We start from the raw sequence: 57,671 nt of genomic DNA on the forward strand, positions 1-57,671 counted from the left end.
ATCGCGCAAAAACAAATCCGAAGCGAATTGTTTATGCTGAAGCGGACCACCTTGACGTGCTAAAAGCTGCTCAAATTGTAAATGATGAAGGGATTGCAATTCCTATTCTTCTTGGGCGCAAAGAAGTAATCCAGGAACTTATGGCTGAAATTGATTTTGATGCCGATGTGGAAATTATTGATCCAAAAGCAGACGAAGAGGAAGAAAAACGTAATGCCTATGCCCATGTTTACTGGAAAACCAGGAATAGGAACGGCGTAACACTATATGACGCTCAGAAGCTAATGAGGGAGCGAAATTATTTTGCCGCAATGATGGTTAATGAAGGTGACGCAGACGCCCTACTTTCCGGATATTCCAGAGCTTATCCTGCAGTGGTAAAACCTATGTTGGAGCTTATAGGACTGGCAAAAGGCGTGACCAGGGTGGCAGCAACAAATCTTATGAATACAGCGCGGGGTCCTCTTTTTATTAGTGATACCTCTATAAACATAGACCCTACAGCAAAAGACCTTGCCAAAATTGCGCAAATGACGGCAAAAACTGTTCAGATTTTTGGAATGGAACCCGTTATAGCTATGATTTCTTATGCCAATTTTGGTTCGTCCAACGATCCGCGGGCGAAGAAAGTAAAAGAAGCCGTTTCCTACCTTCATCGTTTTCATTCAGACTTAAACGTGGATGGGGAGTTGCAGAGTGATTTTGCGCTTAATAAAGAAATGCTACAGAGCAAGTTTCCATTTTCTAAACTGGCGGGTAAAAAGGTGAATACCTTAATTTATCCCAATCTGGATTCGGCTAACAGTGCTTATAAACTTATAAAAGAACTTAATAATGTAGATTCTATAGGTCCTATTATGATGGGGATGAAAAAACCGGTTCATATCCTGCAGCTGGGCGCCAGTGTAGAAGAGATGGTGAACATGTCTGCCGTTGCGGTGGTAGATGCACAGGAGAAATCCAGAAAGCCGAAAAAGTAGTTTTCGCCATAGTTTTGAGCAGATTTTAGCCTTAGCTTAATTTTACTACATTTGAGCCCTACATTTTTCTGTTAATTTATGATTCATCATTTAAAGGGGCAGCTCATTGAGAAGAACCCGACTTTTGTTGTTATTGAATGTGGAGGCGTTGGATATTTTGTTCATATTTCCCTCCACACCTTTTCACTCATTTCTGCTTCTGAAGCCATTAGTCTCTATACCCATTTACAGGTAAAAGAAGATTCACATACCCTTTTCGGGTTTAAGGAGAAGTCTGAAAGGGAAATTTTCAGACTTCTTATATCAGTTTCAGGAGTTGGAGCAAGCACCGCACGTACTATGCTTTCTTCCCTGGAGCCTAATCAGATAAAAGAAGCAATCGCATCTGGGGACGCGGCAACTATTCAAAGTATAAAAGGAATAGGATCCAAAACTGCACAAAGGGTAATTTTAGACCTTAAAGATAAGATCCTGAAAGTTTCTGGTACCGACGAAGTTTTTGTCTCTTCAAACAATACTATTAAGGAGGAAGCGTTATCTGCTTTAGAAACTCTTGGCTTTGCCAGGAAGCAAGCAGAAAAAGTTATTGATAAGATCCTAAAAGAGACTCCAGACCCAAGCGTGGAGTCCCTGATAAAACAGGCGCTTAAAAACCTATAATTACTTTGAGGAACAATTACTTGCAATTGTCAACATCTGGACGGTTTACCTTCGTGTTGCTACTAGTAATTTCATTTAAACTCTCGGCTCAGGAAGAAGAAACACCACAGGACACTACCGGTACCGGATATGTTCTGGGGGAAATTTCTTTACCGGACCCGGAAAGTATCGTCACAAAGTACGAATATGATCCTGTTTTAGACCGATATATTTATCGCCAAAGCCTTGGTGAAATTAATTTTTCCCTTCCCCTAATTTTAACTCCTGAAGAATACGAAGAACGTGTATTACAGGAGGAAATGCGCAATTATTTTAAACTGAAGAACGACGCGCTCTCAGGAAATAAGGAAGGAGCAGAAGAAATTCAGCGGGATTTGCTTCCCGATTTTTATGTAAACAATAACTTCTTTGAAAGTGTCTTTGGCGGAACTGAAATTGATATTGTTCCGCAGGGTACAGTAGAGATGGATCTTGGTTTGCTTTACACCAAACAGGACAATCCGGCATTTTCACCCAGGAACAGGAGTAATTTAACCTTTGATTTCGATCAGCGTATCAGTCTGAGCCTCATGGGGCAAGTAGGAAAAAGATTAGGCGTGATTGCAAATTATGATACAGAATCTACTTTTGATTTTCAGAACCAGCTAAAGCTGGAATATACGCCTACAGAGGACGATATTGTGAGAAAAATAGAGGTGGGTAATGTAAATATGCCATTAAATTCGGCGCTTATTCAGGGTGCGCAGAGCCTCTTCGGGTTTAAAACCGAACTTCAGTTTGGGAAAACAAGGGTTACCGGAGTTTTTTCAGAACAAAAATCAGAACGACGTACAGTAAATGTTGAAGGAGGTGCCACGGTAGAGGATTTTGAACGCTTCGGTCTGGATTATGACCAGGATCGGCACTTTTTTCTTGCACATTACTTCCGGGACCATTATAATGAAGCTTTAGAAGATTATCCTTTTATAAATTCAAACATCCAGGTAAAAAGGATCCAGGTTTGGATCACCAACAGGACCAATAATATCCAAAATTTGCAGGACACCAGGAACATTGTAGGAATCCAGGACCTTGGGGAAACGAGTGTTCCGGGTAATATTGGCCTTCCCAATGTTCCGCCAGGATTTTTCAATCAGCCGCCGGGAGCTTTTCCAGACAACGCGAACAACGATTTTAACCCCTTCGGAATAAATGCGCCGGCACAATCTGTTTTAACTCCCGCCATAAGGGACGTTTCTACGGTAGAAAGAGGTTTTGGCGGCGTGCAGGTTTCTGAAGGGACAGATTATGTGAAACTGGAGAATGCAAGGCAGTTAAATCCTTCGGAATATACTTTGAACACCCAGCTGGGGTACATTTCCCTTAATCAACGGTTGAGCAATGATGAAGTTTTGGCGGTGGCTTTTCAGTTTACAGTAAATGGTGAAGTTTATCAGGTAGGAGAATTTGCCAATGACGGCGTGAACGCTACTGGTGGTATTAGTGTTAACGACGATCCCGATGCCAATCCCCGCTCAAACAGAAATCTTGTTGTAAAAATGCTGAAAAGCACTATTACAAATGTTAATGAGCCCGTGTGGGATCTTATGATGAAAAACATCTATAGTCTTGGCGCTTACCAGCTGGAGCGAGAGGATTTTCGTATGAATCTCCTTTATACAGATCCACAACCTTTAAACTACATAAAACCTGCTGAAAATGCCTCTGTTGCTTTGCCGGAAGATGTAGAGGAAACGCCTTTGCTGAGAGTATTTAATCTCGATAAGCTTAATAACAATAATGATCCCATAAACGGAGGGGACGGTTTTTTTGATTATGTACCGGGGATTACTATAGATCCGGTAAACGGAAACATTATTTTTACTACAGTAGAACCTTTTGGAGAATATCTTTTTGAAAAACTGGATCTGACCCCTAACAACGGAGAAGAAATTTACAGTCAGCCCACGACCTGGAACGAAAATCAGCAGAAATACGTTTTCAGGTCGCTGTACCGAACCACTAAAACCCAGGCAGAGCAGGAAGATGCCGATAAAAATAAATTTCTGTTAAGCGGAAGATATAAATCTGCAGAGGTGGAGGGGATCCCAATTGGTTATAACCTGCCCCAGGGCTCGGTAACTGTAACTGCAGGTGGCCGTCTTCTTCAGGAGGGAGTAGATTATGTGGTGAATTATGAACTGGGAAGAGTGCAAATTCTCGATGAGGCTTTGCTTGCTTCAGATATCCCTATACAGGTTAATACAGAAAACAATGCGTTATTTGGCCAGCAAACAAAGCGCTTTACAGGAATTAATGTGGAACATCTTTTTAATGAGAATTTCCTGATTGGTGGTACTTTTTTAAATTTAAAGGAGCGACCACTTACCCAAAAAGCCAACTACGGTTACGAACCTATAAATAATACAATTTTCGGCCTTAACCTGAATTATTCTACTGAAGTTCCTTTCCTGACAAGACTGGTCAATAAATTGCCAAATATCGACACTAATGTAAAGTCCAATCTGTCCATACGCGGGGAATTTGCCTATCTTCTTCCCGGAGCACCTGATGCTAATGATTTTGATGGCAGGGTGACGAGTTATGTAGACGATTTTGAGGCTGCGCAAACGTCTATAGATATAAATAATCCGCTTGCCTGGGAGCTTTCAAGTGTGCCGCTTGGTTTTGGGGGCGAGTTGGCCAACGGGAACCTCGCCTATGGTTACAGGAGGGGAAGAATGTCCTGGTATACTATAGATCCTATTTTTTACAGTAGCGGGCGGCCAGATGGTATAACAGATGCAGACCTTTCCAATTTCAGGACGCGCCGTGTGGCGCTTAGTGAAATTTTTCCGAATACCGATGTGGTGCAGGGACAGCCGCAGGTGCTCTATACCATGGATGTTTCCTATTTACCCGGGGAGCGGGGGCCTTATAATTATAATCCGGCTGCTGCGGGCAATAATACTTTGCCAACTCCCGGAAATAGCTTTGGTGGAATAATGCGCGGCATAAATACTACCAATTTTGAGCAGTCCAATGTCGAATTTATCGAGTTTTGGGTTATGGATCCTTATATATATTCTGCAAATACCGGAGCCTCTGGAGGGGAGATTGTTTTTAATCTGGGAAATATTTCAGAAGATGTATTAAAAGATGGCCGGAAGCAATATGAAAACGGACTACCGCGTGAAGGAGGGGACATGAATGCGGTAACTACAGAATTTGGTCTTGTTCCGGCAGATCAATCCCTGGTGTATGCCTTTGATTCTGAAGGGGAGGCCCGCATTAATCAGGATGCCGGTTACGACGGACTTCTGGATGCGGAAGAGGCAGTGATGTTCCCTCAATTTGCCGAGATGCCTGATCCTTCACAGGATAATTTTCAATACTTTTTAAATACAACAGGTGATATCCTTAACAGGTACAGCAATTATAATGGCTCCCAGGGAAATTCTCCTACAGATGTGGGTGACACCAACCGGGGCAATACCACACTACCAACTACAGAGGATATTAACCGGGATAATACGATGAATACTATTAATAGTTATTTTGAGTATGAAGTTCCGTTTTTTCCCGGAATGAACATCGATAATAACCAATATATAACAGACGTAAGAGAATTGACCACCACCCTTAGAAACGGCCAGGAACTGCCGGTAAGATGGATACAATTTAAAGTACCTATTTATGAACCTACCAATGCCCGCGGCGGGATTGGCGATTTCCGGTCCATCCGTTTTATGAGAATGTTCCTTACCGGTTTTGAAGAGCAGGTTCACCTGCGTTTTGGAACGATGGACCTCGTGCGGGGAGATTACAGGAGGTATACGCAAAGTTTAAATACTGAAAGTCCGTTGCCGGCAAATTCGGGGACATTATTTGAAGTGGCAGCGGTGAATATTGAAGAAAATGAAAACAGGCAGCCGGTGCCGTATGTTTTACCTCCGGGTGTTAATCGGGAAGAATTGTACGAGAGCAATACCAATATCAGGCAAAACGAGCAATCACTTTCTATGAGGGTATGCGAACTTGAACCTCAGGATGCGAGGGCAGTTTATAAAAATTTTCAGATCGATATGCGGCAGTACGAAAATCTGGAAATGTTTTTACATGCCGAATCGATGGTAAACAGAACACCTTTAAAAGATGATCAGCTTGTAGCCTTTATAAGAATGGGAACAGATTTTAAAGAGAACTATTACCAGATAGAAATTCCTTTATCCCCCACCGCATTTGGTGCTGCCACGGCGCAGGAGATATGGCCGGAGGCAAATAGGCTCAACCTCTCCCTGGATTTGCTTCAGAAGGTGAAAACTGCCGTTTTAGGGGATCCATCTTTAAATTCTTCCGAAGTAAATTTCTTTACAGAAGATCTTCAGTTAACAGATGAACAGGCGGGTTATGAAACGGGAAGGCTGAGAATAGGAGTAAAAGGAAATCCGAGCTTTGGAAATATCAGAATTCTCATGCTGGGGGTTAAGAATGGAACAAGAAGGGATGGAGTACAGGATCTTTGCGGGGAAGTTTGGTTTAATGAGTTGCGCCTTTCAGGTCTTAAAAATGAAGGTGGCTGGGCAGGAATTGTGAATATGGATACCAATCTTGCAGACTTTGCCACCTTATCTGCCACCGGAAGAAGAAGTACTGTTGGATTTGGTTCTATTGAGCAGGGGCCAAACCAACGCAGTCGTGAAGATCTGCAACAATACGATGTGGTGAGCAACGTGAATGTGGGACAATTACTGCCGGCACAGTGGGGAGTTAGGATTCCTTTTAATTATAGCCGGGGAGAAGAACTTATTACACCAAAATACGATCAGGAATTCCTGGATCTTGAGCTGGATACGAGATTGGAGGCCATCGCAGATCCCGAGGAAAGGGAGCGGGTAAAAGAGCAGTCGCAATCCTATACCAGGAGGCAAAGCGTAAATGTGATTGGTTTGAGGAAGGAAAGGATCGGGAAAGCCAAACCGATGCCTTATGATATTGAAAATTTCGCTTTCTCTACCTCTTATAATGAAATAAATCATAGAGATTTTGAAATTGAAGAGGCTTTAGATCAAAATGTACGTGTGGGATCTACTTATGAATTTAACTTTGCCCCCAAAGTAATAGAACCTTTTAAAAATATTTCGGTTTTGGATAGCAGTGATTATTTTACTGCTGCCAGGGATTTTAATTTAAATCTTTTGCCAACAAATATTAATGCCAGTGCCAACATCTTCAGGCAATACAATGAGCAAAAATTCCGTTCGCTGGATCTTTCCGAAAATGACATCGGAATTCCAACTTTGTACCAGCGCAACTATTTGTTCGACTGGCAGTATGGAATCAACTATAACCTTACCAAATCCCTGAGCTTTAATTTTAATGCTTCCAATAATCGCATCGTAAGAAACTATATAGATGAAGATGGTTTTGCAGATAACTCTATTGGCCTTTGGGACAATTTTTTTAATATTGGTGAGCCAAACCTGCATTATCAAAGTTTACAGGTGAATTACGATCTGCCTTTGGACAAAATTCCTGTTCTGAAGTTTGTAAAGGCTACCTATTCCTATACGGGAGATTTCCAGTGGCAACGCGGCTCCAAAATATATGAGGACCTGGAGGGGATTCCCGATATTGGGAACAGTATTCAAAACTCTAATTCGCACCAGATTAATGCTAACCTTAATATGCAAAATCTTTATGATTATGTAGGGTTGGTAGAAAGGAAGAAGACCTCTCAGCGACGGAGTATCAGGGAGAGGAGTGCAGGTGTGCCAACACCCGACGCTGCAAATAATTCCTCACTGGCAAAACCTGATTCTCCGGCGCAGGGAAATGCTTCAGGGGATAAGGTATATAATACTTTAATTACCATTGCAACCGCTATTAAGACCATTCAGGTTAATTATAGAGAGAACAGGGGGATTTTCTTACCGGGATATACAGAGAGTATTGGTTTTATGGGGACTATTAAACCAACAACGGGATTTACTTTTGGCCTTCAGGATGATGTAAGAGCTATGGCTGCCAGAAATGGCTGGTTAACGCTGTTTCAGGATTTTAATCAGCAGTATTCCGCAGTAGAAAATAAGCAACTGGATATCCAGTCTTCCGTGCGATTGTTGCCGGACTTAACCATCGATGTAAGTGCCCGAAGAACTTATGCAGAGACGTATACCGAGAATTATAAAGTTGACCCGGATACCAGGCAGTACCAGTCCCTGACACCTTATACCTACGGAAACTTCAGCATATCCACTTTATTAATAAAAACAGCATTTAACCAGAGCAACGAGCAGTCTTCAGAAACTTTTAAAACGTTTAGGCAAAACAGGCTCGAGGTAGCGCGAAGGTTGGCAGTTGAGCAGGGGTTGGATCCAAATGAAACCGATGAAGAAGGTTTTCCTGTAGGCTTGGGCAAGACAAACCAGGCGGTGCTGTTACCCGCATTTATTGCGGCTTATTCGGGAAGTGATGTAGGGGACATGAAGCTTGGCGCATTTAGAAACGTACCCCTGCCTAATTGGGATGTGAAATACACCGGATTGATGAGAATAAACTGGTTTAAAGATAAATTCAGGCGATTTTCCATGAGCCATGGCTATAAGAGCGATTATACCATTAATCAATTTCAGACCAACCTTGATTATGATCCTGCAAACAGGCAAGAGACAAATCAGGCAGGGGATTTTAAAAATCCTGTTTTATTCTCAAATATTGTCCTGTCAGAACTATTCACTCCGTTATTGCGTGTAGATTTTGAAACAAAGAATGCTATTCAGGTTTTGGCCGAGATTAGAAAAGACAGGGCCCTTTCTTTAAGTTTTGATAATAACCTGTTGACCGAATTTAAAGGAAATGAATATACTTTAGGTCTGGGATACCGCCTTAGGGATTTAAAAATCGCAACTAAAATTGCGGGGAGGAACCGTATCTTGAGCAGTGACCTTAACTTTAAAGGTGATTTGTCCCTAAGGCAGAATAAAACTATTATTAGATATCTAGATCTGGAAGATAGCCAGGTAGTGGCGGGACAGGATATTTGGGCTATAGGCTTTACGGCAGATTATGCCCTTAGCAGGAACCTTACCGCACTTTTTTATTACGAGCATAATTTCTCTGAATATGCGGTTTCTACAGCATTTCCTCAAACAACAATACGCTCCGGTATAACTTTAAGATATAATTTCGGAAATTAATTATTTGGTGGTTTGAACAATTGTTTTAAAAAAGTAACTTTGCCGCAGATAAAATTAGACTTATGAATATTCCACAAGAATTAAAGTACACCAAAGATCACGAATGGGTGAAGATAGATGGCGATATTGCAACGGTGGGGATTACAGAATTTGCCCAGGGTGAGCTTGGGGATATTGTTTATGTTGAGGTTGAAACGGTGGACGAAACCCTGGAGCGGGAAGAAGTTTTTGGGACCGTGGAGGCAGTGAAAACTGTTTCTGATTTGTTCGCTCCATTGTCTGGCGAGATCGTAGAATTTAACGAAAGCCTGGAAGATGAGCCAGAAAAGGTAAACAATGACCCTTTTGGTGAAGGATGGATGGTGAAAATAAAATTCACTAAACCCTCTGAAGTGGAAGATTTGCTAACTGCTGAAGCTTATAAAGATATCATTGGTCACTAAAATCTCCGCACTGGCGGCCTTTCTCTATACTGCACTGTTAACTTACCTCTCCCTGGTACAGCTGGGGAAAATAAGTGTGGGGTCTTTTAGCCCTACAGATAAGATGATGCATGCCGGGGCCTACCTGGTACTGGTAGGCGTCTGGCAGGTGTTTTTTATCCTGAAATCCCGGCAAAACCGACAATACAAAAATAATTTATACAAAATTTCTGGTGTAAGTATTCTCTTTGGTATGCTAATTGAAGTTTTACAGGGAACGCTCACCAGATACAGGGATCCCGATTGGTACGATATTCTAGCCAATTCTGCTGGTGTTTTGCTTGCTTTTTTATTTTTTTTAGTTTTTGAAAACTTTCTGAAGAGGTTAAAAAGTAAGATGATTTTAAAGATGGGCAGCAACAGTATTTAAAAATTACGGTGTGCAGCTGTAAAAATGGCTCTTCTGTCTTATACCTTTTTCTAAAATGGAAAGTGTAGAAGTGAAATTCTAATATGCTAATCCTTAAAAGAATATTATTAATATGGTATATTCTGGCAGATTAGTTCAGTTTTTTAGAAAAAATATTTATTTTAGCAACTCTTATTAATTAATTACCATGGAACCTAAGAAAAATCCGAAAGCAGATTTAAACAGAAGGAGTGTACTCTTTCTTCAATTAGGGCTAATATTAGTTCTTTTTATTACCTGGCAGGCCATAGAGTGGAAGACCTATGATAGGGAAGCCATAGATGTAGGTCAGGTCGATATGGACGCCTTAGATGATGAAGAAGTGCCGATTACTGAAATTCAGAATACACCACCACCGCCACCACCGCCACCACCGGCACCGGAAATTATAGAAGTTGTAGAGGATGAGGAAGAAGTAGAGGAAGACGAGATCCAGTCTACCGAAACCAATCTTGATGAAATTGTAGAAGTAGAGGAAGTTGTAGAAGCTCCTGTAGAAGAAGAGATTGACGATGTTCCTTTCGCGGTTATTGAAGATGTGCCAATTTTTCCAGGTTGTGAAAATCTTAGCAACAATGATCAGCGTAAGAAATGTATGAGTGAGAAAATCAGTCAGCATGTTAACCGAAACTTTGATACGGAATTAGGGAGCGAACTTGGGCTTTCGGGTGTTAACCGTGTAATTGTTCAGTTTAAAATTGATAGGAACGGAAAAATTACTGAGGTACGTTCCCGTGCTCCTCACCCGCGATTGGAGCAGGAAGCAGCAAGGGTAATTCAGAAATTGCCAAGTATGCAGCCCGGTAAACAGCGGGGAAAAGCAGTTGGGGTAATGTATTCCTTGCCAATTGTGTTCCAGGTACAGGATTAAATTCCATTTTATAATTATATTAAAATCCCGGTTTAGTCCGGGATTTTTTATTTTCAAAACCAGGACTCTTGGAAAAAATGTATATTTCGCCCGTGTAACCAATTTGCCCTCAAATCTATGAAGTATAGGATACTTCTTTCGGTTCTACTTTTTACAAACTTTATATTCGGCCAGGAGAAACTTAACGATTCGGAAATTCCACCCGTTTTTCCCAAATGTGAAGCTGTGGATTTTCAGCAGCGGTCAAATTGTTTCCGCCTGGCCCTAAAGCGTTTTTTAGTCGAAAATATGGAAATTCCGCAGGTTGTTAAAGAAAACAATTTTAGCGGTACCGTGGTAGTACTTTTCGAAGTAACCAAAGAAGGGGAATTTCATGTGCTTTATATAGATGCTGCTTACAATGAACTTAAGGAGGAGGTGGTTAAGGTGTTCGATGCGCTTCCGAAGATAAAACCCGCCACCTATAACGGCAAACCTACCTATATGCAGTTTAGGATGCCTATAAAAATTCCGTTGAACTTAAATGAAAATTTGACCATTGCGAGGCGAAAAAATAACCTGCGTGAAGATATTTTTGAGCAAGACCAAACCAGCGAAGGCTATTACGAGAATACGGAAACGGATGATGTTACAGCCGAATATGATCTTATACAATCCGGGGAGTTTACAAAGCCACACCTTGAGAGCGAACTGAATATTCCTTTTTCTCATGAAATGTATAGTAGGTTTGATGCCGAATTGAATAGGATTGGTACAAACACCCATACTTCATCTAAGCCGTTTCTATACGCTGAAGTAGCAAAATATTATGATTTTAAGGCAGAACAGGAAAAAATCCTGCAGAAGAGAAGAACCTGGTTGGGTAGAAAGATTTGGAATGAACATCTTGTTCAGTTTCAAACTGAGGATTACTGGTTTACCATAGATTTTGGTTTGGACCTACAGCTCGGAAAGGATTTTCAGCAGGAAGATTATGAGTTTACTTATAATAATACCCGTATGGCCATTCTTAATGGAGGATTGGGCGATAACTTGAATTTTTATGCGGTCGCTTACGAGAATCAGGGGCGATTTGCGGAATATTATAATGATTACGCTGAGTCCATAAGGCCAGATGGTGGCGACCCTGCAATTGTTCCCGGCCGGGGCATAGCAAAACCATTTATGAACGGAGGTTACGATTATCCGGTTGCAGAAGGTTATCTTTCCTATTCTCCCGGTAAATATTTCAACATCCAGTTAGGCCACGGAAAAAATTTTATTGGGGACGGTTATCGATCTCTGTTAATGAGTGATAATGCTTCTCCTTATCCTTATTTCAAATTAAGTACTACTTTCTGGAAATTGAAATATACCAATACCTGGATGTCATTAAGGGATGTGAGACCGGAAGTCACGGCAGATGGCTCCTTCAGAACAAAATTTATGGCTAACCATTATCTAAGTCTTAATCTAACCAAGAGGCTCAATATTGGCCTTTTTGAATCTGTCATCTGGCAGAATGATAATAACCGGGGCTTTGATGTAAACTATCTTAATCCTGTTATCTTCTACCGCGCTATAGAGTTTGCTACCGGCGCGCGTGGGGGAAATGCCCTTTTAGGGTTGACGGCAAAGTACAAATGGACAGACAAGATTAATACCTATGGCCAGTGGGTTATAGATGAATTTTCTTCCGGAGATATTTTTGGGGGGTCCCAAAGCTGGAAAAATAAGCTTGGTTACCAATTAGGAATAAAATATTTTGATGCATTTAATATTCCTGATCTGCTTCTACAGGCCGAGTACAACCAGGTGCGGCCCTATACTTATTCCCATAATTCTGAAGTGGTGCTTAACTATGGACATAACAATCAGTCTATGGCGCATTTGTGGGGGGCTAACTTCCGGGAAATTATAGCTATTGCCCGCTATAAAAATGAGAGACTGTACGGCCATGCAAAGCTAATCTACGGTAAAAGAGGTTTTGATTTTAATAATGGAATAAATAACGCTTCGTATGGAGGTGATATTTATAGAAATTACAATGAGAGACCTTTTGATGATGGAGTGGAGATTGGACAGGGGAATACAACCACTTCATTCTTTACAGAAGTTGAGGGAGGTTATATTATTAATCCTGCGACTAACTTGAAGTTATATGGAAAATTTATATACAGAAATTTTGATACACAGGTAAAAACACCTGCTTATTCTGATAATTCTACCACCTGGATCAACTTTGGATTAAGAACAGATATCTTCAATTGGTACTATGATTATTAGGTAAGGTGGGGTCTTAAAATTAACAATTTTCGCCCCTTGTTAAAACCTAATTAAGGAGTATCTTTGCGGCAATTTAAAGAGGCCTTTTTGAGCGACACGCAAACACATACTTTCTCTACTTCAGTCTTATCCGATTTTAAGGAAATAACCAAGATGCGACTGGCGATCAGCGTGGTGTTTTCCTCTGTGGCCGGATACTTTCTGGGTGCAGAAACCATAGACTTTGTTACTGTACTTTTGCTTGCAATAGGTGGGTATTTAATGGTTGGAGCATCTAATGCGTACAATCAGATTATTGAGCGCGATCTGGATGCTTTAATGGATCGTACCAAAAACAGGCCGGTGCCTGCGGGGCGAATGTCGGTTTCTACGGCTTTTACTATAGCCAGTATTTTCACACTTTTAGGCTTAATTGTTTTGTATATAATTAATCCCAGAACAGCAATGTTTGGTGCTATAAGTATTTTCCTTTATGTAAGTGTTTATACGCCATTAAAAACTAAAACTCCACTTTCGGTTTTTGTGGGAGCTTTTCCAGGTGCTATTCCTTTTATGCTAGGCTGGGTTGCTGCTACGGGAGCTTTTAGTATAGAACCTGGCACATTGTTCATGATTCAGTTCTTCTGGCAATTTCCGCATTTCTGGGCAATTGGCTGGTGGTTATATGATGATTATAAAAAAGGTGGATTTTTTATGCTCCCAACGGGCAAAAGAGACAGAGGAACGGCTGTTCAGGTGGTGCTTTACACCATTTGGACGATTTTAGTTTCATTAATTCCTGCTTTTGGGGTAACGGGAAGATTATATCTTACTCCGGTAGCCGCGGTAATTATTCTTTTCCTGGGATTGGGAATGCTTTATTATGCTTTAAAACTATACAAAGAAAAGACTGCAGAAGCGGCTAAAAAACTAATGTTTGCCAGCGTCTCTTACATTACTCTGCTTCAGATAATTTATGTTTTGGATAAATTTATAAGACAATGGATTTAACAGGAGGATCGGAAAAAAATAAGCGCGACAGAGCCAAGAAAATGATGCTCTGGTTTGGGATTATAAGTATGGTCATGACCTTTGCCGGGCTTACCAGTGCTTATGTTGTAAGTAAAACGCGCCCAGATTGGCTGGCAGAATTTGAATTGCCGGGTTCTTTCTTTTGGAGCACGGTTACCATCATCTTTAGTAGTATAACCTTTGCGCTCGCTAAAAGAAATATTGCCGCCGGAAACCGGAGAAATGGAGCGGCCTTATTAATTGGGACGCTGGTGCTGGCGATTCTTTTTGTGGTACTGCAATTTCGTGGATTTGCTGAAATATTTGAGCAGGGTTACTACTTTACAGGAAGTGAAAGTACTGTGACAACTTCTTTTATTTATATCGTTGTATTGGCGCATCTTGTACACCTCGCTGCGGGACTTATTGTCCTTTTAGTAGTAATTTATAACCATTTTAAACAACGCTACCATAGAGGGCAAATGCTTGGCATTGAGTTGGGTGTAACTTTCTGGCATTTTGTTGATTTCCTATGGATTTACCTGTTTTTGTTTTTATATTTCTTTAAATAATAAAATTGCGTATTTTTGCGCATCACTTAAACTTAAATTTCTTTTATGGAAGCTTCTGTTGTAAGAACAGGCACCGAAGGTAAAACTTGGGGTGGTGGCAACCAGCCGCTAGGCGCCAGTTACGGAAAAATGATGATGTGGTTTTTCATCACTTCTGATGCCCTTACCTTTTCGGGTTTTTTGGCGGCTTACGGTTTTTCCCGCTTTAAATATGCCGATATTTGGCCTATTGCAGATGAGGTGTTTAACCACTTTCCATTTCTTCATGGCGTAGATGCTCCTATGTATTATGTGGCTCTAATGACTTTTATCCTTATCTTTTCCTCTGTTACTATGGTTCTGGCTGTAGATGCAGGGCACCAGTTAAAGAAGGCTAAAGTTACTTTTTACATGTTCCTGACTATTATAGGAGGAGTTATCTTCCTGGGCTCTCAGGCTTGGGAATGGTCAAACTTTATTTCGGGAGAATACGGTGCGGTGACTACCAGAGGGGGTAATATTCTCCAGTTTGTGGATAGTGAAGGCCATCGTGTAGCTTTAAGCGATTTTGCAGAAAAAAGATCTTCAGATAGGATAATGCATGAAGAAAATGAAGGAATTTGGTTTGAATCTGGCGTGGCACTCCCTTCTTATTCTATAGATGAGGTAATGACAGGCTTTGCTGCAAATGACGATCTTTATGTAAGGACAGGAGTTTTAAATGAAGATGGAGAGAAGACTATTCTTTCCAGACAAGAATCTTTGGAAAAACTTGAAACTCAAGGCGTAGGCGTGGTTGAAGGTGCTAATCTTACCCGCAACGAATATGGACCACCGCTTTTTGCCGATTTCTTTTTCTTTATTACCGGTTTTCACGGCTTTCATGTGCTTTCAGGTGTTATAATAAATATTATCATTTTCTTTAATGTTATCGTGGGAACCTATGAACGTCGCGGTAGTTATGAAATGGTAGAAAAAGTTGGTCTTTACTGGCACTTCGTAGATTTAGTTTGGGTATTTGTATTTACGTTCTTTTACCTGGTATAATTCTGAAGAAATAAAACATCATGGCACACGATACTGCACACCATCACGAGTCTAACACCAAAAGAATTTGGTCTGTTTTTATAATCTTATCTATAGTGACAATTGTAGAAGTTGTCTTAGGTATTATTAAACCTGAATTTTTAACAGATACCTATCTGGTAAATATGTCACTGCTCAACTGGATATTTATCATTCTTACACTATATAAAGCCTATCTCATTGCGTGGGCATTCATGCACCTTGAAGCAGAAAACAAATGGCTGCGCCGGGTAATAGTTTGGACAGCGATTTTCCTTATACTTTATTTGGTATTTATTCTTCTTAATGAAGGCTTCTACATTTATGAGGTCTATAATGAAGGTTTTGTATCCTGGGACTTCTAGAAAAGTTAAATATATAGGAAAAGACGGTTTTATAAACCGTCTTTTTTATTTTTGCACTCCTTTGTAATGGATATGAAAAAGATTTTTATAGTGGGTGTGCTTTTTGCTTTGCCAATTGTTGCCTACCTTTTCTTTTCTTCAGGTAAAAACAATTTTGCCAGGCTACCGGTTGTAACTCCCAAGGTACAGCACATTTCTGGTCTGGAAAGTTTAACGGGTGAGAAAGTTGCTCTGGAAGATAACATAACTATTCTCGCTTTCTTTGGAAGTGACCTTCAGGAGATTAAGGGGAATACGTTTAACCTCGATCAGGAAATATTAGATAAATACTATGAATTTGAGGATTTTCAATTTGTAATTCTTCTTCCTGAAGAAAGCAGGGAGAAAGCTGCTGAATTTGCGAAGGAATTCTCAGCGATAAGCCATTCAGAAGAATGGAAATTCCTTTTTGCTTCACCAAATGAAATTCAGGAGGTATTTAATAGTCTTGGATCGTCTTATCGTCTGGATGAAAATAACTTTTCTCCTTACGTGTTTATAATTGATAAAGATGCTGCTCTTCGTGGACGAAAGGATGATGAGGATTATGGAACATTGTATGGATATGATTCCAGGTCTGTTGCCGAGCTAAATAATAAGATGAATGATGATGTAAAGGTGATATTGGCAGAATACAGGCTGGAACTCAGAAAATATAATGAGGGGCAAACTGAAGAAGAATAATACTTCATCTTCAGAAAAAGACATTATAAAATGAAAAATTATTCTTACATAGGAATTTCACTGGTTATCCTGATTTTCGGGATCATTTTTGTTCCAAAAATAATTGACCGTGTTAGCGATAAAGAAACAGTTTCTTCAGACAGGCTAAGCAGAAGAGCTGAAGGTGCAGAAAACCCAGTTGAAGAAGAACTTTCCTATATCCTTATAAACGGAAAAAAGAGAAAGGCTCCCCAATTTGAACTTGTTAATCAGGATGGAGATACTATTTCTAATGAAGATTATAAGGGTAAAGTGTATGTGGCAGAATTCTTTTTCACAACCTGCCCTACAATTTGTCCGGTAATGAATAAAAATTTAATTGAAGTTCAAGAGGAATTTAAAGAGAGTGATTTTGGAATAGCTTCCATAAGTATAGATCCCGAACATGATTCTCCGCAGGTACTTAATGAATATGCAGAGAATTATGGTATAACCGATCCAGACTGGCATTTTCTTACAGGAGATAAGGAACAAATCTATAGCCTCGCCAACGGCGGGTTTAATATCTACGCAGGGATTGATGAAGCTGTGCCGGGTGGTTTTGCGCATTCTGGATTATTTGCACTTGTAGATCAGGAAGGTTATATAAGGTCGAGAATTGACAAATTTGGCAATCCGCTTATTTATTACAGAGGTTCGGTGGAAAGGAATAAATCAATTACTGAAGGAGAAGAAGAGCCCCAGATTGATATTCTTATTGAAGATATAAAAAAATTGTTGTGAGAAGGACCCTTTCAAGACGGGATAAAGTTGCTGTGCCCGTAATTATTGCATTATCTATTGTGGTGCCATTACTTGTTCTGGTGCTTATGCTACTACCAGAGCGTTATAACTTTTTAGCGATACAAGCAGGTAGTTTTCCGTTATTTCACGCTCTCTTAAACGGTTCTACAGCGATTTTATTAATGTTGGGCTATTTTTTTAATAGTATAAAGGAGTACAAGCTTCACCGCAACGTGATGATCATTGCTTTTTTCCTTTCAGCTATATTTCTTATAAGCTATGTGATATCCAAAATAAGTAATGATCCTGTTCCGTATGAAGGAGATGGTGTGCTTAGAAATATATACTTTTTTATTCTTATAAGTCATATCGTTTTATCTGCAATTATCGTCCCGCTGGTTTTGTTCACGATGTACAGGGGGCTTACGGGAGAATATGAAAAGCACGCGAAGATTGCCAGATGGACATTTCCTATCTGGTTTTATGTAGCAGTTACCGGAGTGTTGGTTTATATTTTTATGTTGCCTTATTACTAGAAAACTATTCTGTAATAATTGCTTTTCTATAGGCAGAGTTGTAATTTTATATAAGGTGTTAGAGAGGTCATGATGAATAAAAAGGTTTTAATAATTATTGTTTTACTGCTTTTGCCCCTTTTTGCTGAAGCGCAGTGTTCTATGTGCAGGGCGGTACTGGAAAGTGAAGCCGATCAAAGTGCAGCAAAGGGCATTAACGACGGAATCCTTTATCTTATGGTTTTTCCGTATATCCTGATAGGCGGAATAGGATACTATATCTACCGCTCCAGGAAAAAAGACCAATCTTCCTGACCTGATTTTATTTTCTGTTTTTAATTCTCAACTACCGCAAGGAATTTCGTCCTTTTTACCTATGGTATCTTCATTTCTTTAAAGCCCTGTTTATTTGTTTCAAAACTTCAGTTTTTTTAATGAAACTGTTTTTTTTAAGATTTTTGGCTCCTTCAGTGTAACTTTCCGGGACGTATGCAGTCTTATAACATGAAGCTGGTATTGTACTGCTTTTAATTTTCATTTCGCTGTTATTATGATTGAAATTAAAGACTTGAACAAGTCCTATAAAATGGGGAGCAATTCCCTCCATGTACTAAAAGGAATTAATTTTAGTGTTCAGGAAGGGGAGCTTGTTTCTATCATGGGGTCTTCAGGTTCAGGAAAATCAACGCTGCTCAATATACTGGGAATGTTGGACGAGGCAGATAGTGGCTCTTACACATTGGATGGCTTGCCAATTAAAAATCTTAACGAAAAAATCGCTGCAAGGTACCGGAATAAGTTTCTGGGCTTTATCTTCCAGTCTTTCAACCTTATTTCGTATAAAAGCGCTTTAGACAATGTCGCGCTTCCGCTCTATTATCAGGGAGTAAAACGTGGTGAGCGTATAGATACAGCTATGGCTTATCTTGAAAAAGTGGGTCTTGCCAATTGGTCTGGGCACCTGCCAAACGAACTTTCGGGTGGGCAAAAGCAGCGTGTGGCTATTGCCAGGGCGCTGGCGTCCAATCCAAAAGTATTACTTGCAGATGAGCCTACGGGGGCATTGGATACAAAAACCTCCTATGAGGTTATGGATCTTATCCAGGGAATAAACGACGAAGGAAGAACAATACTGGTGGTCACACACGAACATGATATTGCCCAAATGACCAAGCGTATTGTGAATTTGAAGGATGGTTTAATTATAGATGATATAAAAGTAGATCAGGTTAGAGCGCTTAGCAATGTTTGATATAGAACGATGGCAGGAAATTTTTGAAACGATCAGTAAAAATAAGCTGAGGACGTTTCTTACCGGTATATCTGTAGCTTCCGGAATTTTTATTCTCGTAGTGTTACTGGGAATAGGGCAAGGTATGCAGAATGGTATCGCCAGTGAATTTAAAGGTGATGCCGAAAATATTCTATACATCTGGACGGGAGTAACTACAAAAGAATACAAGGGACTTAACCCAGGCCGAAGAATTACCATGAGAAATGAGGATTTTGATTATACAGTTGAAGCGCATAAGGATGAGCTCGAGTATAAATCCTCCATTTATAGAATTTGGAACGGGACAGTGAATTTTGGCAACGAATCTGGCTCCTACAGAGTTGAAGGCGTTATGCCGGATTACCAGTTTCTGGAAAATGAATCTATTTTACAAGGAAGATATATAAATGAACAGGACCTGGAAAGTTTCGAGAAGTACGCTGTACTAGGTAAGAAGGTAAAGGATGATCTTTTTAAGGGGGACAAAGATCCCATAGGAGAGTATGTTCAGATTTCAGGAATTAATTTTAAGGTAATAGGTGTTTTTTCAGATCCCGCTGGGGAGCGTGAAGAATCGAGGGTTTTTTTACCGCTTAGCACAGCACAACGTGTTTTTGGAGGATATGATGAAATAAGAAATTTATCTTTTACCCTGGAACAAGAGGAGACTTTTGAGGGAGCCCTTGCCGCATCAGAACGTTTTTCAGCAGAACTCGAGAACTATCTTAAAGAAAAACATACCATTGCCCCAGATGATAATAGCGCTGTGAGTATAAATAATTCCCTCGAGAATGCTAAACGTTTTTATGATCTTATTGAAATGATACGGCTTTTCTTTTGGGGAGTTGGAATTTGTACAATAGTGGCAGGGATAGTAGGTGTGAGTAATATAATGCTCATCATAGTAAAGGAAAGAACAAAAGAGATTGGGGTGCGAAAAGCTCTGGGAGCCGAACCTATTTCCATTATTGGGATGGTTTTGCACGAATCTATATTTGTGACTACTATTGCAGGTTTTGCCGGATTAATTTTTAGCCTGGCGCTCCTGGAATTTGTAGGTCCGCTTATTGAAACACAATATATTTCAAATCCTTCAGTAAATTTTAACGTAGCTATTTCTACCGTTTTTATTCTGATAGTTGCCGGCGCACTGGCGGGTTTTTTCCCGGCGAGGCGTGCTGCTAAAATAAAACCAATTGTTGCCTTAAGAGACGAATAACATGTTCAGCAGGGATAAATGGAGTGAAATAATTGAAGCCTTAAGTTCTAACTGGTTTAGAACTTTACTCACGGCTTTTGGAGTTTTGTGGGGAATATTTATCCTTGTAATCCTTTTGGCTGCCGGTAAAGGCCTGGAAAATGGGGTGAAGCAGGGCTTTGGTGGCATTGCTACCAACAGCATGTTTATGTGGACTCAAACTGCTTCCAAATCTTATAAAGGCATGCCTAAAGGTAGAAGGTACAATTTTAAAATTGGGGATGTCTCCTCACTAAAGCAGAATATTCCGGAACTCAGATTTGTGTCGCCGCGAAATCAACTTGGTGGATTTGGTGGTGCCAACAATGTGGTGCGGGGTTTGAATACAGGGGCATTTGATGTTTATGGGGATTATCCCGAGATCATTCAGCAGGAGCCTATGGATATCACTTCAGGACGGTTTATAAATTACAACGATATTCAGGGTAATAGAAAAGTGGCTGTTATTGGCGACGGGGTAAGAAGAGAATTGTATGAAATAGGGGAAGAAGTTATTGGTACATACATAAAGATTAGTGGAGTAAACTTTATGGTGGTTGGAACTTACAAGAAAAAAGGAAACGGAGGAGGCAATGCTGAAGAAGCACAAAAGCAGATTTTTGTTCCCTTTACAGCTTTTTCTCAAGCTTTTAATATGGGAGAGACTGTTGGCTGGATGGCTATAACTGCAGATGATGGTTCGTCTATAACAAACCTGAAGTCGCGAGTATTCGAAATTATGAAGGAAAGGCACTCCATACATCCGGAAGATGACCGTGCTATTGGAAACTTCGATTTATATGAAGAATTCAGTAAAATTAACGGGCTTTTTATAGCTCTTAAGGGAGTTGCCTATTTTGTGGGGATCCTTGTTTTACTTTCCGGGGTTATTGGGATAAGCAATATAATGTTAATTGTGGTAAAGGAAAGAACTAATGAAATTGGGATTAGACGTGCCCTTGGCGCTACTCCCTGGTCAATTAGGGGGCAGATCCTTATGGAATCCATTTTCCTCACTGTTGTTTCAGGAATGGCAGGAATTGCAATGGCAACGGGGATAATTGCTTTAATTAATATGCAGATGGCAGGAATGGACACTTCAGAAATGATGTTTGCCAATCCCAGTGTAGACCTGGGAGTAGTATTCACAGCCCTTGCAATTTTAATGCTTTCGGGACTACTTGCCGGTTTAATTCCGGCTCAGAATGCAATAAAAATTCAACCGGTAGATGCATTAAGAACAGAATAAAAAAGATAAATAATACGATCAACAAATGAAAAAAGTTTTCACCATCATCATTCTAGCACTAATAGCAGTAACCTTCTTTGGAGCTCTTTACTACTTGTATCAGAAAAACCAGGAAGACCCTGTTACATACGAAACCGAGCAGCCTTCAGAACAAAACATTATTAAGAAAACGGTTGCTACGGGAAGTATTGTACCCAAAGAGGAAGTGCTTATTAAACCAAATATTTCTGGAATTATAGATGAAATTTACATTGAAGCAGGAGAACAAATAAAATCCGGCGATTTAATAGCACGAATCAGGGTCATCCCTAATGTTTCTTCTTTGCAAAGTGCTAAAGATGGCGTTGCTACTGCAAAAATTAATTTCGACAACGAACAGCAAAATTACAACCGTCAAAAAGCTTTGTACGATAAAGGAGTGATTTCAGCTAACGATTTTCAGTCGGCAGAAGTAGCTTATAAAAGAGCACAGCAGTCATACAAATCTGCACAACAGAACTTTGAAATTATCCGTACCGGTACCACCAGTGGGATTGGAACTGCGGCAAATACCTTAATTCGTTCAACAATAGACGGGATGGTGTTGGATGTGCCTGTAAAAACAGGGAACCAGGTTATAGAAAGTAATAACTTTAACGATGGGACAACGATTGCTACTTTGGCCGATGTGAATAAAATGATTTTTGAAGGGAAAGTTGATGAAAGTGAAGTGGGTAAAATTAAAGAAGATCTTCCTCTTGAAATAAGTGTGGGCGCTATAGAAGATAAAACTTTTAATGCAGTCCTTGATTACATTGCTCCTAAAGGGGTTGAAGAGAATGGTGCCATTCAGTTTGATATTAAAGGTACGCTGGAAAAAGCAGACACTACTTTTATACGTGCAGGCTTAAGTGCCAATGCCTCTATTATACTTGCAAAGGTAGATAGTGTTTTGGCTATAAAAGAGGCGCTTGTACAATTTGATCCGGAAACACAGCAGCCTTATGTTGAGGTTGAAACAGGAGATCAGCAGTTTGAGCGCAAAGATTTAGAACTTGGGGTAAGTGACGGGATATATGTGGAAGTAAAGGATGGAATTACCAAAGATTCAAAAATAAAAGTCTGGAACCAGCTAAAGCCGGCCCAGGCATTCACTTCTAATTAGCTTTAATTAAAGTGTAACATCTTTCAATTATTACATACATATCTTTCACAACCATTATTATGAATAAATTCAGCTTTTTAGCCATTTTGCTTTTTACAGGTCTTATGGCTAACGCACAGGAAAATGAATGGACACTACAAGAGTGTGTAAATCGTGCTTTAGAAAACAATATTTCTATAAAGCAGTCACAACTGGATCTTGAAGCAGCCGAAATTGAGAGGCTCGACGCTCTTGGTAATTTTATTCCCAGTGTAAATGCTTCAGCAAGTAATTCCTGGAATACAGGTTTGACCACAAACGTCACTACGGGTGTTCTTCAAACGCAAACCACGAGGAACTTTTCTGCAGGAGTTACTGCCAGTCTTACATTATTCGACGGGCTTCGCAACTTTAAACAGTTGCAGCGGGCGAGGATATCCCGTCTTGCGGCAGAATATTCCCTGGAGCAGATGGAAAATGACATTACACTTTTTGTTGTAGATTCTTACCTTCAGGTTTTGTTTAATAAACAGAATCTTGAAGTTTTAAGGTCCCAAAATACTGTCACTCAGGAACAGCTGGAGAGAACGCAGGAACTCGTGGATGCAGGAAGTGTGCCTGAAGGTGATTTGCTGGAAATTAGGGCCTCCAATGCAGATGAGCGGCAACGGATTATCCTTGCTGAAAACAATGTGAGAATTTCATTAATTAACCTTGCACAAATCCTTTTGATCAAGGATTACGAGAATTTTGATATTGTAGAGAGGGATTACGACATTTTGGGGACAGAAGTTCTTGATAATTCAGTTGGCAGTATTATTGAAAGAGCTAAAGAAGAACGTTCTGAAATTAAAATAGCCGAAACAAACCAGGAGTTGGCAGAACTAGATGTGGAAATGGCTCGTGCTGCGTATTTACCGAGTTTGGGAGCTTTCTTTAATTATAATACGCGGGAATCTGGTGCCGGTAGAATTGTTGATGTCCAACCTGACCCCGATGAACCAACACGGCAGATTGGGGTGGTAGAAAATACCGGAGACATAGTGGTTACCCCTAATACCATTAGTACTCTTGGTAACCCTTTACCTTTTTTCGAGCAGTTGGAAAGGAATGATGGTATTAGTTATGGTGTACAGTTAAATATTCCAATTTTCAATGGTTGGTCTACACGAAACCAGGTAAAAAGAAGTGAAATTAACGTAAAGAGGACAGAGTATCAATTGGAGCAGGCAGAGCTGGACCTGGAGGCAAACGTGTACCAGGCTTATGTGGATGCAGAAGGAGCTTATGAAGCTTACGAGGCAGCCATCGTTGCTGCAAATGCGCAGGAATTGGCCTATGAATATGCTAACCAGCGTTTTGAAGTAGGTCTAACCAATGCTTTTGACTTTAGCCAGGCAAAAGTAAGGTACGAGAACGCTCAGAGAGAGGTTTTAAGAGCAAAATATGATTATATATTTAATATAAAAGTTATAGAATTGTATTTTGGGATGCCTGTTACTGAATTAAAATTTTAAACATGAAAAAGAAAACTATCTATATAGTTATAGGGGTTATATTAGCTCTTATCGTTCTGCTTATCGTTGGAAAGAAGGCAGGGTGGTATGGCAAAACTGGCAATTTTAAGCAAGTTGAAATAACCGAGGCGCAGCCTATCAGTATAACGGAAACAGTTTCTGCAACAGGAAAAATTCAGCCGGAGGTAGAGGTAAAATTATCTTCGGAGGTTTCAGGAGAAATTATTGATCTTCCGGTGGTTGAGGGACAAATGGTGGAAAAGGGTGATTTACTTGTACGCGTAAACCCTGATATTTACCAGTCCAGCGTTCAGCGTGCAGAGGCAGGGCTTCAGAACATGCGAGCAAACTATGCACAGTCGCAGGCAAGTTTAAAGCAGGCGACCGCAAATTATGAGCGGAACAAGCAACTTTTCGAAAAAGGGGTGATCTCTAAAGCAGAATGGGATCAAATTGTCTCTAATTACGAAATGGCAGAGGCGAGTAAGGAATCTGCTTTTTATAACATGCAAAGTTCAGCCGCCTCTGTTACCGAGGCGAGGGATAATCTTAGCAGGACAAATATTTATGCCCCTATGACCGGTACAATTTCTAAACTTGATGCCGAATTAGGGGAAAGAGTAGTAGGAACGCAACAAATGGCCGGAACGGAAATTATGAGGGTGGCCGATCTTTCCAATATGGAAGTGGAAGTTGACGTAAACGAAAATGATATCGTAAAAGTTTCTGTTGGCGATTCTACTATTGTAGAAGTCGATGCTTACCTGGGAAAGGAATTTAAAGGTCTCGTTACTGAGATTTCCAACTCTGCCGATTCAGACTTAACTTCAGATCAGGTGACAAACTTTAAGGTAAAAGTGCGTATCCTTGAGAATTCCTATCAGGATCTTACTGAGGGAAAACCTGAAAATTTCTCTCCTTTTCGTCCGGGAATGACTGCCACTGTAGATATTATAACAAATAACCGAAATGATGTGCTGGGGGTTCCAATTAGTGCTATAGTTATTAAAAGTGACACTACAGCAAATGGATCGGGATCTGGGAATGCAGATTCGTCCCAGGAACGTTTCGAGGCTGTATTCTTAAAAGATGGAGATGAGGCGAAGCTACAGGTAGTTCAAACCGGGATTCAGGACGATTCACAAATAGAAATTACCGAAGGGCTTAATGAAGGGGATGTCGTAATTACCGGGCCCTACAATACTGTTACAAAAAGTCTTAACGCCGGAGATAAAGTTGAAGTAGCGGGGAATCCTGCTCAGGAATAAAAAAGATTAACTTTGGCTACTATATTCTGTTTAGAAACCGCCACAACCAATTGCTCTGTAGCTATAGCTAAGGATGGAGCGGTTCTGGCATTAAAGGAAGATTATAATAATAACTATTCTCATGCAGAAAAACTGCATGTTTTTATTGAGGAAATTCTTAAGGACAACGACCTGAAAACTACAGATCTGGATGCTATAGCTGTTAGCAAAGGGCCTGGATCGTACACTGGTTTAAGAATTGGCGTTTCCGCGGCCAAGGGCTTATGTTTTTCCCTGGGCATCCCTCTAATTTCTGTTCCCACCCTTACCTCTCTTGCCCACCAGATTACTATAGAAGGAGGATATATAATTCCTTTGCTGGATGCCAGGAGAATGGAAGTTTATTCAGCAGTCTTCAGTAAAGATTTTGAGCAGGTAAGGGAAACAAAGGCAGAAGTCTTAGATCAAAATTTTTACCGGGAATACCTGGAGAGGGACAAGGTTTATTTTATTGGTAATGGAGTGGATAAGTTTCAGAAGATATGCCACGATCCCAATGCGGTTTTTATAGAAGGTAAATTGCCTTCAGCAAGAGAAATGGCTTCTTTAGCAAACGAAAAATATAAAATAAGCGACATGGAAGATGTCGCTTATTTTGAACCGTATTATCTAAAAGATTTTATAGCTGGATAAAATCCGCTAACCGCTATGTTTCTTTTGTTGGTTTTAGATCTTTTTCAACCGTTCCATTCATCTTGGTTTGATCGTAAATGTAAACATCACGCTGAGGATAAGGTATGGTCATTCCGGCTGCTTCCAATCGTATTTTACCTTCTTCTATCATATACCAGTGGATATCCCAAAAAACACTGTTAGGAGCAAAATATCTTACTAATATATTAACCGAATTGTCACCAAGTTCTCCAACCAGGATTTGCGGTGCCGGATCTTCTACAATATCTTTTTGCTCCTTTACCAGGTTCTCAAGTACTTCTTTGGCTTTTTTGATATCATTATCATAAGAGATTCCGAAGGTTAAATTTTCCCTTCTGGTTTCATTATGACTATAATTGGTTATGTTATCGTTACTAAGCTCGCCATTAGGTATTACCACCCGTTGATTTCCAAAGGTGTTAAGTTTAGTGTAGAAGAGGGAAATTTCTACCACACTCCCGGAAACACCCTGAGCTTCAATCCAGTCACCAAGTTTAAATGGTTTTAGCATTATAATCAGTACCCCACCGGCAAAGTTGGAGAGGGATCCCTGTAATGCAAGTCCAATGGCCAGACCAGCGGCACCTATAGCCGCAACAAGGGAAGTAGTTTCTATGCCCAGCTGGGAAATAACCACTACAAACAGTAGGATCTTTAATCCCCAGTTAATGAGGCTAACAATAAAATTTTCAAGAGCAGGATCGTAGCCTTTCATATCCGCTATTTTCCGAATATATTTAACTACAATTCTTATAATCCATAAACCAACGACAAGCATTAAAATTGCCGCCAGAAGATCTGGTAAAAAGTCGATTAATTTTTGGGTGTACTCTTTAGCATACATTTCCCAATTTTGAATTTGATCCATTTTTTAAAATTTTGTGCAAATTCAAATTTTAGCCAAAGAAAAAGGAATTTTAAGTGTTAATTCTTGTTAAAGGTGGTTACCTGAGCTCTTTTCTATATTCTTTAAATAAAAAAGCTCCCGACCTACGGGAGCATGATCAAAAAATTAAAGAAGTAATTAATCTACTTCAAAAGTGATTTTCACATTTACCCGATAATCTACCAGATTTTCTCCTTCTACATTAGCAGTTTGCTCTTTAAGATATACGGAGCGTATATTTTTTACAGATTTTGCTGCATGCTTAACAGCATTTTTTGCAGCATCTTCCCAGCTTTTATTGGAATTTGCCATTACTTCTATTACTTTTAAAACAGCCATAATATTTAGTTTTTGTGGTTAATAAAATGTTTATACTTAAGTTACAAAATTAGGAAGGCTAATTTGTTAAACTTTTAATAACCTTTGTGCCGAAGCTTATTACTTAAAAAGCTGCACTTTTGCTGGCCGAAAAGAATTCAGGTTTATGGAGGATGTTTATATCGTAATGTTAGTGGCCCTGCTGGCTTTAGCTATTACAGACTTGGTGGTTGGTGTAAGTAATGATGCCATTAATTTTTTAAATTCAGCAATAGGCTCCAAAGCAGTTTCCATGAGGACCATCCTTATAGTGGCAAGTCTTGGAGTTGCTGTGGGAGCTATTTTTTCCAGTGGATTAATGGAAGTTGCCCGAAAAGGTATTTTTATGCCGGGGCAATTCTATTTTGAAGAAATTATGATCATCTTCATGGCAGTAATGATTACCGATGTGCTTCTCCTGGACTTTTTTAATTCTCTTGGCCTGCCAACTTCAACGACAGTTTCCATAGTATTTGAACTGTTAGGTGCTGCAGTTTGTATGGCAGCTATAAAAATTTATGCAGATACAGGGGATTATGGAGAATTGACCTCCTATATAAATACTTCCAAGGCCACAGAGATTATTGTAGGCATCTTTCTGGCTGTATTTATTGCCTTCATGGTGGGTGCGGTGGTACAATATATTTCCCGGTTAATTTTTTCCTTTCAATATGAGAAGAAAATAAAATATGTAGGTGCACTTTTTGGGGGAGTGTCTTTAACAGCAATATTATTTTTTATTCTAATCAAAGGTCTCAAGAGTGTTTCTTTTATTTCTGACAGTACTTTGGACTTTATTAATGAAAATACGGTTCTCATTATTCTTGGTGGTTTTGTCTTTTTTACATTACTCTCGCAATTTGTAATGAGCTTTTTAAAGCTGAATATTCTTAGGATCATTATCGTAATAGGCACCTTTGCACTAGCTCTTGCTTTTGCTGGAAACGATCTCGTGAATTTTATAGGAGTGCCTATAGCCGCGTGGCAATCTTTTGAGATCTGGCAATCTGCATACCAGGCTTCAGGTACTTTACCTTCAGAATTATTAATGACGGGCTTATCTGGAGAGGTTGCTACTCCGGAATTCCTATTGGTTCTGGCCGGGGGGGTAATGGTTATCACAATCTGGTTTTCGAAGAAAGCGCGTTCTGTTGTAGACACCGGGGTGAATCTTGCAAGGCAGGGAGATGGCGTTGAGCGTTTTGAACCTAATTTCCTATCCAGAACTATTGTGAGGTACTCTGTGCTCTTTGGAAATGCAGTTTCTGTAGTTCTTCCATCGCCTTTAAAAGAACGTATAGATGCTAAATTTAATAAACCTACATCACATGTTAGAAGCAAAAGAATAGATGCTCCCGCATTTGACATGGTGAGAGCCTCTGTAAACCTGGTTGTGGCAAGTGTATTAATCTCTATAGGGACCAGTCTAAAATTACCATTATCGACCACCTATGTTACCTTTATGGTAGCTATGGGTACTTCCTTATCAGATCGTGCCTGGGATCGTGAAAGTGCGGTATATAGAGTAGCAGGGGTTTTAAATGTTGTTGGCGGGTGGTTTGTAACTGCGTTAGTGGCATTTACTGCTGCAGCCATCTTTGCTGCTATTATCTTTTATGGTGGTACTATCGCACTTGCACTGCTAATAATTATTGCTGCTGTCCTTGTGGTTCGAAGTAGTATTTTACATTCCAGGAAATCTAAGGAAGAAGAAAACAAAAAGCGCTATAATCGTACAGATATTATCACCATAAACGAAATAACTTCAGAAACTTCAGAAAATATATCCAGTGTGATAGGTGGTGTTAATAAGATGTACACCAAAACTGTAGACAACCTAGGTTATCATGATCTCAGTAAGCTTAAGAAAAACAACAAAGCAATCAAGAAGCTGGAAAACGAAGTAGATGAATTAAAAGGGAATATCTTTTACTTCATTAAATCGCTTGACGATGATTCTGTAGAAGCCAGTAAGTTTTATATTCTTATCCTGGATTACTTGCAGGATATGGTGCAATCCATAAGTTTTATTACCCGCAATAGCTATAATCACGTTCATAACAACCATAAAAATCTAAAATTCAATCAGATACGGGACTTGAAAAAGATTGATGAAAGGATGCAGGTCCTTTTTGATGATATCAAGAACCTTTTCGATAATCACGAATTTGGTGATATAGAGCGCATCCTCTCAGAAAAGCAGGAACTTCTGGACTCTGTGTCAGAACTTATTCAAAAGCAAATTGACCGTATCCGTACGTCAGAAACAAGCCCGAAGAATTCAAAATTATATTTTGGACTGCTATTGGAAACAAAGGATCTGGTAAGCTCTACAATGAGTTTGTTGCAACTCTTTCAGGAGTTCTATACAGAGGCAAAAAGTACCTTATAGATCGCACTAAAAAAGCGATGAAATTATCCGTTTACGGCTTCTACAGTTTCAACTTTATCGCGAAGCATATCCCTTAGCATGGTTTCTATACCATTTTTTAAGGTCATTGTGGAAGATGGACACCCACTGCACGCGCCCTGTAGGATTACCTTAACGGTTTTTGTATCTGCGTTGTAAGAGTCAAAGAGGATATTCCCTCCGTCGCTTGCTACTGCAGGCTTAATATATTCATCCAGTATTGCTACTACCTGTTTAGCAGTATCATCCAGGCCGTTCACATCTATTTTTGTTTCTGAAGAATTGTATTTTTCCGCCTTCTGATTATCCGAAGCAGCTTCAGCAGAGATCACCTCATTTCCTTCCTGAAGAAAACCAGTAATAAATTCCCTGATTTCTATTGTAATATCATCCCATTCAGCAACTTCATATTTGTTAATTGAAACATAGTTTTCATCAATAAAAATTTCCTTCACAAAAGGGAAATGAAAAAGCTTTTGGGCTAGAGGAGCATCTTTTGCATCATCAATATTCTTAAATTCAGCTGCATTAATTACCAGTTTCTTGTTGGCAACAAACTTCATAACAGCTGGATTTGGTGTGCTTTCGGCATACACTGTTACCGGAATATTCTTCGCTTTTTCTTCTTTAGCCTTAACTACAGAACTACCGGAATTGAGATAATCTTCAATTTGTTGAGCTACCTCGTCTTCCACATCTTTCCAGTCCACAATGTCATATTTTTCGAGCGCAACAAAATTTTGTGCGATATACACTGTCTTTACAAACGGCAGATAAAATAGCTGTTGAGCCAGGGGTGAAGCAGAGGCTTCATCTATGTTTTTAAATTCGAAACTCTCGTGCTGGGTTAGAAACTTATTTGTTTCAAATTTTACAATTCCCGGTTTGTTGGTATGTTGAATATTTATCTTGAAATTATCCATTTTAAATTTTATTTACAAAAATACTAAAGAAAAGTAACGTAATCGATATATTTACGGCACTTATGGGGACCTTTAATTTATTACAACGCCAGCGGTTATCATCTTTTTCTTCTTTTAACCAATTAAGCGGCATAAGAAAAATCTTCTTGATTCTATGCTTATTTATTTTCTGTCTTCCCGCCAAAGCCCAGGAAGTCATTCCGACCTATTCAGATTATCTCACGGATAATCTTTTTTTGTTGCATCCTTCTATGGCCGGCGCAGCGAATAGGAATCAAATAAGATTAACAGCGAGGCAGCAATGGTTTGACGTAGAGGACGCCCCTAGCTTACAAACTTTGAGCATAAATGGAAGAGTAGGGGAGAAAGTAGGGTTGGGTGCTATATTATTTAACGATTCCAATGGGAATTTTTCTAAAAGTGGGGCCTATGCGGCTTTTGCTTATCATTTGATGTTTTCAAGAAGTAATGCAGCCCTTAATCAGTTATCATTTGGGATAAGCGGCGGACTGATCCAGCACAGGCTGGATCAAAGTGGTTTTACAGAATTTGATCCAGCTCTCGGAGGGAATGATTCTGATATTTATGCCAATATGGATTTTGGGATTTCTTATTACTACATGAACTTTTACAGTCATTTTGCAGCAAAGAATATTTTATCTGTAAGCCGTGAGCTGTTTTATTCTGATGCAGTACCAAGTAATCAAAGAAAATATCTTGCTTCTGCAGGATATATATTTGAGGATATTTCCAACTCTTTTAGCCTGGAACCTTCAGTGTTGTTTCAGCTACGGGAAGCGACAAATGAAAAAGCAGTAGATGCTAATCTTAAAGCTTACCGGGATGTGGATTTTGGACAGGTGTGGGGAGGCTTATCCTATAGAAATACCTTTGAAGGTGCAGAATATACCGGTGAGGGGGAGGAATTACAAAGTCAGCTTTTAAATTATATAACTCCGTTTGTAGGAGTTAATTACAGGGATTTTTTGGTGGGTTATACTTTTACTTATCAACTAAATTCTCTGGTGTTAAGTAATAATGGTTTTCACCAGATAACCCTTGGATACAATTTCGGAAAAAGCAGGAAGCGTTATGATTGTAAATGTCCTGCAGTAAATTATTAGAAGTCCATATAAGAAACGGGGAAGTTATGTTCTTTGGAATTAATAAGTTCTGCGAGTACCATGGGATTTTTATTGCTGAAAAATTCCGGAATTTCCGCACTCGAAGTACCATTTAAAAGATGGTTTTGTTCCAACACCGCCTTGGTTTGTCTTGCTACGGCTTCCCCGGAATCGATTATCTGCACCTTTTTAGGAAGAATTTTTTTGAGTGTCGGGATGAGGTAGGGATAATGGCTGCAACCCAGGACCAGATAGTCGATCTCTTGAAGAAGCATAGGTTCTAGAAGCTGGTGCAATAAATTTTCCGTTGCAAGAGAATCTTTTTTTCCCCCTTCAATAAGTTCCACTAATCCATTTCCTTCTATTTCAATTACCTTAATCTTTTTGGTGTATAATTCTGATGTTTTCGAAAAAAGGGCACTGCTTAAGGTTCCCTTAGTAGCGAGTATTCCTATCGCTTTAGTTTGGGATTTAAGAGCAGCAGGTTTAATGGCTGGTTCTATACCTATAAAAGGAATTTTATATTCTGATCTTAATTCTTGTATGGCATTTGTGGTAGCAGTATTACAGGCTACTACAATTAGCTTACAACCCATAGACAGCAGCTTATCAGTATTTTTTCTGCTGAGGCTCACGATATCCCTTACAGTTTTTTTTCCATAAGGTGCATTTTTGCTATCGGCCAGATAGATGGTTTTTTCAAGCGGAAGTAAACTGTGAATTTCTTTCCAGATGGAGGTTCCGCCTACTCCGGAATCAAAAATGCCAATGGGATTAAAGCTCATAGGTACAAAAATAAAAACTGCGCAGGATTACTGCGCAGTTTTCTCTTTATTATTTGACTAGTAGGATTTATTACATTCCCAGTTCTTTCTTTACATCTGGCATAAGGTTGTAACCATCAGCAAGAATAACTCCGGTTCCTGTAGTAGAGTCTAGAACATAATCGTAACCTTTAGCTCTGGCTACTTTTTGTATAGCTCCACGGGCCTTTTCTATTACAGGCGCAATAAGCTCATTCTGTTTCTTTTGAAGTTCCTGTCTTGCTTTTTGGCTATGTTCCTGAATTCTTCTTTGGGTCATCTGCATTTCCTGAGAACGTTTCTGGTTCTCTTCATCGGTTACTGTTTCAACCTCTGCCTGGTAACGTTGCATGGTGCCTTGAGCTTCTGTCAACATATCGTTAATTTCTGCATCGTAGGTTTTTTCAAGCTTTTCCAGTTGGGTCATGGCATCACCATAGGCCGGCATAGATTCCACCAGTTCCTGGGTTGCGATGTGTGCAACTTTTGATTGTGCATTTGTAAAAGCTGTAGCTCCAAGGGTCAATGCTAAAGCTATAAAAAGTGTTCTGAATTGTTTCATTTTAATCGTTATTAGTGTTAAAGTATTTAAAGTTCAAAGTTAATTAATTGTATCCTTTTGTTGCCTTAATTCTCGTATAGAATCCATGCGACGTTGCCGTGCTTCAATTACTCTGGCGCGTCTTTCTTCCAGTTCTTTCTGCCTTGCAGCTTTAATGGAATCTCTTTGGCGCTGCCTCTCAGCCAGGATAGCTTCTCTCTCGTTCTGCTTATCCTGATTTTCCTGTTCCCTTTCGGCAACTTTTTCGTCTTGTTCAACAGTTCTGCCTTCTGCTGTTTCCAACTCCTGGCGGTCCTGCCGTGACTCTATTTGTCTTCTGTTTGCAGCACGGTTTATGCTTCTAAGAACCTGGTCGCTTATATCATGCTCTTCTGCGGCATACAACATCCCGGTATCTGCAGTCCTGTCAAAAACCATGTCTAAATTTCTGTTTTCTGAAATTTCTCTCACAGCTGTAAAAACCTGATCCTGGATTGGTCGTACGAGCTGCTTTTTCTGAAGCAGGTAATCTCCATTAGGACCAAATCTTTTTTGTTGATAATCTAAAGCCTGTTCTTCCTGGTACGCTATTTCTTCTTCTCTTTCTTCTATGAGTTCTCTGGTAAGAAGTGCCCTTTCATTGTCTAGCCTGAATTTCATTTTCTCAATCTCACGTTTTTTTTCTTCAACTTCAGATTTCCATTCCAGAACCCTTGCATCAAGCTGGGACGAGGCTTCCTGATACTGAGGTACATTTTGCAGGATATATTCCATATCCACATAGCCTATACGGAAGGTTTTTTGAGCCTGTAAACCCATTCCGGCAAAGAGTGTAAGCAATGTAAAACCGAAAATCCTATTTATCATATTCTGGATTATAGAAAATACCGTGCCAAATTTAAAATTGTTGGTTAAGGATAAAGTGTGTTTCCCAGCCATGCGGCCCCTGCTCACCCACAACGGGATCAAAACCATAACCAAAATCAATCCCCAATAATCCGAACATCGGCATAAAAATCCTTATTCCTGCTCCGGCAGATCGGTTTAATTGGAACGGGTTAAAATCCCGAAAATTATCATAAGAAGCACCGCCTTCCATAAAAGTTAGGGCGTAAATAGAGGCTGATTGCTTCAGAGTAATAGGGAAACGCAGCTCCAATGAATATTTATTATAAATGGTAGCACCATCATCTGTTGCTCCTGTTGGGCGATCCAAAGGAACTACAGATTGATTTGGGTATCCTCGTAGCTGTATGGTTTCCCTTCCGTCAAGGCTATAGGCGCCCAGTCCATCTCCTCCAAGATAAAAACGCTCGAAGGGAGGAATTCCTCTTTCGTTGTTATAGGCACCAAGGAAACCGTATTCAGCATTTGTTCGTAAAACCAGATTTTTGTTACTACCAAAATTAGCTAAAGTTGTGTACCAGGTTCCATTGAATTTTATCTTATAAAATTCAAGCCATTTAAACTTCTCCTGATCGATTTTTCTCTGGTCTCCAACAGCATTCTCGGGTAATACCCTTGCTCCAGAGTTGTCTATTAAATTTCCATTTTCATCCTCAAGTTGAAATTCACGTTGCTCCGAAAGATTCTCATAATCTGTACCGTTCCATAAGGAATAGGGCGGGGTGAATTTAGCAGTTAATCGAAATTGCGATCCTCCAATCGGGAAAACAGGATTGGTATAAGTGTTATCTCTTGTTAGCCCAAATGTGTAAGTAAGGTTGTTGGAATAACCATCCCCAAAAGTAAAGAGTCCTGTATTATAGTTGTTAAGATCATATCTCTGAAATCCTACGGAGTGAGAAACTGTCATAAATCTATCTGGTACACTTAGGCGTTTTGCCAAACCTACGCTTACTCCAAGAATATCGAAACTTCTGCTTCTGTCTGCCCTCCTGTTTAGGTAATCAAATAGAAACTGGCGTGTATAGCTAAAGGAGGTGGAGAAACTTACTGGTTTCACGCCGCCCAGCCAGGGTTCCCGGAAGGAAAGGCTATATGTTTGGTAATAGGTGCTGGCCTGGGCTCTAAGAGAGAGGCTTTGGCCATCACCCATAGGTACCGGTTTATATGCCTCTTTGTCAAATATGCTACCAATAGAAAAGTTATTAAAAGAAAGTCCTAAAGTTCCAATAAATCCTCCGCCACCGTAACCACCCTGTAGTTCTATTTGACTGGCTCCTGATTCTACCACAGAATATTCTAGATCTAAAGTTCCTGTGTTGGGATTAGGATCTACAAGGTTAGGGGTTAGCTGTTCCGCATCAAAGAAACCTAACTGCCCCAACTCACGCAATGTACCCATGATATTGGCTTTGCTGTATTTTTGTCCCGGTTTCGTTAAAAGCTCTCTGTATATTACATGGTCTTTTGTTCTGTCGTTTCCTGTAACCCTAATTTTATTAAAGAAAGCTTCTTTTCCTTCAGAAATTCTTACTTCAAAGTCTATGGTGTCATTCTCAACGCTCGTTTCAACCAGGTTAATGTTAGAAAAAAGATAACCGTTGTTCTGGTATAGGTTGGTAAGATCCTGTGCATCTGGTTTAGTATTGTCCATGATCCTTTTGTCCAATAAAACACCATTATAAACATCACCTTTCTGAATACCAAAAACCCGTGAAAGTTGTTCATCTGTATAAACGCTGTTTCCAACAAAATCTATGTTTCCAACATAATAGCGATCACCTTCTTCAAGCCTTAATTGTAAGGCTATAGTCTCCTCATCCTTGCGGATCAATGAATCTGAAATGATCCTGGCATTCCTAAATCCGTTTTCTTTATACTTATCCACGACGGCAGCTTTGTCTTCCTGATAATCACTGCGAACAAATTTGGATCTCTTCCAAAAGCGGATGAGGTTCTTTTGTTTAGTATTTTTCATATTTCGCCTTAGCTTGGCGTCAGAAAATACTTCGTTTCCTATAAATTCTATGTCGTCAATTTTAACCCGGTCTCCACGATCTACGTTTACTACCATGTTCACACGATTGGCCTGAGAGGTAGTGTCTTCTATGGGAATAGTGTTAATAGCTACTTTAGTGTTAAAATAGCCTTCTTTTTTATACTTGTTTTCGATGTAGTTCTTTGTGGTCGTAATTAGGTTCTCAGTAACTTTAGTTCCTGGAGTTAGACTGTTCTCCTCAATAAGTTCTTCTATTTCCCTTTTCTTTTTGACTCCCTGGATACGTGCTTGTGCAAGCTGGGGTACTTCCTGAATTTCAAGTTCCAGATCTGCCACATCTCCTTCAACATTAGTAATGTAAAAATTAATGTCACTAAAGCTTCCAATATCCCACAGTTTTTGTACAATCTTACTCAAACGTTCTCCGGGGATATAAATCTCTTCTCCTTCTTTTAAACCAGTGTAGGCGATCACCGTTTGTTCATTAAAACTAACAGTACCGGTCACCTTTATGTCGCCAATGATATATTTTTCTCCGTTGGCAAGAGGTAAGTCCTGAGCTTGTGTAGATATGCTAAAGGTAAATATAAATGCTAAGAGTGCTAAAAGTCTCCCTGTGGTGAATGCATTAACTGAGTTGCTCACTAGTTTTTCCAAATCTTCGTTCTCTGTTTTGATAATTGTAAATGGCTTCAAAAAGATCTTCTTTTCTAAAGTCCGGCCATAAAATTTTTGTAAAATATAATTCGGCATATGCTATTTGCCATAGCAGGAAATTGCTTATTCGCTGCTCACCGCTTGTCCTGATCAACAGGTCCACGTCTGGTAAATTGTGGGTGTAAAGATGCTTATTTATAACCGATTCATCAATAGCATCAATGGATAATTCATTGTTTTCAATCTCTTTACTAATACTTTTAATGCAGTTAGTCAATTCTTCACGGGAACCATAGCTAAGTGCGAGTGTAAGAATCATCCTTTTATTGGAGCTGGTTTTTTCTATAACTTCTGAAAGTTCCCTACGTGCTTTTTTAGGAAGTGTGTGAATATTGCCTATAGCTTTTAACTGTATATCATTTTCCTGAAGGGTTTTTATCTCTTTCCGAAGAGAAGAAACCAGTAATTTCATAAGTAGATCCACTTCGAGCTTTGGACGGTTCCAGTTTTCAGTAGAAAAAGCATAAAGAGTAAGGTGTTTGACTCCAATTTCAGCACATCCTTCTACCACGTCTCTTACAGCAGTGGTGCCTTCTTCATGCCCCGCAGCTCTTAAATAGCCTTTTTTTTGCGCCCACCGCCCGTTGCCATCCATAATAACGGCGATATGCAGGGGTAATTTTTCAAGGTTTATTTTGTCTCTAAAGATCATATTAAAAGCGGCTATAACATGGTTTTCTTCCGAAGGTAAAAGTAAGGCTTATCCCAGTAAATACATACCAGTCTGAAGTATTTCTATTTCCAAACTCAATAGGCGGGTCTCTTCTCCCAAGAAGTTCAGAAGGCCAGCTGCCATCCAGGTTGTCGCTGAAGGTGTAACGGGCACCTATTTCCAATCCTCCTATAATATGTTCCGTAATTGTTTCTTTGTATCCTAAGACCATTGGTATTGCAAATTCCCAGTTTGTTCCTTCATTTTCTAAATTACCCGCTCTTCCATCCCTTAGGTAAACATGATCGGCTCTAAAAAAGGTTATTCCTGTATATAGGTAAGGAGTGCTCTGGGGGGTGCCTTCGTGTAAATCATAACTCCAGAAATTATACTCAATTCCTAAAGAAGCTTCAGCAATTGTGTTGGTAAAGGAGTAGCCTCGCTGCTGCCTTCGGGTTTCACTGGATTTGGCATCATCTGCAGCTATTTCTGCATAAAGTAAGGACGCCCGGAAAGCGTGCCTGGGACTTCTGTTCCATTTTGCCATTACTCCGCCCACCAGTGTATTTGGATAAATATAATTGGACTTTCCTACGTCTCCAATATAATTGGCACCACCAATAAAAGGTCCCAATTCGAACGTTTGGGAGTAGGAAAAGGCGGTGTAAACAACCAAAAAAGTAAAAGCAAGTAGGTGCTTCATAGGTTTTTAAAAGTCTGCAAATATAACAATTATGTTTGCTCCACAATATTTTGAGCATTTTTGTACACAGTTATAAACAGATTTGGGAAACTTTTATTGCCTAATTACGTTTATCTTCTCCCCAAAGTAGCTTCTTCCGTAGGGTTTTTAGAAAACTGTCTCCATGCAGTTCTACAATCTTAATCGCGAACGGGGCCTTTTCTATTGTTATTTCGGTATCGTTCTCCAAAGTGGCAATGCGGGAATCCATAGAAACGAGATAAGAGTTTTCCCTTCCGGAAACTTTGAGGCGAATTTTTGTACTATCTGTAATCACCAGAGGTCTGGCGTTAAGATTATGAGGTGCAATAGGGGTAATAATAAGTGAATTAACATTTGGCGTAATTACCGGGCCACCACAACTTAGAGAATATCCTGTGGAGCCTGTGGGAGTGGATATTATTACACCATCTGCCCAGTAGGAAGTGAGGTACTGGTCGTCCAGCCATGTATCTACGGTTATCATAGAGGTGGTGTTTCTTCGGCTCACCGCAATTTCATTAAGGGCCACATGTTTAAATACCCCGTCTGGATTTTCGGGATCTGTAGAGATTTTCAGAACGGTTCTTTCTGAAATACTGTAATTTTTTTGAAGGATGTTATGAATAGTGGCTTTAATTTCTTCTTTTTGAATGGTGGCGAGAAAACCAAGTCTGCCTGTATTTATTCCTAAAATGGGAATATCCAGGTCACGAATGTAATTAATAGATTTTAGTATTGTTCCATCTCCGCCAATACAGAAAAAAAGGTCGTAGGAATTATCCAGTTCTTCAAACGTTCTGAAATGATTGTATTCCTTATTTATGGTTTCATTCTTGTTAATTAGATCAAGAAAGTTTTCTTCTATAATTACCTCCACATTCTCCTGGTCGAGCAGTTCCAGCAACTGTGCGATGTACTTCCCGGCGTTGGCGTGATAAAATTGCCCATAAATCCCTATTTTCATAAAATAAATATTAAAAAGACCCTGTTGTTAAGAAGAAAAAATAGCTTTTTTTAGATAATTATATATTCAGGTACTTATCAAGATATTTTGACCTGTCTTTCATGTTCTTTTTAAAGGTATCTTCCTGGTGCTCTGAAATTATGTTGTACCCATAGCGCCTAAAGGCCTGGATAATGGCAGTCATAGCCGTGGGGCTGGTTTTAATTGTGATTTGGGCAACATCATTTTCTATCTTCGAAACAAAGGCACCTAAAATATGGCCATTATTGGTCTCTACTATCTGGCTTACTTCACTAATTGAGTAATCTTTAAAACTTTTTTCAACCACAAGGATGTTTCCGGATTCATTTAAAAAAGGAGTTTCATTAAAGAGGCTAATCATATCATTAACTTCAAAATAACCCTGGTAAACGTTGCTTTCATCGAGCACCGGAAGCAAATTAGTATCGTTTTGAGCAAAAGATTCCAGAATATCCAGCCAATAGCCGTTTTCCCTTACAAAAAAACCTTCCAAAGCATATTGATAATCTTCCAATGTCTTTTCTGCATCAAAGCAGCGGATGTCATTTTCTGAAATGCAACCAATATAGGTTCCGCTTTTTTCTACCGGTAGATGTGTATAGGTTAGGTTGTTAAATAGATCCTGGGTTTCTCCAATTCTATCGGAGAGTTTCAGGATGTTAACGTCGTTTAAAATATATTCCTCCATGCTCATAATCTTGCTCCTTTTTCTGCAAATTAATCAAAATAATATTCAATGAAGCAGGGGCAACTTTGTATTTTTGTTATATAAAGCTAAAAATATGACCAAATTAAGTGTAAATATTAATAAAATTGCTACTCTTAGAAATGCGCGCGGCGGAAATATTCCTAATGTCGTTCAGGTAGCACTGGATATAGAATCTTTTGGGGCTCAGGGCATAACTGTACATCCAAGGCCAGATGAGCGGCATATAACCTATCAGGATGTGCTTGATCTTAGTCGTGTCTTGACAACAGAGTTTAATATTGAAGGGAATCCTATTACAAAATTCGTGAATCTTGTACTACAGGTAAAGCCGGCCCAGGTGACTCTCGTGCCAGATAAAGAAGATGCCATAACCTCCAATGCAGGATGGGATACCGTGCAGAATAAAACTTATCTTAAAGAAGTAATTTCGGTATTTAAGGAAAATAATATCCGGACTTCTATTTTCGTAGATCCCGAACCCGAGATGATAAAAGCGGCAGTGGAGACCGGTGCAGACAGGATAGAGCTATATACTGAAGCTTACGCTGTTTCCTATGCAAATGGCGAAAAGGAAGGTGTGATGCCTTATGCAGAATGTGCTAAAATTGCACATGAGCTAGGGCTGGAAATAAATGCAGGGCACGATCTTTCTTTAGATAATATTGAATATTTTAAAGAGAAGGTGCCTCATGTAGATGAGGTTTCTATTGGCCACGCCTTAATCTCAGAGTCCTTATACATTGGGCTGGAAAAAACGATACAAGAATATCTAAAAATACTTAAGTAAAATGAAGTTACATTCAACAACAGTTGGGAAAGGTAAACCTCTCCTTATTTTACACGGATTCCTGGGAATGAGTGATAACTGGAAAACCTTGGGAAATTCCTTTGCAGAAGAAGGATTTGAGGTGCATCTTCTAGATCAGCGAAATCACGGTAAAAGCCCACACAGTGATGACTTTAATTATAATCTTCTTGCTGAAGATATTGCACTTTATTGCAGTGAAAGAAAGCTGGAAAATATTGTCCTTCTTGGTCATTCCATGGGTGGTAAAACGGCCATGTTAACAGCTTTTCTTCATCCTGAATTAGTGGAAAAATTAATAGTAGTGGATATTGCACCTAAGTATTATGCTCCTCATCACCAGGAAATCCTGGCAGGTCTAACAGCTTTGGATGAAGCTACCATAACTTCCCGTGGAGATGCTGAAGACTTTTTAGCAGATTTTGTTCCGGACAAACCAACAAGGCTGTTCCTGTTAAAAAACCTTTACTGGAAAACCAAAGAAAAACTTTCCTTGAAACTCAATTTAGAATCGCTGAAAAATAATATAGAGGATCTTGGCGCAGCACTTCCAGTACAATATGCTTATGAAAAGTCCACTCTTTTTATAAAGGGTGGAAAGTCAAAATACATTAAAGATGAAGATTGGGAAGAGATCAAAGAACAATTTAGTAAGGCAGAGTTAGTGACTATTCCCGGAGCTGGGCATTGGGTGCATGCAGAAAAGAGGAAGGAATTCTTTAATGTGGTATTGGGATTTCTTCAATGAATGTTAAATTTGTTATGTACGCATAATAAATTCATAAGAAATGTTGTTTAATTTTTATTTTATTCCAATATTAGCCTCTATATATTAAACAATATTGAATTTTAATCACTGTTATTTATGAAAAAAATATTTTTGCTCGTGCTCTGCGGGCTAACTTCTGCGGTTATTTATGCCGGGGGGTACAGGGTCAGTCTTCAGGGTCAGCGTTCCCTTGCTATGGGGCATACCGGAGTGGCGCTGGTAAACAATGCTGAACTTGCTTTTTTTAATCCGGCGGGCCTGGTTTACCTGGAAAATAAAATAAATGTCGCTGTGGGTGCAAGTGCAGTATTCTCTAACGTTATCTGGCAGAACGACGAATTTGGGCAGATGGCTGAAACTGATAACCCTGTTGGAACTCCTTTCTATGCTTACTTCTCGTATGGCGTAAACGACTGGTTAACATTGGGTTTAAGTGCCTATACTCCCTATGGAAGCTCTGTAGAATGGCCCGATGATTGGGCTGGTTCTCACCTTGTTAATAACATCGATTTGCAGGCCATTTATATCCAACCGTTAGCTTCCGTTAAAATTTCAGAGAAGATCAGTATTGGCGGTGGTCCCATTTATGTAAATGGTTCGGTTAATTTCAATAGAAACCTTGACAGAACTCTTACTGATGTGGAAGGGAACAGAGCAAATGTCACTGTTGATGCTTCGGGTGTTAGTGCGTGGGGTTGGTCACTTGGGGGCATGTACAGTCCTACCGAGAATTTGCGTTTTGGCGTAAATTACCGTTCAGAGATAATCGTGGAAGCTGAAGGTGGAGATGCAGATTTTGAAAATATCCCAAATTCACCCGCGACCTCTTTCGCAGATACTCAGTTTGATGCTGCCTTGCCCCTACCTGCAGAGCTTACAGTGGGTGCCTCTTACCGCTTTGACAAGTGGACGGTGGCGGTAGATTATAATAGAAATTACTGGGATGTCTATAATTCGTTGGATATAGATTTTGCAGATGCAGGCATTCCTGATTCAGACAATCCAAGGAATTACAAGAACTCGTCTATTTATAGGTTCGGACTTCAATATTGGGCAAATGAAACCTTCACACTTCGTGCAGGTTATTATTTTGACGAATCTCCAGTCCAGTCCGGTTATTTTGCTCCTGAAACTCCTCGTAATGATTCCAATAACTTTACAGGGGGTCTTTCAATAAATATCAACGATCGTTTTGCCATAGATGCCTCTTTTCTTTACAGTAGGTTTGACGAAATCGAGGAAACTTATAATCCTGATCCGGAAACATTCCCTGATTATGAAGGTGTGCCTTTTGGAGGGACTTTTAAATCCAGTGCTTTTGTGCCTGGACTTGGATTAACAATTAAAATTTAATAGGAACCACATGAAAAATTATTTTAGATATATAGCAGTTCTGGCTTTAAGTATTGTTTCCTGTGAACCGGAATTTGAGGATCCCATAGATGAAGAAGGTTTTTACAGTAATGGAGAAGCAGATTTTTCAAATTATGTAGCTCTGGGAAATTCGTTAACCGCGGGATTTGCAGACAATGCATTGTATATTTCCGGACAGGAAAACTCTTATCCAAACATTCTTGCACAGCAATTTGCAGTAGTTCAGGATACTGAAGGTTTTAGACAACCTTTGGTGAACGACAATACGGGAGGGCTGGTTTTAGGAGGGCAGACTATTCCTGGATTTGATACAAGGCTGGTGCTTTCTTTTGATGCAGATGGCAGTAATCCCAGTCCCCAAAATTACCGTGGAGCACAACCAACCACAGATGTAAGTACAAAACTGGAAGGTAGTTTTAATAATATGGGTGTTCCCGGCGCTAAAAGTTATCAGCTGGCGTTCCCGGGCTATGGAGATTTAAGCGGATTAACAACTCAACCTGCTACAGCGAATCCCTATTTTGTTAGGTTTGCTTCCTCGCCACAAACTACAGTAGTTCAGGATGCTTTAGCACAGGAGCCTACTTTTTTTTCGTTGTGGATTGGGAATAACGATGTGTTGGGATTTGCTACTTCAGGAGGGGTTGGCGTGGATCAAACGGGAACATTTACTGGTGCTAATCCAATAGAATATTTTAGTACATACGGTCCAAACGACATTACAGATCCAAATGCTTTTGCAGCGGTTTACGGGCAGATGGTGCAGGATCTGTCTGCGTCAGCATCTGGCGGGGTTTTAATTAACATTCCTGATGTTGCTTCTGTACCTTATTTTACTACTGTTCCTGTCAACGCCATTCCGTTAGATTCACAAACTGCGACTGCTTTAAATGCACAGTTTGCTGCGTACAACGATCAGATCCTTCCGGGACTTATGGGGCTTGGCTTATTATCTGCGGAAGAAGTGCAGGCAAGAAGGATTAATTTTACTGAAGGACAAAATTTTGTGACACTTAGAGATGAGAGTTTAACCGATATAAGCCAGATAATCCAGGGAGCTCCTTTTAATCTTGACGCGCAAACTGCAGGCTTGTTAGGGCAATTGAGACAGGCGACTGTTGGGGATCTTATCCCGTTAACCTCTTCCGGTTTCCTTGGTACTACCGTGGGAGGAGACCCTATGATGATAAACGGTGTTTCCGTTCCTCTTGGGGATCAACATGTATTAACCACGAGTGAGCAGGAAATGATTGCTGCGGCAACTCAAAGATATAACGAAACCATTGCGGCCCTTGCAGAAGCTAACGGTCTTGGCCTGGTAGATGCAAATGCAACCTTGTCACGTTTGGCAAGCGAAGGTATTTCTTTTGATGCCGGTACGGTTACTGCAGATTTTGTGTCAGGAGGAGCTTTCTCCTTAGATGGTATTCACTTAACTCCCAGAGGTTACGCCATTATTGCCAATGGCATTATTGATGAAATTAACGATACTTACAACTCAGAAGTCCCTAAAGTAAACGTAGGTAATTATACCACCGTTACGCTAAGTAACGATGTGCAATAATATTAAATTTCACCCAAAATTATAACGCCGGATTTTTATCCGGCGTTTTTTTTGCACTTTTGTCGGCTAACCAACTTTTTTCCCTTATGAAATTTATTCTGCGTATCCTGTTATCAGCAATAGCAGTTCTCATCTTAGCCGAGTTTCTGCCCCGCGTTAGTGTAGATAATTATGTTACCGCTATAATCGTGGCCCTCGTTTTGGCAATTCTCAATCTTATTGTAAAGCCAATTCTGGTCCTGTTCACGTTGCCTGTTACCATAATTACCTTCGGTTTGTTTCTGTTGATTATCAATGCGGTGATTATCCTTTTGGCAGATGCCTTTGTGGGTGGTTTTATGGTTGATGGATTGTTAATGGCTATAATATTCAGTTTGTTACTATCGCTTTTTCAATCGTTGTTGTTTTCCATTTTAAAATCAGATTAGAAGCTTGCTGAAATTCAGTAAATTGAAACTTTGCCGGCTTACGAAAAAAGTGTAATTTTGCACTCCAATTTTTATAACAAGTCAAGATGAATATTACCAGAGAGAATATTGATGAACTAAATGCGATCGTAAAAGTAGACATCGCACAAGAGGACTATTCGGGAAAAGTAGAGAAGATTTTAAAAGATTACCGCAAAAATGCCAATATCCCTGGCTTTAGAAAAGGGCATGTGCCTATGGGAATGGTCAAGAAGCAATATGGTAAGGCCGTTTTGGTGGATGAGGTGAATAAGCTGCTTCAGGAAGGTTTAAACAATTACCTTAAAGAGGAAAAGCTCGATGTGCTTGGAAATCCGCTACCTAAAGAACAGGATAATTTTGACTGGGATAAAGATAACTACAGCTTTGAATTTGAACTTGGTCTATCTCCGGAATTTGATGTGGATCTTGATGTTAAGGAGCCAATCAACCATTATAAAATTGTAGCAGATGATGAGATGGTGGATAACCAGATCAAAAACATGCAGAAGCAATATGGAAAACTTGTTTCCAAAGAAAAGGCAGAAGAAGGTGATATCGTTGCAGGTACTTTTAAGAATGAAGAAGAAGGAATCGATAATTCGACTTCAGTAGAATTGGAAAAAATAAAAGGTAAAGAAAATCTTGAAAAATTTGTTGGAGCTAAAGCAGGTGATACCATCAGCTTAAGCACAAAAGGTCTTTTTGAAGATGATCACGATTTAATTCAGCACCTTAAAATTGAGCATGACAAAGCGCACGATCTGGATATTGAAGTAGAATTTACAGTTTCTGAAGTAAATGAGCAGGAGCTTGCAGATCTTGACCAGGAATTGTTCGATAAGCTTTTTGGAAAGGATGAAGTAAAAACTGTTACAGAGCTTAAGGAGAAGATAAAAGAAGATGCTGCAAAGCAATTTCAGCAACAAAGCGATCAGCAACTAATGAACGATGTTACTGAAGCTTTAATTGAAAATACGAAGTTTGATCTTCCTAAAGAATTTCTTCAGAAATGGATTCAGACTGTAGGTGAAGAACCAATGACAGAAGAAGAAGCTGCAGAAGAGTATGAAAAGAGCGAGAAAGGACTACGTTACCAGTTAATTGAAGGTAAAGTAATGAAAGACAATGGTCTTGAAATCAACTTTGAAGATCTTAAAGCATTTGCAATAGAAAAGATAAAAATGCAAATGGCCCAGTTTGGTCAGATGGATCCTTCAGAAAAAGAACTGGACGATATTGCTGCGCGAATCCTATCTAATCAGGATGAAGCCAAACGTTTATCTGAACAGGTAATGAATGAAAAATTATTGGAATTCTATAAGGAAAATATGAGTTTCAATGAAAAAGAGGTAACCTACGATGAATTTGTGAAAGAAATTTATGAGTAAGCTATTTCTATAATTTATACTTATCTTTAAGGTGTTAAACCGATTTGGTCTAACACCTTTTTTAGTAACAATTATCCGCTTTGGATAAAGATAAAGCCAATTTGACGTAAAAGTTTGATTGGCTGAATTTTTGAATGTCCTTAAGCAGAAAAATAAAAATATAGAATTGATGGACTACGGAAAAGAATTTGAAAAATACGCCACAAAACATCACGGAATTAATAGTAACTATTACGATAAGTTGGTGAGTGCGGTAACTCCACCAGTGGGGATGACTCCTAACATTATTGAAGAGCGGCAGATGAATGCCGTGGCAATGGATGTTTTTTCACGTTTAATGATGGATCGTATTATTTTTATGGGTACGGGTATAAGCGATCAAATCGCAAATATCATCCAGGCACAGTTACTTTTTCTCGAAAGTACAGATGCTTCTAAGGATATCCAGATTTATATTAACTCTCCGGGAGGCAGTGTGTATGCAGGATTAGGTATTTATGATACTATGCAATTTATAAAACCAGATGTAGCCACGATCTGTACAGGAATGGCAGCTTCTATGGGTGCAGTTTTACTTTGTGCGGGTGAAAAAGGTAAAAGAAGTGGGCTTCCACACTCCAGGGTGATGATTCACCAGCCTCTGGGAGGTGCCCAGGGTCAGGCTAGTGACATTGAAATTACTGCCAGGGAAATCCTCACTTTGAAGGAAGAGTTGTACAAGATTATCTCTAAGCATTCCGGTCAGGATTATGAGAAGGTACATGAAGATAGTGACCGTGATTACTGGATGAAGGCAGATAAAGCGAAGGAATATGGTATGATCGATGAAGTATTAAAAAGAGAAGCATAATTGGAATTCAGGAATCATTTTTTATATTATAAGAAGCCTGAATTAATAATAGGAAAACCAAAGTAATGGGTAAAGAGGATTTAGAATGTTCATTTTGTGGTAGGAAGAAGCCGGAGACCAGCTTATTAATAGCCGGTCTGGATGCTCATATTTGTGATAGGTGTATTGAACAGGCTCATGGTATAGTTTTGGAAGAATCCCGGCAAGGTGAAGCCAAAGAACTTTCTTCAGATCTAATGCTTAGTAAGCCAAAAACTATAAAATCTTTTCTGGATGAGTATGTTATAGGACAGGAGGACACTAAGAAAGTGATGTCTGTTGCAGTATATAATCACTATAAAAGATTGTTGCAGCCGGGTACAGATGATGATGTAGAGATCCAGAAAAGTAATATTATTATGGTAGGGGAGACCGGTACCGGTAAAACCCTTATCGCGAAGACCATAGCAAAGATGCTAAACGTGCCTTTGGCTATTGTTGATGCAACTGTTTTAACTGAAGCTGGTTATGTTGGAGAAGATGTGGAAGGGATCCTTACCCGTCTCCTGCAGGCAGCCGATTATAATACCGAAAAAGCCCAACGCGGAATTGTTTTTATTGATGAAATCGATAAAATCGCCCGTAAAAGCGACAATCCTTCTATTACCAGGGATGTTTCCGGAGAAGGTGTTCAGCAGGCCTTGTTGAAATTACTGGAAGGAACTACCGTAAATGTTCCGCCTAAAGGAGGAAGAAAACATCCGGATCAAAAGTTTATAGAAGTAGATACAGAAAATATTTTATTTATTGCCGGAGGTGCATTCGACGGGATAGAAAAAAATATAAGTAAGCGGCTTAATATGCAGGCGGTAGGTTTTAGTGCTTCAAAAAATGATGATAAAATAGAGCGTACTAATCTGCTTAAATATATTATCCCAAAGGATTTAAAAGATTTTGGTTTAATTCCGGAGATCATTGGGCGCCTTCCCGCACTCACTTACATGAATCCGTTAGATAAAGATACGCTCAGGCAGATCCTTACCGAACCTAAAAACGCGATTATCAAACAGTATCAGAAACTCTTTGAGATGGACGATATTGAATTTGAAATGACTGAAGATGCCCTGGATTATATAGTAGGAAAAGCAGTGGAATATAAGCTTGGTGCCCGTGGATTACGCTCACTTTGTGAAGCAATTCTTACAGATGCCATGTTCGAGATGCCTGAAAGTAACCAGACAAAACTTGTTGTTGACGCAGAATATGCTGAAAACAAATTGAACAAATCAACACTTAATAAACTAAAAGCGGTCTCTTAAAACGCACTTAGTAAATACTAATTTTCAAGCCATTTCTTCGGAAGTGGCTTTTTTTATTCAATTTTTCCATTGAAAGATGAATTATCTATCGTAATATTGCAATGAATAAAAACGGAAGCAAAAGTGGGCGTTACAAAGTCTGAAATATTTACCGATTACCAGAACAAACTGGCACTTGCTGCAAGGGTTTTGGGTCATCCTGCCCGTATAGCAATTCTTCAGCATTTATTTAAAACAGATTCCTGCGTTTGTGGAGACCTGGTGGGGGTTATAGGTTTAGCACAACCAACAATTTCTCAACATCTAAAGGAGCTTAAGAATCTTGGAGTGATTAAAGGAAATATTGAGGGTACAAGGGTTTGTTACTGTATCGATACCCAAAAGTGGGAAGAATTAAAAGAACTTTTTGCAGGTTTTCTTGATCAGACAGCTTCAGAAAAAAGCTGTTGCTAAAAAAATTTAGTTTTAATCATCGCTTTATTGCGATAAAACAATAAGAGTTATGAAATTATCAGAAATTAAAAAACACTTGGGGGAGTTAAATCAGATTGGCTTTAAGTTGCCAGATGGTACTTTGGTTCCACGGCATTTTCACGTTACCGAAATCGGAAAGATCAGCAAGAAATTCATCGATTGTGGAGGAACTTTAAGAGATGAAGAAGTTGTTAATTTCCAGCTGTGGGAAGCACAGGATTATGATCATCGCTTGCATCCCGAAAAGCTAATGTCGATAATTGAACTTTCTGAAAGGGTACTTGAATTGGAAGATTTAGAAATCGAGGTCGAGTATCAGGGAAATACCATAGGGAGATATGATCTTGGTTTTGACGGGAAACATTTTTTACTGTTGAATAAACAAACCGCCTGTCTTGCTTTAGATCAATGTGGCGTAGACGATAACTCAAAGCCGAAAATTGCCAAATTCGAGCCATCATCTTCAGCGGCTTGTGAACCTGGTAGCGGATGCTGCTAATATTTTAATTCTGACTTACAAAAGGATGAAAAAAACAAGTTTACTGACTGCAATTCAGCAAAAAATAGGATCTTTTGATATAAAATCTGTTTCAGAAGAGAGAAAAGAGGTTTTAGAGCCACTAATTCAGTATATAAAGACCAAAATTGATCAAAATGAACAAATAAAGATTCATTTTATCTGTACCCATAACTCAAGGAGGAGCCAGTTTGCCCAAATTTGGGCTCAGGCCATAGCCGCTTATTATAATATTGAAATTCTGGCCTTTTCCGGCGGAGTAGAGGTTACGGCATTTAATGAGAATGCGGTGTCTGCCATTAAAAATGCCGGTTTTCAGTTGGTGGCCACAGGAGATAAGAATCCGGTTTATTCAGTTAATTATGCTGAAGATGCACCTGCTTTAAAGATGTACTCCAAAAAATTTGATGACACTGCAAATCCGGAAGAAAACTTTGCTGCAATTATGACCTGCTCTCATGCCGATGAAACCTGCCCCTTTATTCCCGGTGCCGAAAAGCGGATTCCGGTGAAATATGATGATCCCAAAGCTTTTGACGGTACCCCGCAACAGGATGAAAAATATCAGGAACGTAGCGACGAAATAGCAACAGAAATGTTATACGTATTCTCTACTGTTCAAAAGCAGAAATCTTCTTAAGACCTATTCAATGGCTGAAAATAAAAAACTTGGATTTCTAAATACGTATCTTACGCTGTGGATATTTATTGCCATGGGGATTGGTGTAGCTCTCGGCTTCCTCTTTCCATCTTTCCCGGAGCGGATAGAATCTTATAGTAGCGGTACCACCAACTGGCCCATTGCCGTTGGGCTTATTCTTATGATGTATCCGCCGTTGGCGAAAGTCAATTACCGGCTTTTGCCTAAGGTGTTTCGTAATGTAAAGATACTTTCCATCTCCTTACTTCTCAATTGGATTATTGGGCCAATTTTAATGTTTGTCCTGGCAATGATTTTTCTTCAGGATCACCCCGAATATATGGTCGGTCTTATCTTAATAGGCCTGGCGCGTTGCATCGCCATGGTTCTGGTCTGGAACGATCTGGCAGAGGGAAGCAGCGAATATGGTGCAGGCCTGGTAGCGCTAAACAGTATTTTCCAGGTGTTTGCTTATAGTTTTTACGCCTGGCTGTTCATTACAGTATTACCACCGATGTTTGGGTTCGATGGGGCGGTAGTAGATATTTCTATTGCAACTATTGCAGAAAGTGTGGCAATTTACCTGGGGATTCCATTTGTGCTGGGAATCCTGAGCAGATACTTCCTGGTTAAACTAAAAGGGAGCGATTGGTACGACAAAAAGTTTATTCCTGCAATTTCGCCAATTACACTTATAGCCTTGCTCTTTACTATCGTGCTTATGTTTTCACTTAAGGGCGAGCTTATTGTTGAAATCCCAATGGATGTGGTGGTTATTGCGGTACCGCTGTTGATTTATTTTACACTCATGTTTATTATTGGCTTTTTTATCAGCAAAGCAATGGGGGCAACCTACGATAAAAACGCTGCTATTGCTTTTACGGCAGCGGGGAATAATTTTGAACTGGCTATTGCGGTTGCGATAGCTGTCTTCGGATTAAATTCGGGGCAGGCTTTTGCGGGAGTGATAGGTCCTTTAATAGAAGTTCCTGCACTTATTCTTCTGGTACGTGTCTCCTTTTGGCTGAAAAAGAAGTATTATTGAATTCTCATTTTTCTGAAGCAGAATTTTCAGAAATTGAATAAACCAAATATGGATCAACAGCAAAAAAATAATCCTCTGCACGGAGTAAAACTTGTGGATATGCTGAATTTTCTTGTAGAAAAGTACGGCTGGGACGAATTGGGAAAGAGAATAAACATCCGTTGTTTTACACATGATCCTTCCGTAAAGTCCAGCTTAAAATTTCTTCGGAAAACTCCATGGGCACGCGAAAAAGTTGAACAATTATATCTGAAAAGTATTTAGTTTAAAGACTGTTGCTGTTGTATAAATCGTACCAGGAAATATCCCGAAGCATTCCTTCCAATTTGTTTTTCGGAATATCAGAAGTGAGCGAAGGCAGTTTTTCGTGTGCTTCAGCCGTTTCTAAAGGGTAGTTGAGGTGCTGCATTAAGCCTCCGGCTTTTTCTATGGCAAGTTCTTTTTGTTCTTCGCTCAATTGCTCCACCCATTTCCCGAATTTTCCTTTGTTGAGGTGCTTCGGGCTTTTATTTTTCATGTTAGAGAAAGTCACGGCTTCTTCAATTTCTTTCTGCTCTTTTTCAGATAAACTAACCTGAAGGTAATCTAGTAAAGATTTTAATTCAGCAGGAAAATTGTGCAACAACCGTTCATAGAAAACAAAATGAATATCTAATTTTTCTTTATGAAGTAGATAATTGCCATAAAACCATATCCATCGTTCCAGCAGGTTCGCGTATTCATTGTCCATAAACTCTTCCGGCGAAGAATAAGGGGAGGGATAATGCTTTTTCATATACGGAGTAAAAGCAAATTTTGCAGCCGATAACGCCCGGTCTCTGGGATCCCGAACTATGCAAATTCTCTTTGTGAAAAGAGGAAGAACATCAAAACTTGTGGAGCACAGGGTAGAATGTGTCCACGCCAGGCTGGTGGAATTGGCATAAACTGCAGGATCTGAAATTTTCTCCCTAAAAATTGAACTTATCCTGAAATAGCATCCATCTTCTTCAATATCTATCATATCTACTCCAGCCTGGTCTTTAAAGCTGAGCTCCATATTTTTTGCCTGTTGGTAAAGCTCCTGTTGCTGAATAAAAGACTTTATTGAAAATCCCTTTTTCTTAAGAATCTGATGTAAAATGGTGTGTAGCCAATAACTTCCCGATTTTGGTGCACTTATCTGCAGAATGTTCATTTATCTGTACTTTAAAAACAAGCTAATAATTTTTCCAATCACCATACGGTGGATTAATAAATTCTTAGGATTTTGGAAGGATGTGTTTTTATACTGCCTTAAATTTACGGGAATCAACCAGGCGCGGATCTCCCATAGTTTCCTGCCGCGAAATCCATTTAAGGTTTAGGGATAGGTAGCCTAATTCCTCTACTACTCGTCCATAACATAAGAAAATTCCTTTGGTGCGTATTGGATATTTTTCAGCTATTGCAGGAAACTGCACAATATCAAAAATATCGCTGTCCATATCATAAAAGGTGCTAAAGCACATAAATTTACCATTTACAGTAGGAGTCCGTTTTGCGGTGATAAGGTTCCCATAAATTTGTATATCTCTGCCAATAAAATTCTTCAATTCTTTTGCTTTTATGGAAGCTTGTATGGGATTTCTCAGCAATTTAAAGTGGCTGCAGAGTGGGAATCCCAGGAGTGCCATTTGGTCGTAAGCTTCCACAATTTCAGAAAAAGTGAATTGGGGCAACTCAAAATCTCTTTGCTTTGGCTTGAATAATACTGCCTGATTGGTTTTAGGTTTACTCTTATTTAGTTTAAAATGCGCTTTCCAAAGCAAATGATGTTTATCCAGTTGAGTAAATCTAAATGCGCCAATTTTTAATAAAATGCTTAATTGGTCAATAGAAATAGCTACGCGATCTATAAAATTATCCAGCGATTTGAAGGGTCCAAAAAATTGCCGGTTTTCAAGAATACGCTGTATTACTTTCATCTCCAGTTCTTTTATATTTCCTAAGCCTAAATAAATATTTTTTCCGAAAATAACATTTGGATGGTCACTCTTATTAATGCAAGGCGCATGAACAATTCCGCCGCATTTTCGTATTTCCTGAATATAAGTTTCTACGTCATAAAAACCCCCTCCGTTATTGAGTGCTGCCACCATAAATTCCAACGGAAAATATTTTTTTAAGTAGAGGCTTTGGTAACTTTCTACTGCGTAAGAGGCCGAATGTCCCTTAGGGAAAGCATATCCTGCGAATGAGGAAATTTGCTCCCATACTTCCTTAATTAATTGTTCAGGATATGCTTTTTTTCTGCAATTACTCCTGAATTTGGCTTCGATTTTCTCTATTTGTCCTTTGGAAGTTTTCTTACCGCTCATTCCCCGCCTTAAGATATCGGCTTCGTCATAAGACAGCCCTGCAAAATGATGAGCTACTTTAAGAACATCTTCCTGGTAGACCATAACTCCATAAGTTTCGGCTAGAATTTCAAAGAGAACAGGATGTGCTACTTTTCGTTGTTCCGGGTTCCGGTGACGCTGGATGTACTCTTCCTTCATCCCGCCGTTGGAAATTCCGGGCCTGATGATAGAACTCGCCGCAACAAGCTCAAGATAGCTGTTGGTTTGTAATTTGATCATCAATCCGCGCATAGCGGGAGATTCGACATAGAAAACACCCATACAATCTCCCGTTTTAAGCAAGTGATTAATTTCAGGATCTTCTTTAAAAACTTTAGTATTTTCTATATCTTCTACTATCGCACCTGGTTGATTTTGCCTGATTATCTCAATGGCATCTGTTATTTTTGAAAGTCCTCTTTGAGCCAGAATATCAAATTTGTGGATCCCGACTTCTTCACTAATGTTCATATCTATCTGGACCGTGCGGAAACCTTTGGGCGGCATAAAAGTACCTGCATAGTTATATACGGAATCGTTTAAAATCAATATCCCTCCTGAATGTACACTTATATAATTTGGAAAACCTGCTATTAATTTACTGTACCTAAGCACCAGTTTTTCCAGGTGGTCCAGCTGATGGTAATCGAAATATCCGGCAGAGAGCTTGTCGAGGTTTTCTTTTGGCAGCCCCAACACTTTCCCAAGTTCTCTCACAACCGCGCGCCGCTTAAAAGTAACATAGGTTCCCATAAGAGCGGTGTTTTTATAACGATCAAAGATGTAGGCCGTCACGTCCTGCCGGTGTTTCCAGGAAAAATCTATATCAAAATCTGGTGGGGAGTTGCGATGCGCATTGATAAAACGTTCAAAATAAAGATCCAGCTCAATAGGATCTACATTAGTGATCCCAAGAATGTAAGCCACGATGGAATTGGCACCGCTGCCCCTGCCTATGTACGGATAAGCTTTTTCTTTTGCATATTGAATAATATCATAATTGATTAGGAAAAAAGCAACGTAGCCAAGGCTAATTACGGCTTTCAATTCTTTATTTACCCGCTCGTAAACTTCTTCTGAAGCCTGCGGATAACGCTTCGGCAGATTTTTGTAACAAAGTTTTTTTAATTCTTCTTCATCTGCTTTTTTACTCTTGCCGAAAACCTTCAGATTTTGATTCTCCCGCGCTTCCCCAAAATTGAATTTCACTTCACAGGTTTTTGTAAGCTTTTCTGTATTCTGTAGGATGTGTGGATAATCTTGAAATTCAGTTTTAATAATTTCAGGAGAAAGCATTTGCTGGGAAAAATTTCCTTCCTCACTTTTCGGCAATTTGCTTAGCAGTGTATTGTTGTCTATTGCCCGTAGCAATCGGTGGGCATTGTGATCTCTTTTGCTTCGGAAGGTGACCGTCTGCAATAGTACCAGTTTTTCTTTGTAGTGGAGGTACTTCGAAAATTTAAGTTTTCGCAGATTTTCTACTGAAACTCCTATAAATTCATTCGCTCTAAAGTTTAATTTTTTATCTGAAGCCACCTTTTCAAAAGGATAAATAATGTAACAATCGGGGAGAAGAGGGGCATTATTCGCAAAATCACTTCCGTTGTGCAGATGACTGGATAAATGCTGGTTTAATTGTTTAAAACCTTCATTATTCCTGGCTATCCCAACATACTGCTGTTGCACACCATTCCTGAAATCGATTCCTGTCAATGGTTTAATGCCATATTCCGAAGCAATTTTGATGAATTTTAAACATGCAGAAGTATTATTAATATCAGTAACTGCCAGAATTTGTACATGCTGATTTTTGGCGAGTTCGCACAACTCTTCCACTGAAAAAGTACCGTAACGAAGAGAATAATAGGTGTGGCAGTTTAAGAACATCATCTAATCAATTATTATTGCTGTCTATGGGCGTGAAGTATTGGTGGTTCTCCATTAAACGGGTTTTCTATTCGGCCAACCCCATTTCCGCCTATCGTAGAAACCCGTACTACCGCATGATCGCCATACCTGTTGCGAATTTTATCCATAGCATTGTACAGGTTCAGCATTTTTTCAGAATCATCAAAAAGATTGATTTGATAGTTTCCTCCCGTCAAATGAGTGTATTTAACACCAATCAGCCTTATCAGTAACCTGCGATTGTACAGTTGTTTAAATAACTCCTCTATTTTCGGAATCAGGATATGATCGGCACTGGTATAGGGGATTTTGGCCTGTTTTGTATAAGTCTGAAAATCGGAATAACGGATTTTTACGCTAACGCAGGAAGTCAGTTTATTTCCCCGCCTTAGCTGGTAGGCTAGGTTCTCTGCCATTCCGGCCAGCGTTGCTTCCAGCTTTAGCATATCTGTTGTGTCTTTATTGAAAGTTCGTTCGGCAGAAATAGATTTTCGTTCATGAAAAGGAACAATAGGAGAATCATCTATACCCTGAGCTCTTTTCCAGATGATTCTTCCGTTTTTTCCGAGCACACTTTCCAGCATTTCTACCGGCATGTCCTGGATGGTCCTAATGTCTCTAATTCCAAGATTGAGCAGCTTCTGAAAGGTTTTACTTCCTATCATGGGGATTCTTCGCACCGAAAGGGGAGCCAGAAAAGATCTTTCTTCTCCGTTATTTATGCATAGCTCATCGTTTGGTTTTGCTTCGCCGGTAGCAATTTTAGAGACAACTTTATTTTGGGATAAGCCGAAGGAAATGGGAAGTCCGCTTTCTTTAATGATTGTCTGTCGCAATTCATGAGCAAATTTCCTGATCCCGAAGAATTTATCCATTCCGGAAAGATCGGCATAGAATTCATCGATACTCGCTTTTTCAAAGGAAGGAACGCTGCTTTTGATAATATCGGTAACTTCATGGGAGTGTTTGGTATAAAGACCGGAATCTCCTTTTATTACGGTAGCGTGAGGGCAGAGCTGCCGGGCTACTTTCATTGCCATTCCCGAATGTACACCAAATTTCCTGGTCTCATAACTGGCAGCAGCCACCACTCCGCGATCTCCCATTCCGCCCACGATTAACGGCTTATTTTCCAATTCTGAATTAAGCCGCCGCTCTACAGAAACAAAAAAAGTATCAAGGTCCAGGTGTATTATTGATCTGTTCTTCATAATTTGGAATAAATCCTTTGTTTAGGATTATTTCCAAAATTATAAAATATATTGAAAGAAGGCTAAGCAGAAATAGTTAAACTTATAATAGACGAGTCCTAAAGGCTGTAAGGGCTTTAAAATTGCCATTTTCTTTATTTAACAAAAGCTTAACTGGAAATGAAAAACCGGGGGTGGCTCTGCTTACGTAAGTATCTATGTAATCAACAAAAATGTAATTATGAAAAAACCTATGATTAAAGTGCAGCAAGAATATTCTGCATCAAATGGAAACAACTCTTCCCGAAGAAAATTTTTAAAGATGGGAAGTTTAGCCGTAGTAGGATCAGGATTTTTGCTTTCCTGTAGTGATGACGATGATCTCATGGATCCTATAGATCGTGGAGATATCTTTGATTTGGGAAGCGGAGATGTGGGAATCCTTAATTATGCCTATGCTCTGGAGCAATTGGAAGCTGCGTTTTATACAAATGTATTAGACGGATCTTACTGGATGAATGCCAGTGCCGAGGAAAGATTAATCCTGGAAGACCTTTATAAACATGAGGTGATACACTGCGATTTTTTTAATGCGGCAATCAGTGGAGCTGTTGGTGGGGATACCAGTAAGGTCTTACCTGAACTGGAATTTGATTTTGCCTCAGTAGACTTTTCAGACAGGAGTTCAGTCCTTGGTACTGCAAGGGTGTTGGAGGATACTGGAGTAGCTGCTTACAACGGAGCCGGAAGTTTACTGACCACACCTGATTATCTGGTAATTGCCGGAAAAATAGTATCTGTGGAGGCTAGGCATGCTGCTGCCATCAGATCCATCTTTATGGACGATCCAAAGGCTTTTGCCGGGGACGATGTAGTAGACGAAAATGGTCTGGATCTGGCCAGATCTCCTTCTCAAATCTTAACAGCAGTGGGAGATACCGGATTTGTTAAAACACAATTTACCGCAAATCAATTGCCAGGATAAACCAATTTCAAAAACTTTAAAACAAAATTATTATGGATATTATAAAATTCTTAGACGAATTCACGTCAGAAAACCTTTCAGCTAAGACTTCCTCAAGAAGAGAAGCTTTTAGTACCCTTGGTTCTTTGGGAAAGAAAGCAGCT

General features: G+C 39.6%; 53 protein-coding genes (1 of these 53 running past the window's edge). 39 read left to right on the top strand and 14 right to left on the bottom strand.

The window, feature by feature from the left end; translation table 11 throughout:
• The 22 genes from RM529_RS01410 to tsaB all read left to right on the top strand — a co-directional run.
• On the top strand, positions 1-980 hold a 980-nt coding region (locus RM529_RS01410), incomplete at its 5' end, for a phosphate acyltransferase (protein WP_311482960.1).
• A gap of 78 nt (positions 981-1,058) precedes the next feature.
• Complete coding sequence (gene ruvA / locus RM529_RS01415; protein ID WP_311482961.1) at positions 1,059-1,640, top strand: Holliday junction branch migration protein RuvA; 582 nt, start codon at positions 1,059-1,061, stop codon at positions 1,638-1,640.
• Positions 1,641-1,666: 26 nt separating this feature from the next.
• Positions 1,667-8,818, top strand: a complete 7,152-nt coding sequence (sov, locus tag RM529_RS01420; protein ID WP_311482962.1) for a T9SS outer membrane translocon Sov/SprA — start codon at positions 1,667-1,669, stop codon at positions 8,816-8,818.
• A gap of 62 nt (positions 8,819-8,880) precedes the next feature.
• Positions 8,881-9,261, top strand: coding sequence for a glycine cleavage system protein GcvH (gene gcvH, locus RM529_RS01425; RefSeq protein WP_311482963.1), 381 nt, complete (start codon positions 8,881-8,883; stop codon positions 9,259-9,261).
• Positions 9,251-9,670, top strand: coding sequence for a VanZ family protein (locus RM529_RS01430; RefSeq protein WP_311482964.1), 420 nt, complete (start codon positions 9,251-9,253; stop codon positions 9,668-9,670). Before gcvH ends, RM529_RS01430 begins: the two co-directional genes overlap by 11 nt.
• A 187-nt stretch (positions 9,671-9,857) precedes the next feature.
• Positions 9,858-10,580 carry an energy transducer TonB gene (locus RM529_RS01435; protein WP_311482965.1) on the top strand — a complete coding sequence of 241 codons (723 nt, stop codon included), beginning with the start codon at positions 9,858-9,860 and terminating at the stop codon, positions 10,578-10,580.
• Between the two features lie 117 nt (positions 10,581-10,697).
• Complete coding sequence (locus tag RM529_RS01440; RefSeq protein ID WP_311482966.1) at positions 10,698-12,845, top strand: energy transducer TonB; 2,148 nt, start codon at positions 10,698-10,700, stop codon at positions 12,843-12,845.
• An 87-nt stretch (positions 12,846-12,932) separates the two neighbouring features.
• A complete protein-coding gene (gene cyoE / locus RM529_RS01445; protein ID WP_311482967.1) occupies positions 12,933-13,835 on the top strand; it encodes a heme o synthase in 903 nt (300 codons plus the stop codon).
• Positions 13,826-14,407 carry a cytochrome c oxidase subunit 3 gene (locus tag RM529_RS01450; RefSeq protein ID WP_311482968.1) on the top strand — a complete coding sequence of 194 codons (582 nt, stop codon included), beginning with the start codon at positions 13,826-13,828 and terminating at the stop codon, positions 14,405-14,407. The genes cyoE and RM529_RS01450 overlap by 10 nt, the downstream gene beginning before the upstream one ends.
• 45 nt (positions 14,408-14,452) lie before the next feature.
• Positions 14,453-15,433: a cytochrome c oxidase subunit 3 gene (locus RM529_RS01455; RefSeq protein WP_311482969.1), complete on the top strand. Its 981-nt coding sequence runs from the start codon at positions 14,453-14,455 to the stop codon at positions 15,431-15,433.
• A 20-nt stretch (positions 15,434-15,453) separates the two neighbouring features.
• Positions 15,454-15,816 carry a cytochrome C oxidase subunit IV family protein gene (locus tag RM529_RS01460; protein WP_311482970.1) on the top strand — a complete coding sequence of 121 codons (363 nt, stop codon included), beginning with the start codon at positions 15,454-15,456 and terminating at the stop codon, positions 15,814-15,816.
• 72 nt (positions 15,817-15,888) lie between these two features.
• The gene (locus RM529_RS01465) at positions 15,889-16,539 is read left to right on the top strand and encodes a hypothetical protein (RefSeq protein ID WP_311482971.1); all 651 of its coding nucleotides are present in this window, start codon (positions 15,889-15,891) and stop codon (positions 16,537-16,539) included.
• Positions 16,540-16,569: 30 nt separating this feature from the next.
• On the top strand, positions 16,570-17,301 hold the full coding sequence (locus RM529_RS01470) for an SCO family protein (RefSeq protein WP_311482972.1): 732 nt from the start codon (positions 16,570-16,572) through the stop codon (positions 17,299-17,301).
• The gene (locus RM529_RS01475) at positions 17,298-17,837 is read left to right on the top strand and encodes a DUF420 domain-containing protein (protein WP_311482973.1); all 540 of its coding nucleotides are present in this window, start codon (positions 17,298-17,300) and stop codon (positions 17,835-17,837) included. Before RM529_RS01470 ends, RM529_RS01475 begins: the two co-directional genes overlap by 4 nt.
• Positions 17,838-17,906: 69 nt before the next feature.
• Complete coding sequence (locus RM529_RS01480) at positions 17,907-18,131, top strand: hypothetical protein (RefSeq protein ID WP_311482974.1); 225 nt, start codon at positions 17,907-17,909, stop codon at positions 18,129-18,131.
• Between the two features lie 235 nt (positions 18,132-18,366).
• The gene (locus tag RM529_RS01485) at positions 18,367-19,068 is read left to right on the top strand and encodes an ABC transporter ATP-binding protein (RefSeq protein ID WP_311482975.1); all 702 of its coding nucleotides are present in this window, start codon (positions 18,367-18,369) and stop codon (positions 19,066-19,068) included.
• Positions 19,061-20,308, top strand: coding sequence for an ABC transporter permease (locus RM529_RS01490; protein ID WP_311482976.1), 1,248 nt, complete (start codon positions 19,061-19,063; stop codon positions 20,306-20,308). Before RM529_RS01485 ends, RM529_RS01490 begins: the two co-directional genes overlap by 8 nt.
• 1 nt (position 20,309) lies before the next feature.
• Positions 20,310-21,575: an ABC transporter permease gene (locus tag RM529_RS01495; RefSeq protein WP_311482977.1), complete on the top strand. Its 1,266-nt coding sequence runs from the start codon at positions 20,310-20,312 to the stop codon at positions 21,573-21,575.
• Positions 21,576-21,600: 25 nt separating this feature from the next.
• Positions 21,601-22,719: an efflux RND transporter periplasmic adaptor subunit gene (locus RM529_RS01500; protein ID WP_311482978.1), complete on the top strand. Its 1,119-nt coding sequence runs from the start codon at positions 21,601-21,603 to the stop codon at positions 22,717-22,719.
• 59 nt (positions 22,720-22,778) lie between these two features.
• A complete protein-coding gene (locus RM529_RS01505; protein ID WP_311482979.1) occupies positions 22,779-24,215 on the top strand; it encodes a TolC family protein in 1,437 nt (478 codons plus the stop codon).
• Between the two features lie 2 nt (positions 24,216-24,217).
• Positions 24,218-25,483: an efflux RND transporter periplasmic adaptor subunit gene (locus RM529_RS01510; protein ID WP_311482980.1), complete on the top strand. Its 1,266-nt coding sequence runs from the start codon at positions 24,218-24,220 to the stop codon at positions 25,481-25,483.
• Positions 25,484-25,495: 12 nt separating this feature from the next.
• Positions 25,496-26,155 (top strand): tRNA (adenosine(37)-N6)-threonylcarbamoyltransferase complex dimerization subunit type 1 TsaB, encoded by a 660-nt coding sequence (gene tsaB, locus RM529_RS01515; protein ID WP_311482981.1) that lies wholly within the window; start codon positions 25,496-25,498, stop codon positions 26,153-26,155.
• A 13-nt stretch (positions 26,156-26,168) separates the two neighbouring features.
• On the opposite strand, the gene RM529_RS01520 is transcribed toward tsaB, so the two are convergent.
• Positions 26,169-27,044: a mechanosensitive ion channel family protein gene (locus RM529_RS01520; RefSeq protein ID WP_311482982.1), complete on the bottom strand. Its 876-nt coding sequence runs from the start codon at positions 27,042-27,044 to the stop codon at positions 26,169-26,171.
• Between the two features lie 156 nt (positions 27,045-27,200).
• Positions 27,201-27,401, bottom strand: coding sequence for a dodecin family protein (locus RM529_RS01525; RefSeq protein ID WP_311482983.1), 201 nt, complete (start codon positions 27,399-27,401; stop codon positions 27,201-27,203).
• Between the two features lie 145 nt (positions 27,402-27,546).
• Between RM529_RS01525 and RM529_RS01530 the strand changes: the two genes are divergently transcribed.
• Positions 27,547-29,811 carry an inorganic phosphate transporter gene (locus RM529_RS01530; protein ID WP_311482984.1) on the top strand — a complete coding sequence of 755 codons (2,265 nt, stop codon included), beginning with the start codon at positions 27,547-27,549 and terminating at the stop codon, positions 29,809-29,811.
• Between the two features lie 23 nt (positions 29,812-29,834).
• On the opposite strand, the gene RM529_RS01535 is transcribed toward RM529_RS01530, so the two are convergent.
• On the bottom strand, positions 29,835-30,752 hold the full coding sequence (locus RM529_RS01535; RefSeq protein ID WP_311482985.1) for a NifU family protein: 918 nt from the start codon (positions 30,750-30,752) through the stop codon (positions 29,835-29,837).
• A gap of 131 nt (positions 30,753-30,883) precedes the next feature.
• Between RM529_RS01535 and RM529_RS01540 the strand changes: the two genes are divergently transcribed.
• Positions 30,884-31,876: a PorP/SprF family type IX secretion system membrane protein gene (locus tag RM529_RS01540; protein ID WP_311483033.1), complete on the top strand. Its 993-nt coding sequence runs from the start codon at positions 30,884-30,886 to the stop codon at positions 31,874-31,876.
• On the opposite strand, the gene murI is transcribed toward RM529_RS01540, so the two are convergent.
• From murI to RM529_RS01580, 8 genes are all read right to left on the bottom strand, one after another.
• Positions 31,873-32,661, bottom strand: coding sequence for a glutamate racemase (murI, locus tag RM529_RS01545; protein WP_311482986.1), 789 nt, complete (start codon positions 32,659-32,661; stop codon positions 31,873-31,875). The two genes, RM529_RS01540 and murI, sit on opposite strands and share 4 nt — an antisense overlap.
• A gap of 70 nt (positions 32,662-32,731) precedes the next feature.
• Complete coding sequence (locus RM529_RS01550) at positions 32,732-33,241, bottom strand: OmpH/Skp family outer membrane protein (protein ID WP_311482987.1); 510 nt, start codon at positions 33,239-33,241, stop codon at positions 32,732-32,734.
• Positions 33,242-33,280: 39 nt separating this feature from the next.
• A complete protein-coding gene (locus RM529_RS01555; protein WP_311482988.1) occupies positions 33,281-34,087 on the bottom strand; it encodes an OmpH/Skp family outer membrane protein in 807 nt (268 codons plus the stop codon).
• A 31-nt stretch (positions 34,088-34,118) separates the two neighbouring features.
• The gene (bamA, locus tag RM529_RS01560) at positions 34,119-36,821 is read right to left on the bottom strand and encodes an outer membrane protein assembly factor BamA (protein WP_311482989.1); all 2,703 of its coding nucleotides are present in this window, start codon (positions 36,819-36,821) and stop codon (positions 34,119-34,121) included.
• Positions 36,754-37,494: an undecaprenyl pyrophosphate synthase gene (uppS, locus tag RM529_RS01565; protein WP_311482990.1), complete on the bottom strand. Its 741-nt coding sequence runs from the start codon at positions 37,492-37,494 to the stop codon at positions 36,754-36,756. The genes bamA and uppS overlap by 68 nt, the downstream gene beginning before the upstream one ends.
• Before the next feature lies 1 nt (position 37,495).
• The gene (gene porG / locus RM529_RS01570) at positions 37,496-38,197 is read right to left on the bottom strand and encodes a type IX secretion system protein PorG (protein ID WP_311482991.1); all 702 of its coding nucleotides are present in this window, start codon (positions 38,195-38,197) and stop codon (positions 37,496-37,498) included.
• A gap of 100 nt (positions 38,198-38,297) precedes the next feature.
• Positions 38,298-39,182, bottom strand: a complete 885-nt coding sequence (locus RM529_RS01575; protein ID WP_311482992.1) for an NAD kinase — start codon at positions 39,180-39,182, stop codon at positions 38,298-38,300.
• 58 nt (positions 39,183-39,240) lie between these two features.
• The gene (locus tag RM529_RS01580; protein ID WP_311482993.1) at positions 39,241-39,897 is read right to left on the bottom strand and encodes a CBS domain-containing protein; all 657 of its coding nucleotides are present in this window, start codon (positions 39,895-39,897) and stop codon (positions 39,241-39,243) included.
• 88 nt (positions 39,898-39,985) lie between these two features.
• On the opposite strand from RM529_RS01580, the gene RM529_RS01585 reads away from it, so the two are divergent.
• The 13 genes from RM529_RS01585 to RM529_RS01645 all read left to right on the top strand — a co-directional run bounded on the left by RM529_RS01585 (position 39,986) and on the right by RM529_RS01645 (position 51,349).
• Positions 39,986-40,699 carry a pyridoxine 5'-phosphate synthase gene (locus RM529_RS01585; protein WP_311482994.1) on the top strand — a complete coding sequence of 238 codons (714 nt, stop codon included), beginning with the start codon at positions 39,986-39,988 and terminating at the stop codon, positions 40,697-40,699.
• Position 40,700: 1 nt separating this feature from the next.
• Complete coding sequence (locus tag RM529_RS01590) at positions 40,701-41,465, top strand: alpha/beta fold hydrolase (RefSeq protein WP_311482995.1); 765 nt, start codon at positions 40,701-40,703, stop codon at positions 41,463-41,465.
• Positions 41,466-41,582: 117 nt separating this feature from the next.
• Entirely contained in the window at positions 41,583-42,839 is a 1,257-nt protein-coding gene (locus RM529_RS01595; protein WP_311482996.1) for an OmpP1/FadL family transporter, read from the top strand.
• Positions 42,840-42,849: 10 nt separating this feature from the next.
• Positions 42,850-44,424 carry an SGNH/GDSL hydrolase family protein gene (locus RM529_RS01600; RefSeq protein WP_311482997.1) on the top strand — a complete coding sequence of 525 codons (1,575 nt, stop codon included), beginning with the start codon at positions 42,850-42,852 and terminating at the stop codon, positions 44,422-44,424.
• 86 nt (positions 44,425-44,510) lie between these two features.
• The gene (locus RM529_RS01605; protein WP_311482998.1) at positions 44,511-44,852 is read left to right on the top strand and encodes a phage holin family protein; all 342 of its coding nucleotides are present in this window, start codon (positions 44,511-44,513) and stop codon (positions 44,850-44,852) included.
• An 86-nt stretch (positions 44,853-44,938) separates the two neighbouring features.
• Entirely contained in the window at positions 44,939-46,261 is a 1,323-nt protein-coding gene (gene tig / locus RM529_RS01610) for a trigger factor (protein WP_311482999.1), read from the top strand.
• A 169-nt stretch (positions 46,262-46,430) separates the two neighbouring features.
• On the top strand, positions 46,431-47,111 hold the full coding sequence (gene clpP, locus RM529_RS01615; protein ID WP_311483000.1) for an ATP-dependent Clp endopeptidase proteolytic subunit ClpP: 681 nt from the start codon (positions 46,431-46,433) through the stop codon (positions 47,109-47,111).
• A gap of 65 nt (positions 47,112-47,176) precedes the next feature.
• Entirely contained in the window at positions 47,177-48,409 is a 1,233-nt protein-coding gene (clpX, locus tag RM529_RS01620; protein WP_311483001.1) for an ATP-dependent Clp protease ATP-binding subunit ClpX, read from the top strand.
• A 123-nt stretch (positions 48,410-48,532) separates the two neighbouring features.
• Positions 48,533-48,862, top strand: a complete 330-nt coding sequence (locus tag RM529_RS01625; protein WP_311483002.1) for an ArsR/SmtB family transcription factor — start codon at positions 48,533-48,535, stop codon at positions 48,860-48,862.
• Between the two features lie 49 nt (positions 48,863-48,911).
• Positions 48,912-49,382: a DUF6428 family protein gene (locus RM529_RS01630; protein ID WP_311483003.1), complete on the top strand. Its 471-nt coding sequence runs from the start codon at positions 48,912-48,914 to the stop codon at positions 49,380-49,382.
• A 25-nt stretch (positions 49,383-49,407) separates the two neighbouring features.
• On the top strand, positions 49,408-50,040 hold the full coding sequence (locus RM529_RS01635) for a low molecular weight phosphatase family protein (RefSeq protein ID WP_311483004.1): 633 nt from the start codon (positions 49,408-49,410) through the stop codon (positions 50,038-50,040).
• 10 nt (positions 50,041-50,050) lie between these two features.
• Positions 50,051-51,085 carry an ACR3 family arsenite efflux transporter gene (gene arsB, locus RM529_RS01640; protein ID WP_311483005.1) on the top strand — a complete coding sequence of 345 codons (1,035 nt, stop codon included), beginning with the start codon at positions 50,051-50,053 and terminating at the stop codon, positions 51,083-51,085.
• A 48-nt stretch (positions 51,086-51,133) separates the two neighbouring features.
• Complete coding sequence (locus RM529_RS01645) at positions 51,134-51,349, top strand: VF530 family protein (protein WP_311483006.1); 216 nt, start codon at positions 51,134-51,136, stop codon at positions 51,347-51,349.
• A gap of 1 nt (position 51,350) precedes the next feature.
• On the opposite strand, the gene RM529_RS01650 is transcribed toward RM529_RS01645, so the two are convergent.
• From RM529_RS01650 to dinB, 3 genes are all read right to left on the bottom strand, one after another.
• Entirely contained in the window at positions 51,351-52,262 is a 912-nt protein-coding gene (locus tag RM529_RS01650; protein WP_311483007.1) for a sulfotransferase domain-containing protein, read from the bottom strand.
• An 88-nt stretch (positions 52,263-52,350) separates the two neighbouring features.
• On the bottom strand, positions 52,351-55,332 hold the full coding sequence (locus RM529_RS01655; RefSeq protein WP_432264522.1) for a DNA polymerase III subunit alpha: 2,982 nt from the start codon (positions 55,330-55,332) through the stop codon (positions 52,351-52,353).
• Positions 55,333-55,346: 14 nt separating this feature from the next.
• Positions 55,347-56,564 carry a DNA polymerase IV gene (gene dinB, locus RM529_RS01660; RefSeq protein ID WP_311483009.1) on the bottom strand — a complete coding sequence of 406 codons (1,218 nt, stop codon included), beginning with the start codon at positions 56,562-56,564 and terminating at the stop codon, positions 55,347-55,349.
• 220 nt (positions 56,565-56,784) lie between these two features.
• On the opposite strand from dinB, the gene RM529_RS01665 reads away from it, so the two are divergent.
• Positions 56,785-57,528, top strand: a complete 744-nt coding sequence (locus RM529_RS01665) for a ferritin-like domain-containing protein (RefSeq protein ID WP_311483010.1) — start codon at positions 56,785-56,787, stop codon at positions 57,526-57,528.
• 32 nt (positions 57,529-57,560) lie between these two features.
• Positions 57,561-57,671 carry the start of a ferritin-like domain-containing protein gene (locus tag RM529_RS01670; protein WP_311483011.1) on the top strand. The gene runs 732 nt beyond the window's last position, so only the first 111 of its 843 coding nucleotides appear in the window; its start codon is at positions 57,561-57,563; the stop codon falls past the right edge of the window.

It is taken from the genome of Autumnicola edwardsiae, assembly GCF_031846505.1.
GTDB lineage: Bacteria > Bacteroidota > Bacteroidia > Flavobacteriales > Flavobacteriaceae > Autumnicola > Autumnicola edwardsiae.

What these genes read in the sequence shown, in the direction of transcription:
- RM529_RS01550 (WP_311482987.1), bottom strand. Translation starts at nt 33,241, where the DNA reads ATGAAACAATTCAGAACACTTTTTATAGCTTTAGCATTGACCCTTGGA.
- RM529_RS01645 (WP_311483006.1), top strand. Translation starts at nt 51,134, where the DNA reads ATGGATCAACAGCAAAAAAATAATCCTCTGCACGGAGTAAAACTTGTG.
- gcvH (WP_311482963.1), top strand. Translation starts at nt 8,881, where the DNA reads ATGAATATTCCACAAGAATTAAAGTACACCAAAGATCACGAATGGGTG.
- RM529_RS01635 (WP_311483004.1), top strand. Translation starts at nt 49,408, where the DNA reads ATGAAAAAAACAAGTTTACTGACTGCAATTCAGCAAAAAATAGGATCT.
- RM529_RS01530 (WP_311482984.1), top strand. Translation starts at nt 27,547, where the DNA reads ATGGAGGATGTTTATATCGTAATGTTAGTGGCCCTGCTGGCTTTAGCT.
- murI (WP_311482986.1), bottom strand. Translation starts at nt 32,661, where the DNA reads ATGAGCTTTAATCCCATTGGCATTTTTGATTCCGGAGTAGGCGGAACC.
- RM529_RS01440 (WP_311482966.1), top strand. Translation starts at nt 10,698, where the DNA reads ATGAAGTATAGGATACTTCTTTCGGTTCTACTTTTTACAAACTTTATA.
- RM529_RS01465 (WP_311482971.1), top strand. Translation starts at nt 15,889, where the DNA reads ATGAAAAAGATTTTTATAGTGGGTGTGCTTTTTGCTTTGCCAATTGTT.
- RM529_RS01500 (WP_311482978.1), top strand. Translation starts at nt 21,601, where the DNA reads ATGAAAAAAGTTTTCACCATCATCATTCTAGCACTAATAGCAGTAACC.
- dinB (WP_311483009.1), bottom strand. Translation starts at nt 56,564, where the DNA reads ATGAAGAACAGATCAATAATACACCTGGACCTTGATACTTTTTTTGTT.
- RM529_RS01450 (WP_311482968.1), top strand. Translation starts at nt 13,826, where the DNA reads ATGGATTTAACAGGAGGATCGGAAAAAAATAAGCGCGACAGAGCCAAG.
- RM529_RS01650 (WP_311483007.1), bottom strand. Translation starts at nt 52,262, where the DNA reads ATGAACATTCTGCAGATAAGTGCACCAAAATCGGGAAGTTATTGGCTA.
- RM529_RS01435 (WP_311482965.1), top strand. Translation starts at nt 9,858, where the DNA reads ATGGAACCTAAGAAAAATCCGAAAGCAGATTTAAACAGAAGGAGTGTA.
- RM529_RS01590 (WP_311482995.1), top strand. Translation starts at nt 40,701, where the DNA reads ATGAAGTTACATTCAACAACAGTTGGGAAAGGTAAACCTCTCCTTATT.
- RM529_RS01630 (WP_311483003.1), top strand. Translation starts at nt 48,912, where the DNA reads ATGAAATTATCAGAAATTAAAAAACACTTGGGGGAGTTAAATCAGATT.
- RM529_RS01460 (WP_311482970.1), top strand. Translation starts at nt 15,454, where the DNA reads ATGGCACACGATACTGCACACCATCACGAGTCTAACACCAAAAGAATT.
- RM529_RS01525 (WP_311482983.1), bottom strand. Translation starts at nt 27,401, where the DNA reads ATGGCTGTTTTAAAAGTAATAGAAGTAATGGCAAATTCCAATAAAAGC.
- RM529_RS01555 (WP_311482988.1), bottom strand. Translation starts at nt 34,087, where the DNA reads ATGATAAATAGGATTTTCGGTTTTACATTGCTTACACTCTTTGCCGGA.
- clpX (WP_311483001.1), top strand. Translation starts at nt 47,177, where the DNA reads ATGGGTAAAGAGGATTTAGAATGTTCATTTTGTGGTAGGAAGAAGCCG.
- RM529_RS01585 (WP_311482994.1), top strand. Translation starts at nt 39,986, where the DNA reads ATGACCAAATTAAGTGTAAATATTAATAAAATTGCTACTCTTAGAAAT.
- arsB (WP_311483005.1), top strand. Translation starts at nt 50,051, where the DNA reads ATGGCTGAAAATAAAAAACTTGGATTTCTAAATACGTATCTTACGCTG.
- RM529_RS01600 (WP_311482997.1), top strand. Translation starts at nt 42,850, where the DNA reads ATGAAAAATTATTTTAGATATATAGCAGTTCTGGCTTTAAGTATTGTT.
- RM529_RS01595 (WP_311482996.1), top strand. Translation starts at nt 41,583, where the DNA reads ATGAAAAAAATATTTTTGCTCGTGCTCTGCGGGCTAACTTCTGCGGTT.
- uppS (WP_311482990.1), bottom strand. Translation starts at nt 37,494, where the DNA reads ATGATCTTTAGAGACAAAATAAACCTTGAAAAATTACCCCTGCATATC.
- RM529_RS01655 (WP_432264522.1), bottom strand. Translation starts at nt 55,332, where the DNA reads ATGTTCTTAAACTGCCACACCTATTATTCTCTTCGTTACGGTACTTTT.
- RM529_RS01510 (WP_311482980.1), top strand. Translation starts at nt 24,218, where the DNA reads ATGAAAAAGAAAACTATCTATATAGTTATAGGGGTTATATTAGCTCTT.
- RM529_RS01455 (WP_311482969.1), top strand. Translation starts at nt 14,453, where the DNA reads ATGGAAGCTTCTGTTGTAAGAACAGGCACCGAAGGTAAAACTTGGGGT.
- RM529_RS01520 (WP_311482982.1), bottom strand. Translation starts at nt 27,044, where the DNA reads ATGGATCAAATTCAAAATTGGGAAATGTATGCTAAAGAGTACACCCAA.
- clpP (WP_311483000.1), top strand. Translation starts at nt 46,431, where the DNA reads ATGGACTACGGAAAAGAATTTGAAAAATACGCCACAAAACATCACGGA.
- RM529_RS01495 (WP_311482977.1), top strand. Translation starts at nt 20,310, where the DNA reads ATGTTCAGCAGGGATAAATGGAGTGAAATAATTGAAGCCTTAAGTTCT.
- RM529_RS01575 (WP_311482992.1), bottom strand. Translation starts at nt 39,182, where the DNA reads ATGAAAATAGGGATTTATGGGCAATTTTATCACGCCAACGCCGGGAAG.
- RM529_RS01505 (WP_311482979.1), top strand. Translation starts at nt 22,779, where the DNA reads ATGAATAAATTCAGCTTTTTAGCCATTTTGCTTTTTACAGGTCTTATG.
- RM529_RS01485 (WP_311482975.1), top strand. Translation starts at nt 18,367, where the DNA reads ATGATTGAAATTAAAGACTTGAACAAGTCCTATAAAATGGGGAGCAAT.
- RM529_RS01480 (WP_311482974.1), top strand. Translation starts at nt 17,907, where the DNA reads ATGATGAATAAAAAGGTTTTAATAATTATTGTTTTACTGCTTTTGCCC.
- tig (WP_311482999.1), top strand. Translation starts at nt 44,939, where the DNA reads ATGAATATTACCAGAGAGAATATTGATGAACTAAATGCGATCGTAAAA.
- RM529_RS01665 (WP_311483010.1), top strand. Translation starts at nt 56,785, where the DNA reads ATGAAAAAACCTATGATTAAAGTGCAGCAAGAATATTCTGCATCAAAT.
- RM529_RS01535 (WP_311482985.1), bottom strand. Translation starts at nt 30,752, where the DNA reads ATGGATAATTTCAAGATAAATATTCAACATACCAACAAACCGGGAATT.
- RM529_RS01490 (WP_311482976.1), top strand. Translation starts at nt 19,061, where the DNA reads ATGTTTGATATAGAACGATGGCAGGAAATTTTTGAAACGATCAGTAAA.
- RM529_RS01605 (WP_311482998.1), top strand. Translation starts at nt 44,511, where the DNA reads ATGAAATTTATTCTGCGTATCCTGTTATCAGCAATAGCAGTTCTCATC.
- RM529_RS01580 (WP_311482993.1), bottom strand. Translation starts at nt 39,897, where the DNA reads ATGAGCATGGAGGAATATATTTTAAACGACGTTAACATCCTGAAACTC.
- porG (WP_311482991.1), bottom strand. Translation starts at nt 38,197, where the DNA reads ATGAAGCACCTACTTGCTTTTACTTTTTTGGTTGTTTACACCGCCTTT.
- RM529_RS01470 (WP_311482972.1), top strand. Translation starts at nt 16,570, where the DNA reads ATGAAAAATTATTCTTACATAGGAATTTCACTGGTTATCCTGATTTTC.
- ruvA (WP_311482961.1), top strand. Translation starts at nt 1,059, where the DNA reads ATGATTCATCATTTAAAGGGGCAGCTCATTGAGAAGAACCCGACTTTT.